Origin of the sequence: Mesorhizobium amorphae, assembly GCF_014843845.1 — a bacterium.
In the GTDB taxonomy this organism is placed as follows: Bacteria; Pseudomonadota; Alphaproteobacteria; order Rhizobiales; family Rhizobiaceae; genus Mesorhizobium; species Mesorhizobium amorphae_A.
In genome coordinates, this window is sequence record NZ_JHQS01000019.1 from 57,672 (window position 1) to 113,837 (window position 56,166).

Below are 56,166 nucleotides of genomic sequence, written 5' to 3' on the forward strand. Positions count from 1 at the left end.
TGGACGGCGCGCTGTGCGTCAGCCGCACGAGGATCCCGGACGTGCTGACGATGGAAGGCCTGGCGGCGATCTGTCCGGGCGTGCGGCAAATGCCACAGGCAGCGGCGTGCGAGAGCAACGCCCGGGCGCTGGTCCTGAACCGTTCGATCGAGCCGTAATCCGCCGGCATCACGTTCGGGCAGCGCGCCTGTTGGGCTTCGGCCTGTCGTCGCGCGACCGCCCCTCCACCACCTTCTCGATCTCGCGCTTCAGCTCGTCCTTGATATCGACGGTTTCGCTCATCAGAGCGTCGATCTTCATGAAGTCGAGCACGCGGTATTTCGACACCGCCGGGCGGACCAGAATGTCGGGCGGGCACTGCTTCAGCTTGTTGGCGATGATCGACTGCATCATCAATTGCGTGGCGCCGAACATCAGGTCGACCGTGGTCGGATGCTTGCGCTCGATCTCGCTCGGCGCGCCGACGACGTCGATAGCGATGATGATGTCGGCAGCCTTTTCGATGAGATCGAATGGCACCGGATTGTAGATGCCGCCGTCGATCAGCACCCTTCCGTCACGCGTCACCGGGCGGAACACGGCAGGGATGGCGGCCGAGGCTGCCAATGCCGAATGCAGGTCGCCATCGTCGAACACGGCGAGTTTGTGGCCGAAATAGTCGGTCGCCGTTACGAGCAGCGGGATCTTCAGCTCGGCGAAGGTTTCGGGGATGGCGTCGGGCAGGAAGGCTTTCAGGATGCGCTCGATGTTGAACTGGCTGACGCGGATGCCGCCCTGCATCGCCTCGGCGAGGGTGCCCGGGCGCGCCCGCCACATGCGCGTCGCCACCTCGGCGCGGCGGCTAAGGATCGAGCGGGCATAATCGTGGATGTCCTTGCCGGCCATGCCCGAGGCCATGCCGGCGCCCATGATGGCGCCGATCGAGGAGCCGGCGATGGCGACCGGCTTGATACCGAGCTCGTCCAGCGCCTCAATGGCATGGATATGCGCCAGCCCGCGCGCGCCGCCACCGCCAAAGGCAACACCGAAGGTGGGGTTCATCCCTTGCCTCCCAAAGCCGGCCCGACAATCATGATTGCCGGCTCGGCCGACAGCAGCTTCTTCGCCGCCGCCTTGACCTGATCGAGCGTCACCGCATCGATCAGCGCCGCGCGGCGCTGCATGTAGTCGATGCCGAGCTTGTCCAGCTGGAGCTCCACAAGCGTCGCGGCGATGGCGCTGGAGGAATCCAGATTGTTGATGGCATAGGCGCCGATCATGTATTTCTTGGTCGCCTCCAGTTCGGCCTCGGTCGGCCCCTCCTCTACCATCTTCTTCAACACGTCACGCACAATGCCGAGCGTTTCGGCGGCGCGGTCCGAACGCGTCGCCGTGGTGACGATCAGCGCGTTGGAATGCTGGTGGTCGACGAGGTTGGAATCGACGCCATAGGCCAGCCCCCGCTTCTCGCGCACCTCATCGTAGAGGCGCGAAGTGAAGGTGCCGCCGCCGAGGATCTCGTTCATCAGCACCGCGGCGAAGAAATCCGGCGCGTTGCGCTGCACGCCGGGAAAAGCGAGCTGCAGCGAGGTCTGCGGCAGGTCGTAATTCACCTCCACCTGCTGGCCGAGTTTCAGGGCGGTGTCGGCGACCGGGGCAAGCGCCTGCTTTTGCGGCAGGTCGCCGAAGACCTGGTCGAGCTTGCCTTTCAAAGTCGCGGCATCGATGTCGCCGACCACGGCGACATGCAGGCCGTCGCGGGCGAAACTGGCCTTGTAGAAAGCCCTTATATCGTCGGGCGTGATTGTGGCGATGCTCTGCGTGGTGCCCTCGTCGGGCCGGGCATAGGGATGCTCGCCATAGATCGCGCGCAGCCATTTGCGCTGGGCGATGGCGTTGGGGTCGCGCTCATTGGCGATGATGCCGGACAGGATCTGGGCGCGGATGCGGTCGATCGGCGCCTGGTCGAAGCGCGGCCTGTTGACCGCGAGCGTCAAAAGGTCGAAGGCGGCGTCCTTCTGTTCGGAAAGCATGCGCATCGAACCATAGGTGCCGTCGCGCTGCGCATCGAAGCCCATTTCGGCGCCGGCATCGTCGAGTTTCACCTGGAAGGCATCGCTGTCGAAGTCACCGGCGCCCTCGTCGAACAGGCCGGTCATCAGATTGGCGAGCCCTTCCTTGCCGGCCGGATCCTGTGTGGACCCGCCGTCGAAGACGAAGCGGATGGTGACGATCGGCACCGAATGGTCCTCGACCAGCCAGGCCGTGATGCCCTTGGGCGATTTGACTTCCTGGATGTCCATCGCCCGCGCGGCCAGAGCCGGCAAGATGAGGAAAAGGATGGAGAGGAGCAGAGTGGAGAGGGCGTTCAGCGCTCTTCCTTCTCCCCTTGTGGGAGAAGGAAAGGCGCGCATCCACCTGGTGCTCATGCTCGTCATCAAATCAATTCCCCGCCTGTTGCTGCGGCAAGAGATACCCTGTCGTCGAATGGTCCAGCACCAGATAGCGCACTGCCACCGCCTTGACCTCGTCGGCCGTGACCTTGCGGATGCGGTCCGGCCATTCCTCGATATCCTTGACATTGCCGCCGGTGGCGAGCGTCGAGCCATACATGTTGGCCATGTCGTCCTGCTTGTCGCGGGCGAAGATCACCGAGCGGACATAGCGGTCCTTGGCCTTCTCCAACTCGTCCGGCGTGACGCCGTCCCTGGCGATGCGGGCGACCTCGGCATCGACCGCCCCTTCTACATCGCTGAGCTTGGCGTCGCCGCGCGGCGAGCCGTAGACGGTGAAGTTGGTGGCGTCGAGCATGGTGCCCTGGAACCAGGCGCCGGCTTCCCCGGCGATGCCCTGCTTCACCACAAGCTGCTGGTAGAGCCGGCTGCGGTTGCCGCCGCCGAGGATCTCGGCCAGCAGGTCGAGCGCCTCGGCCTCGCCGGGCTGGGCGGTGCGATAGGACGGCACCACCCATTGCGTCGAAAAGCTCGGCACGGAAACGCGCGCATCGGTCAGCGTCACCGTGCGCTTGGTGTTCTGCTCCGGCTCGACCGGGCGGATGCGCGGGGGTAAATCCGGGCCTCGCTCGATTTTGCCATAGGTCTTTTCGGCCAGCGCCTTCACCGTGTCCGGCTCGACATCGCCGGCAACGATCAGCACGGCGTTGTTTGGCCTGTAGTATTTGTCATAGAAGGCGATGGCGTCGGTGCGGTTCAGCTGTTCCATCTCCTGCATCCAGCCGATCACCGGAATGCGGTAGGGCTGGTTCTGCCACAGCGTGGCGTCGACCTCCTCGTCGAGCACCGCCTGCGGGCTGCTGTCGATGCGCGAGCGGCGCTCTTCCAGGATCACATCGCGCTCGGTCTTGATGACGTCGTCGGTGAGGATGAGGTTGCGCATGCGGTCGGCTTCGAAGCTCATCATCTCGCCAAGCGCCGACGGCGCGACCGTCTCGTGGAAGGCGGTGTAGTCGTAAGAGGTGAAGGCGTTGTTGGAGCCGCCGATCGCCGAGATGGCGCGGTCGAACTCGCCGGCGGCGTGGTTGGTCGTCGCCTTGAACATCAAATGCTCGAAGAAATGCGCGATGCCCGATTTGCCGGGCGGCTCATCGGCGCTGCCGATCTTGTACCACACCATATGGGTGACGATCGGGGCGCGGTGATCCGGAATGACGACCACCTCCATGCCGTTGTTGAGCAGGAAGTTGGTGACCTTGCCATCGTCGGCGGCGAGCGCGGGACCGGCCAGGGCCAGCGCGGTGGTGAGCACCGCGCTCCGCAGCCATTCAGTATGAGGTGTCATCGATGGCTCCGGTTGTCATGGCGGGACGATAGGCGGGGTTCATGGACGAGGCAAAGTGAATTGTTCGTCATTTTCGAGGCGGCGCCTCCCCCTTCTCCCCTTGTGGGAGAAGGGACCTTCAATCACCCAGCCTCGATGAACCGGATCACCGTCTCGCCATAACCGCGCTCGTCGACCACCGAAAATCCCGGTCCTGGCTCGAAGGGCGCCGAGGCCACCTCCTCGACCACGCAGAGCGCGCCAGGCAAAAGCCAGCCGCCCGCCTTGGCCGAGCGCAGCGCGCGTTCGCCAAGGCCCTTGCCGTAGGGCGGATCGGCAAAGACCAGGCCAAAAGCCGAAAGCGTGCCAGCTTCACCCAGAGCCGTGGCATCGCGTCGAAAAATCTTGGTGCGGCCGGTCAGGCCGAAAGTCTCGACATTGGTACGGATCAGGCCGCGCCCTTCAGCCGACTCCTCGATGAAGACGCCGTAGGACGCGCCGCGCGACAGCGCCTCGAGGCCGAGCGCGCCGGTGCCGGCGAACAGGTCGAGCACGCGCGCACCGTCGAGCTTGTCGGCAAAGCGGTGCGCCAGCACGTTGAACACCGCCTCGCGGGTGCGGTCGGTGGTCGGGCGGATGGCATGATCGCGCGGCGTCGCCAGCGGACGCCCGCGAAACTCACCACCGACGATTCTCATCTGGTTCTGGGACCTTTGGGACCGCCGCGCGGCCGGTCACCGCCCTTGCCGCCGTCCGGACGCTCGCCACGTGGCTTGCCGAACGGCTTCGCGCCAGCCGGCTTGCCATAAGACGGCTTGAACGAGGCCTTGCGCGCCTTGGCCTCTGCCGCCTTGGCGGCATCGGCTTCCGCCCTGCCCTTACCGATCGGACGCGAACCCGGCGCCATCCAGACATTGGCCTTGCGCTGGCCCGGCGGCTCGATCGGCCGCTGCTCGCGCTCGGACTTTTTCCCACCGAAGCCACCGCGAGGCTTGTCGCCAAAACCGCCACGCGGTTTGTCGCCAAAGCCACGCTCGCGCCTGGGGCCGCGCTCGCCAAAGCTCTTTTCCGGCCCGGAGCCTCTGTCGGGACTTGTCGACAGCTTGCCCAGCGCCTCGTCGCGGCTGCCTTCGCGGCGCTTGCGGTTCTTGATCAGACCGCCCTCGCCGATCGGCCGGCGATCGACGCCGTCGCGCGCAAATTTCGGCCGCTCGACCTCCTCCGGGCGCGGATCGGTCCGCCGCACCGGCTTGTTGGAAAATGGTTTTGTGATCTCGGCGTCGAAATTGGCACCCGACTCTTCGACCAGGCGCTCGCCGAGCTGGTCGCGCAGCACGCGGCCCTTGATCTCCAGCACATGGCCCTCCGGCAGGTCCTCAAGCTGGAACGGCCCGTAGGAGATGCGGATCAGCCGCGTCACGTCGAGGCCGAGCGAACCGAGGATGTTCTTGACCTCGCGGTTCTTGCCTTCGCGCAAGCCGATGGTCAGCCAGGCGTTCGAGCCCTGCTCTCGGTCGAGGCTCGCCTCGATGGCGCCGTAGAAGACGCCGTCGACGGCGATGCCTTCACGCAAGCCGGCGAGCGCGCTTTCCTCGACCTTGCCGTGGACGCGCACGCGGTAGCGCCGCAGCCAGCCGGTGGCCGGCAATTCGAGCACGCGCGACAGGCCGCCATCATTGGTCAGCAGCAGCAGGCCTTCGGTGTTGATGTCGAGCCGGCCTATGGTCATCAGCCTGGGCAGGTCGGCCGGCAGCACGTCGAACACGGTCTTGCGCCCCTCGGGGTCGCGGTTGGTGGTGACGACGCCGGCCGGCTTGTGGAACAGGAACAGCCTCGTGCGCTCGATCGGCGGGATCTCCATGCCGTCGAGATGGATGATGTCGCCGGGCATGACGTTGAAGGCCGGCGAGGTCAGAGCCCGGCCATTGACCTTGACGCGCCCTGCCGCGATCAGCTCTTCGGCGTCACGGCGAGAGGCAAGGCCGGCACGGGCCAGCCGCTTGGCGATGCGCTCGCCAGCCTCCTCCGGCGCCTCGGCGGGACGCGGGCGCGGCTTGAAGCCGCCACCCGACGTGCCAGCGCCCGACCCGCGCGGCCGATCGCCGCCGAAATCGCGTTTGGGCCGATCAGCGAAATCGCGCTTGGGGCGATCGCTGAAGTCGCGCTTTGGACGATCGCCGAAACTCGGGCGCTCGAAGCGCCGCTCGCCGCCCTCGGCCTCCGCTGCCATCGGCCGGTCGCCACGCGGTGCGAAGGGCTTGCGCGGACCTTCGCGCTTTTCATACGGCTTGCCTTCGGGGCGTGGCCCCTTGCTGAACGGCCGGTCGCCGCTCTTGAAATCGCGCTTCGGCCTTTCGCCTTCGGCGGCCATCGGACGCTCGCCACGCGGTGCGTAAGGCTTGCGCGGACCTTCGCGCTTCTCATACGGCTTGCCTTCGGGGCGCGGCCCCTTGCTGAACGGCCGGTCGCCACTTTTGAAATCGCGCTTCGGACGTTCGCCTTCGGCGGCCATCGGCCGGTCGCCGCGCGGTGCGTAGGGCTTGCGCGGACCTTCGCGCTTCTCATACGGCTTGCCTTCGGGGCGCGGCCCCTTGCTGAACGGCCGGTCGCCGCTTTTGAAGTCGCGCTTCGGACGTTCGCCTTCGGCGGCGATCGGCCGATCGCCACGCGGCGCGTAAGGTTTCTTGGCACCGAAGGACGGCTTGCCGCCCTTGCCGGCGGCGCCATCGCGGCCGCGCGGCGCCGCGGCTCTCGGACCGCTTTTGCCCGGACCTTTTTTGGGCCGGAATTTCTTGTCGTTGTCGTCCATGTGGCCTTTGCCCGTTTGCGCTGCTACAGCGTGGCGCATCCTTTCGGACGCGCAAAGGACGCTGTAGCACTTGATTTGGCGCATGATCGTTTCCGAAAACCTGAGTCCGATTTTCGGGGTTTGGCGCTAGATAACAGGATCACCGTCAGGTGGCGAGGAGATAATCGGAATGGAAACCGTGTGAAGCGGCCGGATTTCATGGCGCTGGCGTTAAGGGAGGCCGAAGCAGCCGCCTCGCGCGGCGAAGTGCCGGTCGGCGCGGTCATCGCCAGCGGCGACACGGTCGTGGCAAAAGCCGGCAACCGCACCCGCGAGCTTGCCGACCCGACGGCGCATGCCGAGATGCTGGCGATCCGCGAGGCTTGCCGCAAGCTCTCCATCGAGCGGCTGACCGGTCACGATCTCTATGTGACGCTGGAACCTTGCGCCATGTGTGCCGGCGCCATCTCCTTCGCCAGGCTGCGGCGGCTTTATTTCGGCGCTGCCGACGAGAAGGGCGGCGCCGTGGTCAACGGCGTGCGCTTCTTTGCGTCGCCCACTTGCCACCACACGCCCGACATCTATCCAGGCATGGCCGAAAACGATGCGACCCTGCTGCTGAAGAATTTTTTCCGGGGGCGACGCGAAACCTAGAGGCTCTGGGCTTTTGGCTAGGCTCTAGGCTCTCACCACGGCAGCCAGTCAAACATGCCGCCGGACTTGCTCTTGGCGGCCGCCTCCTTCTTGAGGCGGCGTTCCTTCTTGTATTCGTCTTCGCCGATATCGCCCTGCGGCGCGGTGGAGGCGGCGACGCGATAGTCCAGAGGCGGCTCGCTCAGATATTTGCGGGTGTTGGGATCACCCTGCTTGCCTTCGGCCAGACGGCGCTGGATCTCGGCGGCGCGGCCCTTGTCCGAATCCGCCGGCGACCAGCGCGGCGGGTGGCTCGAAGCCGAATCCGCCAAGGCCTTCTTCACCGCCGCCGGATCGGTCTGCACGTCGTCGACGATCTGCGACTGGTAGGCCGGATCATCCTGGTGAGCGGTGGCGTCGGCACGCAGGCGGGCGCGGCGCGCCTCGGGCGATTCGGGCCAGTCGGCACTCGCCGTCTCGATGCTCTCCTGCGGCGGCGGCAGGTTTTCCTTCTGTCCCGGTGCCGGCTTCACCAGCTCGGGACGCGGCTTGTAGTCGATCTTTTCACCCCGCTTCGGCGAGATCGAAAAGGCGCTGGACAGGTCGCCGGCAAGCTGCTCGCCCGCGGTCTTGTCGGTTCCGTAGGTGGGCGAGCCCATGCAGCCGGACAGAGCGAGGCCTGATACGACAAGCGGCGCCAGCAGCGCAACGCGCGCGTAAGTTCTCTTGGTCATGCCAAAAAGTCCCACTTAGACAGCCTCTCGATCGCCGCCGGCCAAAGGTCCGGTCCCCATCACTCAAGCACTTGCGACGGAAATCCGGCGACAATTTGTCGTCCGGAGTTTCGCGTGTTTATCTCAACCGCTCGTTAAGGGCAACGCACGGGCGGCAAAGGACCGCCCGGCGTGGCATTTGTGCACCGGCTTATATTTGATGGTGCATGTCGTTTTCCCAAAACCGCTACACACTTTTGGGCGACAAGCATCATAAACGCCCGAGCGCCTTCAGCTCATGCAGCACAGCCGCATCGCGCGCCGAGACATCTGGGAATGCCTGGTCCTGCCCGACATCGGCGGTGTAGCGCCAGGAACGCGCGCATTTCACCAGGCCACGGTCCTCGGCCTTCTCCACCACCACGGCCACGCCCTTGACGTCGTCCAGCGTGAAAGCGCCGTCCGCAGCCTTGCCATGGGTAATGACAAGGTCGCTGGTGATCGCCATCTCGGCCATGTCGACGTCCGATATCGCCGCTTCGAGCGCCGCATCATCGATTGTAACGACCGGCACCGCCTCGAGCGAGGAACCGATGACCTTCTGGGCACGCGCGATCTCGAGCGCGCCGGTGACGACGCGGCGACCCTGCCGCACCTTGCGCCACTTTTCCGCCAGCGGCTCGTTCCGCCAGCTTTCCGGGATCTGCGGGAACTGGTCGAGATGCACCGAAACGGTGTCGGGATGCCGGTCGAGCCAGGCCTCCTCCATGGTGAAGGGCAGCATCGGTGCCAACCACTTGACCAGGCAGTCGAACAAATGGCGCACGACCTGTACCGAGGCCTTCCGCTTCACGCTGGACGGCGCGTCGCAGTAAAGCGCGTCCTTGCGGATGTCGAAATAGAAGGCCGACAGTTCGACCACCATGAAGTCGAGCAGCGTGCGGGTGATGCGCTTGAACTCGAAGGCGTCGTAGCCCTGGCGCACCACTTCTTCCAGTTCGGCCAGCCGGTGCAGCATCAGCCGTTCCAGCTCCGGCATCTTCTCCAGCGGCACCTCCTCGCCATCGTCATGGGCGAGCGTACCTAGCATCCAGCGGATGGTGTTCCTGAGCTTGCGGTAGGCGTCGATGTTGGTCTGCAGCACGTTCTTGCCGAGCCGCTGGTCTTCCCAGTAATCGGTGGTCACCACCCAGAGCCGCAAGATGTCGGCGCCGGACTGCTTGATGACGTCCTGCGGCACGACGGTGTTGCCGAGCGATTTCGACATCTTTCGTCCCTCCTCATCCATGGTGAAGCCATGGGTGACGACAGTGTCGTAGGGCGCCCTGCCCCTGGTGCCGCAGCTTTCGAGCAGCGAGGAGTGGAACCAGCCGCGATGCTGGTCGGAGCCTTCGAGATAGACGTCGGCCGGCCATTTCAGGTCCGGGCGATCCTCGAGTGTGAAGACATGGGTCGAACCCGAGTCGAACCAGACGTCGAGGATGTCCATCACCTGATGCCATTTCGCGGCATCGTGATTGCCGAGGAAGCGTTCCTTGGCGCCGGCCGCGAACCAGGCGTCGGCGCCTTCCGTCTCGAAGGCGTCCATGATGCGCTGGTTGACCGCCTCGTCCTTCAGCACATTGCCGTCCACGTCGGCGAAGACGGCGATCGGCACGCCCCAGGCGCGCTGGCGCGACAGCACCCAGTCCGGGCGCTCCTCGATCATGGCGCGGATGCGGTTCTGGCCGGCAGCCGGCACGAAGCGCGTGTCGTCGATCGCCTTCAGCGCGCGGCTGCGCAGCGTGGTTCCGTCACCGAGCTCCTTGTCCATATAGACGAACCATTGCGGCGTGTTGCGGAAGATGATCGGCTTCTTCGACCGCCACGAATGCGGGTAGCTGTGCTTCAGCCGGCCGCGCGCGAACAGCTCGTTGCGCTTGATCAATTCGTCGATGACGGCCTGGTTGGCGTTGCCCTTCTTGCCGTTGTCGTCGATGACGCGCGCGGCGCCGCCCTCGCGGTCCGGGCCGAAGCCCGGCGCATCCTTGGTGAAGAAGCCGGCATCGTCGACGGGGAACGGGATCGCCGTGTCGATGCCGCGCTTGAGCAGCTCGGCCACCGCGTCCGTCCAGGCGTCGAAGTCCTCGCGGCCGTGGCTGGGCGCGGTGTGTACGAAGCCGGTGCCGGCATCGTCGGTGACATGTTCGCCGGCGATCATCGGCACGGGGTATTCATAGCCGCCGCCAAGCCCCCTGAAGGGGTGCGAAAGCGTAAGGCTTTCAAGCTGTTCGGCCGAGACGTTGTGAAGGCGATTCAAGACGATCTTGGCCTTGGCCGCCGAGTCTTCGCCGAGTGCGTCGGCAAAGATCAGCTTCTCGCCGGGCTGCGGGCCGAATGCGTTCTCTGCCGCCGTTACCTCATAGAGCCCGTAGGCGACGCGCGGCGAATAGCTGACGGCGCGGTTACCGGGGATGGTCCAGGGCGTCGTCGTCCAGATCACGACATGGGCTTCGAGCAGGTCCAGCGAGGATTCGGACAATGCCGCCGGCTGTTCACCTTCGGCGCCGGAGACCGGGCGGGCAAGGCTTGCGACCGGGAATTTCACCCAGATCATGTCGCTCTCGTAGTCCTGGTATTCGACCTCGGCCTCGGCCAGCGCGGTGCGCTCGACCACGCTCCACATCACCGGCTTGGAGCCGCGGTAGAGCTGGCCCGACATGGCGAACTTCAGCAATTCGCCGGCGATGCGCGCCTCGGCATGGAAAGCCATCGTCGTATAGGGGTTCTTGAAATCGCCGACGACGCCGAGCCGCTGGAACTCACCGCCCTGCACCGAGATCCAGTGCGCGGCGAATTCCCGGCATTCCTTGCGGAATTCGTTGACCGGCACCTCGTCCTTGTTCTTGCCCTTGGCGCGGTACTGCTCCTCGATCTTCCATTCGATCGGCAGGCCGTGACAGTCCCAGCCGGGCACGTAGTTCGAGTCGTAGCCGCGCATCTGGAACGAGCGGGTGATGACGTCCTTGAGGATCTTGTTCAGCGCATGGCCGATATGGATGTTGCCGTTGGCGTAGGGCGGGCCGTCATGCAGCACGTATTTGGTGCGGCCGGCGGCGTCCTGCCGGAGCTTGCGGTAGAGGTTTATGTCCTGCCAGCGCTTGACCAGCAGCGGCTCTTTTTCGGGCAAGCCGGCGCGCATCGGGAAATCCGTCTGCGGCAGATAGAGCGTCTTGGAATAGTCGATCGTTTCAGCGGTATCGGTCATTGGGGTGTCGGTCATCGGTCTGCCATGTGCACTGCCCGGCGGCAAAGGGCTCGGGCGTTGAAGTCTTCGCTTTGACGCATATCGTTTTCCCAAAACCGGACCCACTTTTGGGCGACATGCGTTGATGATCTGGAAAAGCGCGAGAGGCCGCGCGCAACATTCCCGGCGGCTCCGGCGGCTCTCAGGCCACCCGGAACACCGGGCTCGTAATTCGTATCGCGATCGCAAAAAGGCGCGAAAAGCTCGTCATGGCCGGGCTTTTAGCGGATTAGGCGTCAGGAATAAAGCACGCAGTTCAAATCGCTACATCGAAAAGTCGAAGCGATAGGTGGTCGACACGCCGACCGTGAACTGGTTGCGGTCGCCGCGCTCCTTGACCAGGCTGGAATCGGCCGCCGGGCCCATCAGGCGCGAATATTCGCCGAACAGGCTGGCCGTCATCGGCTCGGTCACCTTCCAGGTCACCGCGCCGCCCAGACCGGTCGACTTCAGACCGCCGCCTGGATAGTATTCGCTCAAGCCCGACGCCGCCGCCTCCGTGGCGTTGACGCCGTAGTAAGCGTCGAAATAGTCCGCCGAGGCGAAGGAAATGCGTGGCCCGCCCGAAATCCGGACCGTGGGCGTCACGTCGTAGAAAGCGTCGGCGGCGATGTCGGCGACAAAGCCGTTGTGCGCGCGGATACCGTGCCTGAGCTCGGCCCGGGCGCGTACCCAGTCCAGCGGATAGAATTCGAAGAAGCCGCCGGCCTCGCCACCCCAGCGCACGGGGTCGAGGCCTTTCAGCTCATCGTCGCTGTCGCGGGAAAACAGGATTTTTCCGGTCAGGCCGGCCCGCACGCTGCCGTCGTCGATCAGCGCCAGCGAGATATTGTCGTTGCGCGAGGTGAAGCGCGCCTGGGGACCGACCTTGCCGAGCGAGATGATCGGCTGGGCGCTGAGCATGTATTTTTTGCCGCCCTCGAAATCCGGCGCGACCAGGCCCGTGGCGCCGAGCGTCAGGTACCAGTCGCCGGAGAGCCAGCTCCCCTCGCCGGCATTCGCGGCGGACACGGTGAGCAGCCCGGAGGCGAGAAGCAGCGGAATCGTCCTGACAATACGCATTATCACCCTTTAAGCGAAACACACTGGAGAGAACACCCGGCAGCGCTCAAGCCATGGCGCCGGTTGGTAAAATTTGACTTAAGATCCGTAACATCGCGGCAGTACTGTTTTGACATTGTAGCCAATTGAACGAGGCGCCGTGATCGCGGCACGGATTGGCTGCAGCCGGACAACGCAGCACTTGATCAGCTGCCCCGGTGACGCAGGACGTCTATCAATAGGGATAGAGCCGGCGACGTGTGACGCCGGCTTGGATAGTACAGGTGATAGCCGGGGAAGTACGGGCACCATTCCTCCAGCACCCGGATAAGCCGCCCCTGCGCAACGTACGGAAGCACCTGGTCCTCAGGCATATAGGCGACCCCCAACCCGTCCAGCGCCGAACTCAGGCGCATGCCAAGATTGTTGAAGACCAGCTGGCCGTCGCCCCGCACCTTCACCTCGCGGCCGTCTTTCTCGAGACCCCACGGGAACAGCCCGCCGTAAGTCGGCAGCCGCATGTTGATGCATTTGTGCGCGGTGAGGTCCTGCGGGGTTTGCGGAACCGGGAAGCGTTCGAAGTATTCTCGCGAACCGACCACGGCCATGCGAATGTCCGGCCCGATACGGACTGCCACCATGTCCTTCGCCACCTGCTCGCCCATGCGGACGCCGGCATCATAGCCTTCGGCGACGATATCCGTCAGGCCGTAGTCGACGATGATTTCAACCTGGACGTCGGGATAGTCCGGCAGGAAGCGCTTGAGGGCGGGCTGCAGTACGGAAATCGCCGGGTGCTCACCGGTGGTGATGCGGACCGTTCCGGCCGGTTTCTCGCGCAGCGCGTTCAAGGTGGCCAGTTCTGCCTCGATCTCCTCGAACCTCGGGCCCACGGTGCGCAAAAGGCGATCACCGGCTTCGGTCGGTGCCACGCTGCGCGTGGTCCGGGTCAGAAGCCTGAGCCCGACCCGCTCCTCAAGGTTGCGGATGGTCTGACTGAGTGCCGAGGGCGACACCCCCAATCTGGCTGCCGCACGCGTGAAGCTCCGTTCCCGGGCGACGGTCGCAAATGCGGCGAGATCGTTGAAATTCTGCATGATGTATTTGTTAGTCCAGCTAACAGGCTCATGCGGATTATAGCAGGTTATCGCATGATGCCGCATCCCCTATCTTCTTCGCAATAGCAACGGAGAAGGAGACCAGACATGGCAAACGAAGGCATTTTAAGGATGGGGCGCCGTGGCTTTCTGAGCGCGGCGGGAAGTTTCGCGGCGACGCCGCTTCTCTTGGCCAGCGGTTCTCAGGCGCCAGCCCAGGAGAGCGCTCAAGCGACAGGCGTCAACAGCACCGCGGCACTGAGCGGGCGGCAAAAGCTGGGCTCGCTGGAAGTCTCCAGTCTCGGCATCGGTGTCCAGAACATGAGCCGGACCTATCAGACGACAATCCCGACCCGACCCGAGATGATCAATATTATCCGAACCGCGTTCGATCGAGGTGTCACCTTCTTCGACGCCGCCGAGGCCTACGGCCCGCATGAGGTCGAGCGGATCCTTGGCGAGGGAGTAGCGCCTTTTCGCGACCGCGTCGTGATCACCTCGAAGTTTGGTTGGAACATCGACCTGGAAACGGGCGAGCGGCGCCCGGGGCTGAACAGCCGACCGGACCGCATAAAGCTGGCGGTCGAGGGCATGCTCAAGCGCCTGCGCACCGATCGAGTTGACCTGCTCTACCAGCATCGGGTCGACCCGGACGTGCCGATCGAAGACGTCGCCGGCGCGGTCAAGGATCTCATGGACCAGGGCAAGGTCACTCACTGGGGGCTGTCCGAGATGGGGCTGAACACCCTCCGCCGCGCCCACGCCGCACTGCCGGTCACCGCCGTCCAGAGTGAATACTCAATGCTATGGCGCGGGCCGGAAAGCGAAGTGCTTCCGCTCTGCGAAGAACTGGGCATCGGCTTCGTCCCATGGAGCCCACTTGGCGTAGGCTTCCTGACCGGTGCCATCGACGCCAGGACGCGGTTCGCGGAGGGCGATATCCGCAAGATCGAGGGCCGGTTCTCGGCGGAGAACCTGCCGCACAATCTGGCGCTCGTCGAGCTGGTCAAGAGCTGGGCCAAGCGCAAGCAAGCTACTGCCGCGCAGATCGCGCTCGCCTGGCTGATGGCGCAGAAGCCGTGGATCGTTCCCATACCCGGGACGACCCAGATGCCGCACCTGCTCGAAAATATCGGCGCGGCTTCGGTCCAGTTCACGCCGGAGGAGCTTGCAGAACTCAACGCCGCGGCCGGCGCAATCCAGGTTCAGGGCGCGCGCCTTCCCGACGCCGTGCTGGTCTATTCAGGCGTCGAAGCGCCGGAAAAGAGCTGAGCCGACAACGATCGCATGGAAGTTCGTCATGAAAACTAGAACACTTGGAGACCTGCAGGTCTCCGCCGTCGGCCTGGGTTGCATGAGCATGACCTCCGCTTACGGGCCGCCAGCCAACAAGGCGGAGATGATCAGGCTCGTGCGTCTCGCGCACGAGCGGGGTGTGACGCTGTTCGACACGGCCGAGGCCTATGGACCTTTCGCCAATGAGGAGCTCCTCGGCGAGGCGCTCTCGCCGATCCGCGACCAGATCGTCATTGCCACCAAATTCGGTTTTGATATCGATCTTGAGACCGGTGCCCGCACCGGCGGTACCAACAGCCGGCCCGAGCACATCAAGCGTGTCGCGGACGCTAGCCTCAAGCGCTTGAAAACCGACCGTATCGACCTGTTCTACCAGCACAGGGTCGATCCGAATGTTCCGATCGAGGACGTCGCCGGCGCTATCAGGGACCTGATCGCCCAGGGCAAGGTCAACCATTGGGGGCTTTCTGAAGCGGGCGTCCAGACCATCCGCCGCGCGCACGCAGTCCAGCCGGTCACAGCGGTGCAGAACGAGTACTCGCTATTCTACCGGGGCGTCGAAGCGGAATTGTTGCCGGTCTGTGACGAGCTTGGCATCGGTTTCGTGCCGTTCAGCCCATTGGGCGCAGGATTCCTGACCGGCAAGATCGACGAGAATACCAAGTTCGACCCGACCGACTTCCGCAACAACGTGCCTCGCTTCTCACCGGAGGCGCGCAAGGCCAACATGGCCCTGGTCGATGTCGTGGGGAGCGTGGCCGAGCGCAAAGGCGCGACGCCCGCCCAGGTCGCGCTCGCCTGGCTGCTCGCGCAGAAGCCCTGGATCGTGCCGATTCCGGGTACCACCAAACGTCACCGTCTTGAGGAGAACCTTGGCGCGGTCGACGTGACGCTGACCGTGCAGGATCTGCAGGAACTCGCCGACGCCCAGGCGAAGATCGAGGTCCAAGGCGAACGCCTGCCCGAAGCCGCGCTCAAGATGACCGGGCTCTGATCGGGATCTGCACCGTGACCGATGCTCAAAAGCCGACGAGGCGGAAAATCCTCATGTCATCCCTGTTGCTGCCGCTCGCGGCCGGAAGCGCATCGGTCACGCAGGCCGAAGCCGCACCCCGCTCGGATGGCAAGTCGCTGGTGGCGATCTTTTCGCGGAGCGGCAACACCCGCGTCATCGCCGGGCAACTCAGCCGGGTGCTGCCGGCCGATCTCTTCGAGATAGCGCCGGCGACATCTTACCCGGCCGACTACTTCGAAACCGTCGAACGGGCGCGGCAGGAACGCGATCGCGGCGACCGGCCGCCGCTCAAAGCCCAGCTTCCGAGCACTGCATCCTATGCGACGGTGTTTCTGGGGTTCCCCATCTGGGGTGAAACCGCGCCGCCCGTAATACGCACTTTCCTCACGGTCCACGACCTTGCGGGTAAGACCATCATTCCGTTTGTCACGCATGGCGGCTTCGGCCTCGGCAACAGCCGGGCCGTTCTGGCCAGCCACGCCCCTCAGGCGCGCCTGATGGAAGGGTTCTCCATGCAGGCGCCCCAAGAGCGCCAGACCATCGAGCGCGTCACCCAGTGGCTGGACGCGCTGAAAGTCAAATAGTCGGTTACTCGTCATGGGACGGCGGTGGGCCGTCACCCGAAATCGTAGCCACCACGGCCTTGGCCGCATGGATGCCCTACGCCGCCTGAACGATCTCGACCAGTTCAACGTCGAACACCAGATCCTTTCCGGCCAACGGATGATTGCCGTCGAGCTTGACGCTGGCGTCGTTCACGCCGACGACCGTCACCGGCATGGAGCGGCCCGCGCGGGTTCTGGCCTGCAATCGAGTTCCGATATCGACGTTGATGTTGTCCGGCACGTTAGCCCGGTCGATGGTCATGACCGCTTCGGGGCGGTGGGGGCCATAGGCGGCTTCGGCGGGAACGGTGACGGTGCTTTTCGCGCCGACCTCCATGCCCTCGACATGGGTTTCAAGGCCGGGGATCACTTGCCCCTCGCCCAGCGTGAATTGCAGCGGTTCACCGCCGGAAGCATCGAATTGAGTGCCGTCGGCCAGACGTCCAGTATAATTGATGCGCACGGTGTCGCCATTCTTGGCCTGTGTCATGGCAGTCATCCTTTTGGAAGTTTTTGAGGGACCACCCAGAGTTCGCGGTCCCGTTTTCGATCATCCACACACTAAGGTGCACGGCGCGAAACTCTAAAACTAGGGGGCCTGGCTGGCGATGTAAACCCACCGATTGAGCTACGAGCGGTCGGCCCCTCGACAAACGACCCCATGCAACATGGTTGGGTGTGGCCGCCGGCAGCCTGCTCGCTGGACGGGCAAGGTCATCGGCGTTAACCTCCAAGCAGCTTGATGCGCGGCGAGTCCCCTGAGGAGATGCAGCCATGACCTTGCAAGGCGATGCCCTGAAAGACGCGATCGGCCGGACGCGTGACAAATGGGGGTGGTTCGTGGCGCTCGGCGTGCTTTTGCTGATCTTCGGCGGCATCGCCTTCGGCAATCTGATGATCGCCACTGTCGCCTCGGTCTATGTCGTAGGATGGCTGATGCTGTTGGGCGGCGCGATCGAGATCATCCATGCCTTCGGCGTCAAGACCTGGGGCCGTTTCTTCTACTGGCTGCTCAGCGGCCTGCTCTATGCCGTTGCCGGCTTCTTCGCCTTCTACAATCCGTTGCTGGCCTCGGCGGTGCTGACCTTGCTGCTGGCTATAGCGCTGGTGGCCTCCGGCGTGCTCAGGGCCTGGATCGGCTACAACCACCGGCCGGAGAAAGGCTGGGGCTGGCTGGTCGCGGCCGGCGTCATTAGCGCGCTGGCGGGTCTGGTCATCGCCATGGGCTGGCCGGTCAACAGCCTGTGGGTGCTCGGGCTGTTCCTGGCTATCGACCTGATCTTCCAGGGCTGGGGCTTTATTGCGATCGGACTGGCGTTGAAGAGATAGTCAGTCCAGATGCAGCAGCGTCATCGAAATGACGGCCAACACGATCCCCAGATATTGCATCGAAGACAATTGCTCCTTGAAGACGAAGGTACCAACAAGTGCGGCGCCGACCACCACGATGGTGTTGACCAGCGCACCCGTCACCGCCAGGTTCAGCCGCGTGTTGATGAAAGCAAAGGTCGAATAGGACAACGGCGCCAGCAGCATGACGTATGCCAGACTGCGTCCGTTGCCGGTCTTGCCCCAATGCGCGCTCAGCCCATCGCACAGGATGAACATCCCCGAGCACAGCAGCACCACACTCCACACGGCGGTGTCGATTTTCATCCTGGAGCATTGGGCGTGTTGGCGGCGGCCTTCAATGAACCACTTCACAATCGGTTGCATCTCTCGGCGATTTTCGACCGCTGGTCTTGAAAGCCGTCAAAAAGCGATTGAGCGGTCCAGCTCCGAAAGCGGCCTGACGCCGGCAAGCAGCGCCCTCGCCTCGGCCTCGTCGCGCTTCATCTGCGCGACCAGCGCGTCGAGCCCGTCGAACTTCACCTCGGTGCGCAGGAAGCCGAAGAACGACACCTCGCAGGTCTCGCCATAGAGATCGCCGGAGAAATCGAAGACGAAGGTTTCCAGCAGCGGCGCACCATTGTCGTCGACGGTCGGCCGGCGCCCGAAGCTGGCGACGCCGTCATGCAGCGTGCCGTCGGCGCGGCGGAAGCGGACGGCATAAATGCCTTCTTTCAGAGTGGCTTCCGGCGAAAGCCTCATATTGGCTGTCGGGAAGCCCAGCGTCCGGCCAAGCCGCTGGCCACGGATCACTTCACTCTCGACGGTGAAGCGATAGCCGAGCAGGCCTGCTGCCTCGGCGACAGCGCCCTCGCACAAAAGAGCGCGGATGCGGCTCGACGACACCACCACTGCGCCCTCGTCGCGAAACGCATCGACCAGCGTAACGCCGAAGCCATGGCGTTCGCCGGCAGCCATCAGGAAGGCGGGGCCGCCCTGGCGGTCCTTGCCGAAGTGGAAGTCAAAGCCGGTGACGGCATGGGTTATGCCGAGATTTTCTGCCAGAACGCCGGTTACGAAGGCCTCGGCCGACAGCGAAGCAAACTCGCGCGTGAACGGCTGTTCGACCAGTGCGGCGAAGCCCAGATGCGACAGGAGCCGCGCCTTCATCGGCGGCGGCGTCAGCACGAACAGCGGGATATCGGGCCTGAACACCTTTCGCGGATGCGGCTCGAAGCTCAGCACCAGAGGCGGTGCGCCGCGCCGCCGCGCTTCGGCAAGCGCGCGGTCAAGCACCGCCTGATGGCCGCGATGGACGCCGTCGAAATTGCCGATCGCCACCACGCCGCCACGCAAATGAGCCGGCAGCGGCGATGTTGCGGAAACGCGTTCGAAGGCTTCGGTCATCTTGAGGCTTCCGTCATCGGGGCGACCCTACTCCCCTACTGCAGTCTCGGAATGACCGCGACCGGCCGATAGCCATGCTTTTCGAGAAAGGCCGCGAGCCTGGCGGGATCTGGCTGCAGCGGATCGCCATAGTCGCGCGCATGGATGCCGCCGGAGACATAGAGCACGTCGAAACCGTTGTCGGCCGCGCCCTTTATGTCGGTCATCATGCCGTCGCCAATGGCCAGCACCTGGGAGCGCTCGACGGGATGGCCGAGCAGGTGGGCGACCTCGCGCATCGCGACGTCATAGACCGGCGCGTAGGGTTTGCCGGCGATCAGCGTGCGTCCGCCGAGCTGGGCATAGTCGCGGGCCAGCGCGCCGGCACACCAGATCATGCGCTCGCCGCGCTCGACCATGATGTCGGGATTGGCGCAGATGAAAGGCAGGTTCCTGGCCCGCAGCCGTCGCAGCAGCTCGGCGTAGTCCTCGGGCTTCTCCACCTCGTCGTCGAACAGGCCGGTGCAGACCACGCCGGAGGCCTCGAACTCCTCGACAAGATCGACGTCGAGGCCCTCATAGAGGGTGAAATCGCGGTCGGCGCCGATATGGAAGATCTTTCTGGGACCTTCGGCGATCAGGTCGCGGGTGACGTCGCCGGAGGTGACGACGCGATCGTAGGCGGTCTGCGGGACACCTATCGCGTTCATCTGCGCCACCACGTCGGCGCTGCGGCGCGGCGAATTGGTGATCAGCACGACCGGCAGCTTCGCCGCGCGCGCCGCGGCCAGCGCCGCGGCCGCAGCCGGGAAATGCCATTCGCCATTGTGCACCACGCCCCAGACGTCGCAGAGGATGGCCGCATAGGCCGCCGACAAATCCGCGAGCGAACCGATGATGTCGGGCGAATCCGCCATGCCGTTTTCCCAGTCGTTCTTTGCGAAGGCCGCCGCCGACGGTCCGCCGCAGCCGTTCCCGCATTAGCCGAAGCGCTCCGTCCTGTCATCAGCTTTCGCCATCGGCGGTGGGGCTGGCGGTCAGGGGCGCGGCATCACCGCCTCGAAGGATCCGGCACCACAGGGTTAACGCGCAGTCAAAAAGGCGGCGCGACCTTGATGCTTTCGAGCAACGTGAAATTTAACGATCTGTGACCATGGTCGTAGATTGACTGCGACTATGGTCGCATATTAGCGGGGGCTAAAGACAATGTTCCGCAAGTTTGTGCGCGACAGGCGCGGCAATTATGCCTTGATGACCGTTATCACCATGGTCCCGCTGATGGGCGGGGTGGCGCTCGCCGTCGACTATGCGGAACTGGTGCGGCAGCGGCAGGAGACGATGAACGCGCTTGACGCGGCCGGTATTGCCACGGCCCGGCAGATCGTCTCCGGCGCGACCGATGATGCCGTCAAGGCCTACGCCAAGGACTTCTTCGAAGCCAATCTGAACCACGTCAAGCCCGCCAATACGACGCTGACCGTCACGCTGCCCAGCACCAACACCGGCGGCGGCACGCTCGTCCTTCAGGCTGCCCTGAAGTATCATCCATACTTCCTGCCTGCGGCCGCGATGCTGATCGGCAAAGCTTCGAGCAACACCAAGGTCAACATTACCGCAAGGTCGGAAGTTCGACTCAAAAACACGCTAGAGGTTGCGTTGGTGCTCGACAATTCCGGCTCGATGAGCACGCTTGGGTCCGGCACCGGGCAGAAACGCATAGATCTGCTAAAGGCGGCCTCCAAGCAACTGATCGATTCGCTTGCACTGCAGGCCCAGCAGATGAAGCAGGTCACGAAACCGGTGCAGTTCTCTGTGGTGCCATTTTCAGCCTCGGTCAATGTCGGCCCGACGCATGATGGGGATAACTGGATGGACCAGGAAGGCATCTCGCCGATCCAGCACGAAGATTTCGACTGGACGAAGATGACCTCCAGCAACGATTCGAACAAGTATGCCGAAAAAAGCAATGGCGTCTGGTACAAGCGCGGGGATGGCTGGGGGGACGGCAAGGACGAGCCTCTGACCCGTTTCAGCCTCTACGCCGACATGACCGTCGAGTCTGGCCGCGAGGAGGTGCCCAACTCCCAGCAGTACATATGCGATGTTTACAACAAGAAAAACAAATGTACCGAGGGCCATTGGACCGATCCGCAGTACATCTACACGACCAGCCGCTATGCCAGTTGGCAAGGCTGCGTGGAAGCGAGGCCGTATCCTTACAATGATGACGATACGACGCCGGACACCGGCAATCCGGCAACTTTGTTCGTGCCGATGTTCGCGCCGGACGAGGCCGGGACTCTCTGGCGCGATTTCAATCGCGACGGCACCAACGATGTCAGCAGCGTGTCTTACGGCTACAGCAACAATTGGTGGGCCGACTGGCCTTACGACCCAGCCAACCCGACGGCCAGGCAGCGGCAGTCGGACATGCGAAAATATTTCCTGATCAAGCCTTATGGTTCTGCCTCTGCTTCGTCGGGCGACGGTCCGAACGCGGCTTGCACGACCAATCCGATCACGCCGCTGAAGGACGTCACCGTAGCCGCCGAGAAAAAGCAACTTGATGACGCTATCGACGCCATGGCGCCGACCGGCAATACCAACGTCCCGGAAGGCCTTGCCTGGGGCTGGCGAACCGTTTCGAGCAACGAGCCCTTTACGGAAGGCCGGCCAAACACCGAAAAAGGTAATGACAAGGTGGTGATCGTGCTGACTGACGGCGCCAACACATACAGCGCCATCAGCGACAGTCTTTATGCCAACAACGAGTCGACCTATGCCGCTTACGGCTTCACCGGGCTAACATATCCCGGATCGGGAAGCGTGACGCGCTTGTTCATGAACACCAGCACCGACGTTGGGAAGACCACGTATACGGATGCCAACTATACGGCAGCCCTGGACGAGCAGATGCAGACGCTTTGCGCCAATGCGAAGGCCTCGAACATTCTCGTCATGACCGTCTCGCTCGACCTCGTCGAATCAAAGGCGAGCGAAAAAAAGGCGATTACGGCGCTCAAGGCCTGTGCATCAGACTCGCGGTTCCGCAAAGACCCGACCGATACCACCAAGCCGGCCAAGCTGTATTGGAATGCGACAGGAGCCACCTTGTCTCAGAGCTTCAAGGAAATCGCCGACGAACTGTCGAACCTGCGCATCGTCAGCTGATCGGCTGGCCATCAAAGCAAGGGCCCCTTACATAAAATGCGTGAATTCTGGCGTGAACTCTGGCGTGACTTCTGCCGCGACCGGCGCGGCAACTATGCCCTCATGACCGTGCTCGCCATGGTGCCTCTGATGGGCGGCGTGGCGTTGGCTGTCGACTTCGCGGGAATGGCCAACGAGAAGCAGAGGGTGGTGAACGCGCTCGACGCCGCCAATTTCGCCACCGCCCGCCGCCTGGCCGAAGGCGCCACCGACGATCAGTTGAGGGCCTATGCGCTGGACTTCTTCAGGGCCAATCTCGGCAGTGTCGATCCAGCCAACACGACGCTCGACGTCGGGCTGCCCAGCAGCACGACCGGCGGCGGCCTGGTGAAGCTCTGCGCGGCGCTGGTGTACAAACCCTATTTCCTGCCGGCGGCGGCGATGCTGATCGGCAAGACCTCTACCGATGTCGACTACTCCGTCTGCTCGGAGGTCCGGCTAAAGAATACGCTGGAAGTCGCCATGGTGCTCGACAATTCCGGCTCGATGAGCACGGCCGGCACCGGTTCGGGGCAAAAGCGCATCGACCTGCTCAAGCAGGCCGCCAAGCAGCTCGTCGACACGCTGGCCTTGCAGGCGGCGGCGATCAAGCAGATCGACAAGCCGGTCCAGTTCAGTCTCGTGCCCTTCGCCGCCTCGGTCAATGTCGGGCCGGACAACGACAATGCCTCGTGGATCGACGCCTATGGGCTGTCGCCGGTCCACAACGAGAATTTCGACTGGTCGACGCTCAATGCCGCGGACAAATATGCCCAGAAGATCAGCGGTATCTGGTACAAGAAGGGCGCCAATTGGGGCGAGGAAGAAGGTCAGATGCTGACCCGGTTCTCGCTCTATCGCGACATGAAGGTTGTGACCAGCCACGAGCGCATCGTCGGCAGCAAGCGCGTCGTCTGTGACGAGTACCGGTCCAACCATACCTGCAAGCGCAGCCACGATGAATACGACTACAACGACACTTATGGCCCGTTCGCCAGCTGGCAGGGCTGCGTCGAAGTCAGGCCCTACCCTCACAATGTCAACGACGAGCCGGCCTCCGGCGGCCCCAACAACACCGGCACCGGCGTCGGCGATCCGGCCACCATGTTCGTGCCGATGTTCGCTCCGGACGAGCCGGGTAACCATTGGTACCTGACGCAGGATCCGGATGAGGCGAAGCCTGTTACCTATGGCGCGGCCAACAGCTGGTGGAACGACGACCCGACAAGCACCACCGGCAAGACGCGGCAATCCAACATGGCCAAGTATTTCCAGCCGCGGCCGATCGATGCGCCGGTACTGTCGAAGGGCGCCGGTCCCAACTACAGTTGCACCACGACGCCGATCACGCCGCTGACCGACGTCACCAAGCCGGAAGGGCTGACCGCGATCAAGGCGGCGATCGACCTGATGGCGCCCAACGGCAACACCAACGTGCCGGAGGGCATGGCCTGGGGTTGGCGCACCGTGTCGAGCACCGAACCCTTCACCGAAGGGCGGCCGGAGACGGAGCGCGGCAACGACAAGGTCGTCATCGTGCTCACCGACGGTGAGAACACCTATTCGACGGTAAGCAGCGACCCGGCCGGCAACAAGTCGACCTATGCCGCCTATGGCTATACCGGCCTCGCCTATTACGGCACGGCGGTGACCCGGCTGTTCGGCGGCACGTCGAGCGACGTTGGCCAGTTCAACTACACTTCGAGCAATTACACCAAAGCGCTCAACGAGCAGATGGCGACGCTGTGCAACAACGCCAAGGCGGCCAACATCATGGTGATGACTGTCGCGCTCGACATGTCGTCGACGGACGCCGGCGACGTCAAGGCGATGGAAGCGCTGAAGACGTGCTCGTCCGACTCGCGCTTCCGCAAGGACCCGACAGACGCCAGCAAGCCGGCCAAGCTGTTCTGGAATGCGACCGGCGCCACGCTGTCGGACAATTTCAAGGAAATCGCCAACGAGCTGTCGAACCTGCGCGTGGTCAGTTAGAGGCGGCTCCGCCGCTTTCGCCAATTGTCAGCGCTGGCGCAACCACTCCCTCTCATCATGCCCTTGCGGTTGTTGAAGGCACATGGTGAGTGTTCCCGCCACCACCCGGAGACTCCCTGATGCCCGACGCCGCCAACCATCTTGCCTTTGCGCTGGTCTGCCTCGGCATGGTGCTGACGCCCGGGCCGAATATGATCTACCTGATCTCGCGCTCGCTCTCGCAAGGACCGAAGGCCGGGCTGATCTCGCTTGGCGGCGTGGCTCTCGGCTTCCTGTTCTATGTGCTGCCCGCCGCCTTCGGCATCACCGCGCTGTTGCTTGCCGTGCCCTTCGCCTATGACGCGCTGCGCCTTGCCGGCGCGCTCTATCTGCTGTGGCTTGCCTGGCAGGCGGTGAGGCCCGGCGGGCGCTCGCCGTTCCAGGTGCGCGAACTGCCGAAGGACAGGCCGCGCAAGCTGTTCGCCATGGGGCTGATGACCAATCTCCTCAACCCGAAAGTGGCGGTGCTTTACCTGTCGTTGCTGCCGCAGTTCATCAATCCCGGCAAGGGCCATGTGCTGTCGCAGTTGCTGGTGCTCGGCGTCACGCAGATTTCGATCAGCCTCACCGTCAACGCCATCATCGCGGTGACGGCCGGCTCTATCGCCACCTTCCTCGCCGGACGGCCGCTATGGCTGGTCGTCCAACGCTGGATGATGGGCACGGTGCTGACGGCGCTGGCGCTCAGGATGGCGACAGACGCACAACGCTGAGATCGGAAACCGCCAAGCGACGATCGGATGGTTCCGCTGCTCAAAGAGCGGCAGCGCGCTGTTCGGGTCTTGTCGCTTGACCGTGCTGGCAAGGCCTTTTTTGGTCAACCATTGAGCGGCATTTTAGCATTCAGCATTTTAGTGTTTTCTTAAATGGCCCGTAGATTCCCCTAGCGTACCACATAAGGCAGGCAAGCTTGGGCAGGGGGCAATGTTCACGTTCAGAGGCTTCTGGTTATCGGAGCGCGGCAACTTTGCCATAGCGACCGCGATAGCGATGCTGCCGGTCATGATTGGCGTGGCCGGCGCCATCGATCTCGTGGGCACGAGCGACGACGCCGCGCAGTTGCAGAACTCGCTGGACGCGGCTGGGCTTGCCGTCGGCACGAAGTACTCTCCCGACATGACGGCTGGCGAAGTCCAGGAGCTAGGCCTGACATTCTTCGCGGCCAACCTGCGCGACGTCGACCAGGAGAAATATTCGGGCAGCGTCTCGGCCTTTTCAGCAACCGCCAGCGGGGGCTCGGGCGCTTATTACATCTCGCTTTCGTCCAGCATCAGCCGCCCAGGCTTCATCAGCGGCTCGGACTCCTGGCAGGCGCACCGCTCGGCCTCGGTCAAGATAGAGCCCGGCGCGCAGGCCTGCGTGCTGGCGCTCGATCCGCATGCATCCGCCGCCGTGAACCTGCAGGGCTCGACCAATGTCTCGATGAGCAGCTGCGTGATCGCGTCAAACTCGGATGCGTCCGATTCCGTCAACAGAGGCGGTTCCGCGCTGGTTTCTGCGGGCTGCGTCTCGACCGTCGGCGGCACTTCCGGGCTTTCGCTGCCCAACGCCAGTCTCACCTGCGAAACGCCGCTCGAAGATCAATATGCGTCCATCGATCCTCTGGCCGACGTCGTCCCTCCCCCCTACACATTGTGCCTGCCCGTCCCGAACGGCAAAACCTACACGCTGTCGCCCGGCACCTATTGCGACAAGACATTGTCGGGAAACATCACGCTGGACCCGGGCGCCTACATCCTGCGCGGCACCACCATAAAGCCGGGGGGCAACGGCAGCCTGACCGGCCAGGGCGTGACCCTGTTCCTCATGGAGGACGCGCAGATCTACATAAACGCCAATGAGAAGGTGAACCTTTCCCCGCCGACCAGCGGCCCCTATGCCGGCATCACCATTTTTCAGGACCACGGGAACACCTCCGCCCTGACGCTGAATGGCACCGCAAATTCCATAATCAGCGGATTCGTCTATGCGCCCGACGCGCCCATTTCCTATGCCGGAAACTCCGACATGAGCGGCCAGGGCGACTGTCTGAGGCTTGTCGGCAAGACCGTGCAGATGACGGGAAACTCCTCCGTCAGAACGGACTGCGCGGCCCTGCTCGGAAATCGCGAGATGTATGCCGGCCGCCTCATCACGCTCGCGAAATGAGCGAGTATTTAGCGCCGCGCGGGTAGCGATTTTCAACGCGCTGCCCGGACGCGACCTTACATACAGGCGGTTGTCGGAGGGGCGGCGCCAGGTGCTGGCGCCACCCCGCCTACGGTTCTAGGCGGCGAAGCGCTCGATGACCTCGGCCAGGGGAACGTGCCCGAGGCAGGCGCCCGAGCCGACAGGCCTTTCGCCATCCTCGACACCTAGCGCGTATCGCACGGCCGGATCGGCCTCGATGCGGCGGCGCAAAGCGGCGAGCTTTGGATAGGCGGCACCGTCGATCGCCTCATGGTACTCGGCCCAGCGCGCCACGCCGATCAGCGTGGTGTCGGCCAGCGTCAACCGGTCGCCGACCAGAAAGTCGGTATCGGTGATCATGGCCTCTAGCCGGTCGTGGCGCTCGGCCACCGCCTTGCGGCCGAAATCGCGCAAGGTCGCCTGCAGCACCGGATCGGGCGACGCCATTTCCAGCGCCACCCAGAGCGGGCTGAATGCGGCGGTGAAGCCGGTGTTCACGAAAGCCGTGAGCTGGTGCATGCGGTCGGCTTCCGGCGTGCGCGGCTCGAAGCTGATGCGGCGCTCACTGTCGCGGGCTTCAAGCCATGCGGCAATGGCCATTGTCTCGGTGAGCACGTTGCCTTCGTCGGTGATCAGGACCGGCGTTTCCTGCCGGCCGTTGATGCCGGCATAGGCATCGTTTTTCATCTCGGCCAGCATGTCGACGCGACACAGCCGGTAGGGTTGCCCGACGCGTTCAAACGCAGCGACGAGCCCCATCGAACTTCCCGCCGGGAAGCCGTAAAGGAGGATAGGTTCCATTGTTGCTTCTTCCATCATTTAGGGGATTTCGCTGCGCAGCGAAACTTGACCCTAAACGCTGGCCGCCCCATGTAAATTACGCACTATTCTGTAACCAGCCGCCACAGGCCCCCCATGAAAGACGTCGTCTCGCGCTGCCCGATCGAAGAGACCATGCGCGTGCTCAGCGGTCGCTGGCCGACCTTGCTGCTCTACTATCTGAAGGACGGGACCAAACGCTTCAGCGACTTGAGGCGCGACAATCCGACCGTGTCGCACCGCATGCTGGCGCTGGAGCTGCGCAAGCTGGAGGACGCCGGCATCGTGCGGCGGACAGCGCATCCGGGCTATCCGCTGCGCGTCGACTACGACCTTACGGAGCCTGGCCGCAGGCTCGTGCCGCTGATCGATGCGCTCGGCTCGTGGTGGGTGTATACGGAAGACGACCGGACCGGCCGTTCTCCAATCTCGGAAACAAATCTCGATACAGCTGCCTAGAGCGGTTCACCGTTTCACGGAAACGCAGAACCGCTCTATCTCTTTGTTTTGACGCAATTCCGGACGGAAAACCGTTTCACACTTTTCCTGGAATTGCTCTAGAACCGAGATTTTCGCCGCCCTGCCCGGCAAAAGCCATGATCGCGCTTATCTCAGGCGGACATGACCATTGCGAACATCGACAATCACCAAGCCCAATCGAAACTGAGCAGGCGCCTGCTGCTAAAGGGAGCCAGCCTGGCCGCGTTGGTCGGCCTCGCGGCCTGCAGCACCGTTTCGCAGCCGACCGGCGAAGGCGCCGGCGTCTCCTCATCCGCCACCGGCACGCTGGCCGGCATTCGGGCTTCGGCCGGGCTCGGTCCGCTGGTTCCCGATGGACAGCTCGAACAGGCGGCGCTGCAGCAGGCAGGCTATATGGCCGGGGCGCGCCGCATGAGCCATACAACCGGCTGGGGCAAAACCTTTTCCTCGCGCGTCAGGGGCAACGGCATTGCCGGTGCGGCCGCCGAAAACATCGCCGAAGGCCGCTTCGACCAGGCGAAACTGTTCGACATCTGGGTGCATTCGCCCGGCCATCGCCGCAACATGCTCGACCCGCGCTTCACCCGCTTCGGCCTTGCCTATGTGCGCGACGGCCGCGACTCCAGCCTGCGCTACTGGAGCCTGGTGCTGGGCAAGTAACGACCTTCGGGCGAAGGCGCTCTGCACTGCTGCCACATGAGGGGTCAGTCCATATGCGCGGCGGGTGCGCCGCCTGCGGCCGGACCATCCTTTGGCTTGCGCAGCAGGAAGACGAACGGGACGGCAAGCAGCGTCATCATCATCAGCAGTTTGAAGTCGTTGATGTAGGAGATCATCATCGCCTGGATATTGACCAGCCCGTCGACTTCCGAAAGTGCCGTTGGGTCGCCGCCCGCCGCGGCAGGCGAGACCGCCCACAGATTGGGATTGAACGGGTTGATGAAGGCCGAGAGCTCGCTGTGGTTGACCTGGATGTTGCGCACCAGGAGAACCGTCACGACCGACACGCCGATCGACGAGCCGAGATTGCGCACCAGGCTGAACAGCGCCGTGGCATCGGTGCGGTAGCGTGGGTCGAGCGTCGCGAAAGCCACGGTCGACAGCGGCACGAACACCATTCCCATTCCCAGGCCCTGGATGATGCCGGAGCTGAGGATCAGCCAGTTGTCCATCTGCGGCGTGAAACTCGCCATGGTGTGGAGCGACTGCGCGGTCAAAAGGAAGCCGATGACAACGAGGATGCGGGCATCGACCCTGTGCATGATGCGGCCGACCAAAAGCATCGAAATCATCGTGCCGATACCGCGGGGACCTATGACGACACCGATGGTCATGGTCGGATAGCCGAAGATGGTCGACAGCATTGGCGGCAGCAGCGACATGCTCGCCAGGATGAGCACGCCCATGACGAAGATGAACGCCAGCCCGGTCACGAAATTGCGGTCGAGGAAGATCTTGGGGTCGATGAACGGGTGCTCCGCCGTCACCGTGTGAATGATGAACACCCAGAAGCCGGTCAGCGAAAGGCCGAGCTCGATCCAGATCTCGACCGAGGAAAACCAGTCGACCTCGCCGCCGCGATCGAGCATTAGCTGCAGCGCGCCGACGCCGAGCGAGATCATGGCGAAACCGAAGAAATCGAAGCTGCGTATCCGCCGGGCAACGGCAGGCAAATAGGCAGCCATGCCGAGGAAGGCGGCGATGCCGACCGGCAGGTTGATGAAGAAGACCCAGCGCCAGTTGAAATTCTCGGTCAGCCAGCCGCCGAGCGTCGGGCCGAGGATCGGCCCCAGCATGATGCCGGCGCCCCAGATGGCCATCGCCTGGCCGTGGCGTTCCTTCGGGTTGATGTCGAGCAGGAAGGTCTGCGACAGCGGCACGATCGCGGCGCCGAACACGCCTTGCATCAGCCGGAAGAACACCATCGTCTCCAGGCTCCACGCCAGACCGCACAGCATGGAGAAGATGGTGAAGCCGACCACCGCCGTCAGGAACAGTTCCTTGCGGCCGAGCCGGTCGGCCAGCCAGCCGGTGACCGGCGTCATGATCGCGGCGGCCACGATGTAGGACGTCAGCACCCAGTTGATGTTGTCCGGCGAGGCGCCGAGATCGCCGGTCATGGTCGGCAGCGCAACGTTGGCAATCGTGGTGTCGAGCGCCTGCATGACCGTCGCCAGCATGAGCGCAACCGTGATCAGGCCGCGGCGCGGCACTTCCTTGAAGGGTTCTGGGGTGCTCATGATGCGGAACTTCCAGTCGGTAACAAAAACGTGTAGACAAGGGTTTCCGGGCGGCGAGGCCGTCCCGTGTGGAGAGACCCTCATCGCGGTGGGACGCGACCATCGATGTGGGGGTTACATCGACCAGAGCGTCTCGAATTTCGCGGGCGCCAGCCGCCCGGAACCCTGTGGAACGTCGGGTCCGAAGTCGAATGTCGAGGCTGGGCGGCAGTGCCGTCGCAATCCTCGCCCTTCGCCCCGCCGGCCTGTCTCCTGTCCTTGGTTTGTCAGACGCAGCTTCCGCCGCCTCGCACGAAATCCGTTTACTGCGCCTCGCCAGCCGTGGCGTGGCCGAAGATCTTCGGCAGCCCGCGCGCCACACCGGTGTCGACGGTGGCGGTCACGCTCATGCCGGTGCGCAGCGCCATCTTGGCGTCGGGGTCAGTCAGTTCCAGGCGCACCGGGATGCGCTGGGTGACCTTGACCCAGTTGCCGGTGGCGTTCTGGGCGGGCAGCAGCGAGAACTCCGCGCCGGTGCCGGCGCCGATCGCCTTGACGGTCGCCGCGAAGGTCTTGCCCGGATAGGTGTCGACCATGATCTCGGCCTTCTGTCCCGGCTTCATGTTGGTAAGCTGGGTTTCCTTGAAATTGGCGTCGATCCAGGTGTCGCCGGTCTCGACCAGCGAGAACAGCGGCGTGCCGGAGCCGACATACTGGCCGACCTTGAACGAGGAGGCCTGGCTGATGACGCCATCGGCTGGTGCCTTGACCGTGGTCTGCGCCAGATCGTAGGCGGCCTTGTCGCGCGCGGCGAGCGCCGCCATCACGGACGGGTGCTTGTCGGTCTCGATCTCGGGATTGCCGCCAAGGGCCGCCTTGGCGCTTATGATGCCCTGTTCGGCGACCGCCAGCTGCTGCTTGGCCTTGTCGAGATCGTTCTTGGCCTGATCGAGCGACGACTTGGCGTTGATGCCCTTCTGGGCGAGGTCGGCGGCGCGGTCATATTGCGACTGCGCGAAATCGACCTCGCTGCTGTCGGACTTCTCCTGCGCCATCGACTGGCTATAGGCGGCACGCAACTGCTCGACATTGAGGCGCGCGCCGGCCACCGCCGCGTCAGCCTGGGCGAGCGCGATCCGATAGGGCTCGGGATCGATGGCAAACAGCACATCGCCCTGCCTGACGAGCTGGTTGTCGGCTATGTCGACCGTCACGATACGGCCCGCCGTGTCGGAGGCGATCGACACCTTGGCCTGCTCCAGATTGGCGTTCTCGGTCTCCTGGTAGCGGCCGCCGGTCACCCAGACATAGCTGCCGCCAACGATCAGCGCCGCGGGCAGCGCGATCATCAACAGGGAGCGGCCGAGGCGCCGCTTCTTCTTCGGCGCGACCGGCGCCGGCTGCTGCGGAGGCGCGACCGCCACGGGCGCCGTCGCTTCCATTTCCAGCTTGGTGATCTTTTCGTCTATTTTGGCTACCGCGTTCATGCTGCTGCGCCTTCCGTATTCCTGACTTTTTCCAGGGACGACGCCTCGCCGTCCGCAAGATTCTGCACGATGGTGTCCAGCGCCCTGATCAGAACACGGCGATCTTCCGGCGAAACGCCGACCAGCGATTCCTCGTAGACCTCGCCGGCCAGGCTCTTGACGTGGTTATAGGCCTCGCTTGCCTTGGTGGTCGGGAAGATCATGCGCACGCGGCGGTCGGTCGCGTCGGAACGGCGCTCGATCCAGCCGCCCTCCTCCATGCGATCGACCAGGCGCGATACGCTGATCGGCTCGATTTCGAGAAGCTCGGCGAGCCGTGCCTGCGCGACGCCCTCTTCCTTGGCGACGCGGACCAGAAGCCGCCATTGCGCCGAGGACAGGCCGAAGCCGCTGGCGCGCGCCTCGAAGCGCTTGCGCATCAGGCGCTGCACGTCGTGGATCAAAAATCCCAATCTGTCGATGCCGTCGGAAACCATGAGCGGCATATATAATAAGCGTGCTTACTATTCAACGTGGGCAGCCATGCAAATACGGTCACGACGCCGTGATCGGGAGCGGAGACCATCGCTTGTGGCTCTGTTGTCCCATCACAGGCGGTTGCGGATCAACATGGTGACGACGAAGAAGGCGCCGAGCGAGCTGGTGATGATGCCGATCGGCAGTTCCTGCGGCGCCAGCAGCGTGCGGGCCAGAAGATCGCTGGCTAAAAGCAGCACCGCGCCGAACAGCGCCGAGCTTGCGATGAGGCGCAGATGCAACGGACCGGCCAATGGCCGGCAGAGATGGGGGATCATCAGGCCGACGAAGCCGATGACGCCGGCGACCGACACGAGGATCGCGGTCGACAGGGCAGCGACGAGAAAGGTCGTGCGGCGCATGCGCGCCACTGGCACGCCGAGGCTTTCGGCGGCGTTCTCGCCGGCGAGGAAGGCATCGAACCGGCGGTGGTTCCACAGCCCATAGGCAAGGATGATGCCCGCGCCCAGCGCAGCCAAACCAATATTATCCCAGCGCGCCAGGCCGAGCCCGCCCATGGTCCAGAACAGCACCGAATGGGCGGCGCGCTGGTCGCCGGCGAAGACCAGATAATTGGTGAGCGCGGTGAACATGAAGGAGACGGCAAGCCCGGCAAGGATCAGCCGCTCGGGCCCCTGCCCCTTCACGCGCGAGACAAGCAACAGCACCACGGCCGCGGCCAGCATGCCGCCGGTGAAAGCGGCGACCGGCAAGGTCCAGATGCCGAAACTGTCGCCGAAGACGGTGATGACGGAGACGGCGCCGGCGGCCGCGCCCGACGAGAGGCCGAACAGGAACGGATCGGCGAGATCGTTGCGGGTCACCGTCTGCAGCAATACGCCGACGACACCCAGCCCGGCGCCGACCGCGATCGCCAGCAGCGTGCGCGGTAGCCGGAGGTCGACGACGATCTTGCCGACCGGGCCGGACACGGCGTGCGCGTCGAGACCGACCGCACGCGCCAGGGCGCCGATGACATCGGGCAGCGCGATCACCGTCGAGCCATAGGCGATCGACAGCAAAGCGAGCGCGGCAACCAGTGCCGCGCCCGCTATCATCACGAAAGGAAAGGACTTCGGCCGCAAGCTCAAAAGGCTTCCGGATGCATCGCTTTGGCGATCTTGCCGATTGCCTCGATGTTGGCGGGTCCGGGCGTCAGCTCGGCATAGCGCAGTGCTACAAAGCGCTCGTTCTTGACCGCGTCGGTCTCCTTCATCGCCGGATGCGCCTTCAGGAATTCGAGCAGCTTCCTGTAGCCGCCGCCATCCTGGTAATCGAGCAGGATGAGGAATTGCGGGTTGCGCGCCGCCACCGTCTCCCAATCCGTCGTGCCCCAGCTCGTCTCCATGTCCGCCATGACGTTGTCGCCGCCGGCAGCCGTGATCATGGCGTTCGGTATGGCGAATTTGCCGGCGGTGAACGGCTTGTCCTCGCCGGAATCATAGAGGAACACGCGTGTGCCCTTGGCGCTGCCGACCTTGGCGGTGATCGCAGCCAGTTGCGCCTTCCAGCCCGAAACAAGCTTGTCGGCCTCGGCTTCCTTACCAAAGATCTTGCCCAACTTTTCGACGTCGCCATAGAGCAGGTCCATCGAGGCTGCGGGATGGCTCTTGTCGAGATGGACGCAGCTCTCCGTCAGCACCAGCGTCTTGATGCCGTGCGGGGCGAGCGTGTCGGGCGTCACCTCGCCGCCCGGTTTCATGCCGTAGTACCAGCCGGCGAAGAAGAAATCGGGCTGGGCGGCGACCAGGTTTTCCAGCGTCGGATACTTTGGCGCCAGTTCGGGGATCGAGCCTTGATCGGCCTTGAATTCGGGGCCGACCTTGTACCAGCCGGTGATGCCGGTCAGGCCGACGATCGACGGCTGCAGCTTCAGCGCGAAGGCCATCTCGGCCATGTTGAGATCATGGATGACGGCGCGCTTCGGCGGCGCGTCGAAGGTCAGCTTCTTGCCGCAGCTGTCGACGGTGACCGGAAAGGCGAACGTCGCCGAGGTAAACAGCGACAGGGCAAAAGAGAGGGCGAGGCGTTTCACGAGGCATGGCTCCTTGGGTGCATGGAAAGTCGGTTCAGGATGGCGAGGAGGCGCGGTTGGGAACGTCGAAGACGGTGAGCTCGCGATCCTCGGTCGGGTGGCGCAGGCGGAAGACGTCGATGCCGAACACGTCGCGGATCAGCTTTTGCGTCAGCGCCTCGCGCGGCGGCGCCAGCGCATGTAGCCGGGCGTCGTTCATCACCGCGACCCGGGTGGCGAAGGGCGCCACCAGCGCGAGATCGTGCAGCACCGCAACCACGCTCATGCCGAAGCCGGCGACCAGTTCGAGCAGCTCGCCACGGGCGCGCGGATCGAGGTGGTTGGTCGGCTCGTCGAGGAACAGTATCTTTGGCTCCTGGGCGATGGCTCTAGCCAGTTGCGCGCGCTGGCGCTCGCCGCCGGAGAGCGAGCCGATGCTGCGGCCGAGCAGCGGCAGCAGGCCGGTCCTGCGCAGTGCGTCGACGACGATGTCGCGATCTTCGCGCAGGCGCCTCATGCCGGCATGCGGGACGCGGCCAAGCTCGACATAGTCGATCAAGGCGAGCCGCGGATCCGGCTGGTCGGTCTGGCCGACGACCGCCATGTTGAGCGCCCGCTCGGCCGGCGTGATCCGGTCGAGACGGCGCCCCGACAGGAGCATCTCGCCGGTGCTTGGCTGCAGCGCGCCGCACAGCATGCGCAAAAGCGTGGTCTTGCCGGCGCCGTTGGGACCGATGATGGCCAGGCGATCGCCTGCTGCGACCGACAGGCTTACGCCATCGACCAGGCGGCGGCCATTCGCCCTCGCGCTCACGTCGCGGGCTTCGAGCAGCATCATCGGCTCAGCCCCGGCCTCGAAGCGGGGATGCGAGCCAGTCCGGTGGAGTCGCGGCACAGCGTGCACACGATGATGCGATGGATGGAGGCTTCCAAAGTTCCGTCACTTTCCAAAATTGGCGACGGAAGGAAGCTGGGCCGATCGGACGACAGACCGATGGCTACGTCTCCTCCCGGCACACCCCGTCCGGTCAACTCATGCTGATGGCAGGTCTCCTGGCTCGCGGGTCTCGGCTTCATCCTGCCTTCCCAGCCTTGCCGGCCAGTGGCATTTGCGGATGTTGCTCGCCGCTTACAGTTGCGGGGGCAGCCACGGCCTCGACCCAAAAACGGTCTCACCGTGTTCCCTTTTCACCCCTCGCCTTTCGACTCGGGGACCATCATTTTTCCACCGTAGGTTTCCGAAGATCGCGCGGCAATGTTTTTTGATTGCGGGCATCGGTCGCCTTAGGTGGACAACATATGTAATAACATTACGTATCAAGCACTGCCCTGTGCTGTCAACACCGGCGGCCGACGTTCCCTCTTTCCCTCGATGCCCAGGCATATCGACAGGCCGGCGTCTTAGGGGGATGGCGCCAAAACATCGGAAAATTTTCAGAACCCGATCGGGATTTCACGGGCCGAAAAGGCGAATAAGCTCGTGCTGGTCAAGACGGGCGCTGGTTCTTGAGATCGCTCCTTGCAATCGCGCATCAAGCGCCCGGTTCTTCTCCAGCCAATGGGATCTTCGGCTAACGCGCCCTTGCCCGGCGCAGGCCGCACATCGGGTAAGGAGACAACATGACACTCTTGCACAACAGGCGCGGAAAGCATCGTCTCGTCGCCGCATCCTTGGCAGCACTTGCCTGCGCCGCCGCGATGGTCTGGTACGGTGCAAAGGGCGAGGCCGCGGCGGTCGAACCGAACGTGCCCGAAGCCAAGCTCGTCAGGGCCATGGCGGTGAAGCCTGCCCCGCAGGCCGATGAGCGCATCGCCATCGGCGAGATCCGGCCGCAGCGCGAAAGCGATCTCGGCTTCCGGCTGTCCGGCAAGCTCGTGCAGCGCACGGCTGAGGTCGGCCAGATGGTGAAGAAGGGCGACGTGCTCGCCCGCATCGAAGACCAAGACTATCGCAACCGCCTCGCCAGCGCCAGGGCCGACGTCGCGGCCGCCGAGGCCGTGCTGGTCGAAGCCAGTGCCGCCGAGGCCCGCATCGGAGCGCTTCTTGCCAAGGGCTTTGCGACACGGGCCACTTACGACGCAACGCTGAAGGGCCTGCGTTCGGCCGAGGCAAAGCTTGAATCGGCAAGGATCGGCTTCGAGATGGCCAGGGACCAGCTTGCCTATACCGAGCTGCATGCCGATTTCGATGGGGTGGTGACCGCGACCGGCGCCGAAGCGGGCCAGGTCGTCAATGCCGGCCAGATGGTGGCGCGCGTCGCCGACCCTGCCGCCCGCGACGCGGTCTTCTCGATCGCCGAAGCAGCCTTCTCGACCGGCGGGGATGCGAGGCGTCCCCTTGAAATCAAGGTCTCGCTGCTGAGCAATCCGGCGATCGCGACAATCGGCATCATTCGTGAAATCTCGCCGATGGCTGACGCCGCGACCCGCACCTTCCAGGTCAAGGTCGCGCTGCGCGACACCCCCGACGAAATGCGCTTCGGCAGCAGCGTCGCCGGCCGCGTCAACACGATGAGCGCCCCTGTCGTGGTGCTGCCGGGAAGCGCGCTGTTCGACAAGGATGGCAAGCCGGCCGTCTGGGTGGTGGCCGCGTCCTCGACCGTGGAACTCAAGCCGGTCGCCATTGCCCGCTACGAGACTGACCGCGTCGTCGTCAGCGATGGCCTTGCCGAGGGCGACATTGTCGTCACCGCCGGCGTCAACCGGCTGCGTGAACACGAAAAGGTTCGCCTCACCGAAGGAATAGCCAGATGAGTGCCTCGCAGACTCAAGTACTGATTGCCGGCGCCGGACCAACCGGACTGACGCTTGCGCTGTGGCTCACCCGCCTCGGCGTCCAGGTGCGTATTTTCGACAAGGATGCAGGCCCGGGCGAAACCTCGCGCGCGTTGGCTGTCCAGGCCCGCACGCTGGAGTTCCACCGCCAGATCGGCATCGTCGACGACGTGCTCGCCGCCGGCGTCAGGGTCGAGCGACTGACGGTGCGTACACCGGCTGGCATCGCCGCCAGGCTTCCGCTCAGCGACTTCGGCCGCGGTATCAGCCCGTATTCATTCGCTTTCGCGCTGCCGCAAGACATTCACGAACGCATCCTGATCACGCATCTCGAGCGTGCCGGCGTCAGGGTCGAGCGCAACACCGAACTGGTCGCCTTCGAGGACACGGGGGGCACGGTTGTCGCCACCTTGAACAAGCAAGGCGCGACCGAGACCGTCAATGCCGCCTATCTCGTCGGCTGCGATGGCGCCCGCAGCGCCGTGCGCCATGGGCTCGCCATCGGCTTTCCCGGCGGCACCTATGAGCAGTCCTTCTACGTCGCCGACGTCGATGGCAGCGGCGCGGTGACCCCTAACGGCATGGACACCACGGTCAGCGCCTATGGCTTCGCCATCGTCATGCCGGTCAGGCAATCCGGTTCGCTGCGGCTGATCGGCGTGGTGCCGAAGGCGCACGAGGCGGACGAGACGATCACCTTCGAGGCGATCCGCGCCGATGTCGAGCGCGACACCGGCATTGCGGTGGACAAGGTGAACTGGTTCTCGACCTACCGCGTGCATCACCGGGTCGCCGAGCGCTTCCGCATCGGCCGCGTGTTCCTTGCCGGCGACGCCGGCCACATCCACAGCCCGGCCGGCGGCCAGGGCATGAACACCGGCATGGGCGATGCGGTCAACCTCGCCTGGAAGCTGGCGGCGGTGCTGCAAGGCCGCGCCGACAAGCGTCTGCTGGACAGCTACGAGCCGGAGCGCATCGCCTTTGCCAGGCTGCTGATCGACAGCACCGACAGGGTCTTCCGCGTCGCCACCAGCCGCTCGCGGCTGGTCGGCCTGTTCCGCCGCTATCTAATGCCGAAGATCCTGCGCGTGGTTCTTGGGACGGCTGCCGGATCGCGTGCTTTTTTCGGCATGATCTCGCAGACCCGGATCCAGTATCGTGCCAGCGCGATCAGCAGCGGCAAGGCCGGCGCGATCCAGGGCGGCGACCGCCTGCCCTATGTCGCGTCCGGCAGCAGCGACAATTTCGAGCCGCTACGATCGCTCGACTGGCAGATCCATGTCTATGGCGAGGCGAATGCCGCGTTCCTGGAGATGCTCACCGCGACCGGTATTCCCCTCCACGTCTTTGCCTGGTCGGACAGGGCGAAAGCCGCGGGTCTCCAGTGCGACGGCGCCTATCTCGTCAGACCCGACGGCCACGTCGCGCTGGCCGCCGGCACGCAGGACCCGCAGGCGTTCGAGCGCTACATCGCCGCTCTGGCAATCAAGCCGCGGCGACAGGGTGCCAGCCGGTTGAGAAACCTGAGAATGCTGTCGGCCGCCTGAGGCCGGCATCTCGTCAACCCATCGTTTTTGAACAGCCGGCGGCGCGGAGGCGCTGCGGCTGAGGGAGCAGAGCCATGACCTCTTTCAACCTCTCCGACTGGGCCATCCGGCACCGCAGCTTCGTGCTTTATCTGATGGCGGTGGCAGCGCTTGCCGGGCTTTGGGCCTACTCCGCGCTGGGGCGGGAGGAGGATCCGCCCTTCACCATCAAGACCATGGTGATCAAGACGATGTGGCCCGGCGCCGACACCAACGACACGGTCGAGCAGGTCACCGACCGCATCGAGAAGAAGCTCGAGGAGCTTCCTAACCTCGACTACGTCAAGAGCTACACCAAGCCCGGCGAATCCGTGGTCTTCGTCAATCTGAAGGACACGGTCGGCGCCGCAGAGGTGCAGCCGCTCTGGTACCAGGTCCGCAAGAAGATGGACGACATCAAGTCGACCATGCCGTCCGGCGTCCAGGGCCCGTTCTACAATGACGAGTTCGGCGACACCTATTCGCTGATCTACGCGCTGAGTTCGGACGGCTTGAGCCACCGCCAGTTGAAGGATCTGGCGAGCGGCCTGCGCGCCGATTTCCTGCGCGTGCCCGATGTCGCCAAGGTCGACCTGGTCGGCCAGCAGGACGAGAAGATCTATCTGGAATTCTCGACGCAGAAGGTCGCAGCGCTTGGCCTCGATGTCGGCTCGCTGTCGCAGGCGCTGCAGGCGCAGAACGCGCTGACGCCGAGCGGCACGGTCGATGCCGGCCCCGAACGCATCGCAATCCGCGTCACCGGCGAGTTCACCTCCGAAGAGAGCCTGAAGGCGATCAATTTCTACGCCAATGGCCATTACTTCCGCCTGGGCGATGTCGCCGAGGTCAAGCGCAGCTATTCCGACCCAGCGCAGCCGCAATTCCGCTTCAACGGCGAGCCGGCGATCGGCATCGCGATCGCGATGACGTCGGGCGGTGACGCGCTGGCGCTTGGCGAGCACGTCAAGGACAAGGTCGCCGAGACGCAGCGTGAATTGCCGGCCGGCGTCGATCTGCGGCTGGTCGCGGATCAGTCGCATGTGGTCGAGGAATCCGTCGGCGAATTCACCAAGAGCCTCGGCGAAGCGATCGCCATCGTGCTCGCCGTTTCCTTCCTGGCGCTCGGCTGGCGGCCCGGCATCGTGGTGGCCGTCGCCATCCCGCTGGTGCTCGCCATCACCTTCGTCGCGATGCAGTATTTCGGCATTTCGCTGCAGCGCATCTCGCTCGGCGCGCTGATCATCGCGCTCGGGCTTTTGGTCGACGATGCCATGATCGCCGTCGAGATGATGATCTCGAAGATGGAGGAAGGGCACGACAAGATCACCGCCGCCACCTATGCCTACACGTCGACAGCCTTCCCGATGCTGACCGGAACGCTGGTCACCATCGCCGGCTTCGTGCCGGTCGGCTTTGCCCAGAGCGGCGCCGGCGAATATTGCTTCTCGCTGTTTGCGGTGGTCGGCATCGCGCTGGTCGTGTCGTGGGTGGTCGCGGTGTTGTTCACGCCGCTCACCGGCGTGGCGATCCTGCCCGAGCGCCTCAAGGGCCATGGTGGCCATGGCAGTTCGCGCTTCTCGCGCGGCTTCCGTGCCGTGCTCGACCTTTCGATGCGCATGAAGTGGGTGGTGCTGGGCGGCACGGCGGGACTGTTCGCGCTGTCGGTGCTTGCCATGGGCCTGGTGCCGCAGGAGTTCTTCCCGAAGTCGGACCGGCCGGAAGTGATGGTCGACCTGACGCTGCCGCGCACCGCTTCGCTGCAGGCGACGCAGGCGACCGTCGAGCGCGTCGAGACGCTGCTCAAGGCCGATCCGGACATCGACCATTGGAGCTTCTATGTCGGTCAGGGCGCGGTGCGCTTCTACCTGCCGCTCGACGCGCAGCTCGCCAACGACTTCTTCGCCCAGGCGGTGGTCGTCACCAAGGGCCATGCCGTCAGGCAGGCGGTCATCGAGCGGCTGGAGAAGGCGCTGTCGACCGGCTTCGACGACGTCATGAGCCGCGTCACGCCGCTCGAGCTCGGACCGCCGGTCGGCTGGCCGCTGAAATTCCGCGTCAGCGGACCCGACGCCGAACAGACCCGCGACATCGCGCAGCGCTTTGCGCAGGTGATCGGCGCCAATGCGAGCGTGCGCAACATCAACTACGACTGGAACGAGCCGGCCAAGGTCATCAAGGTCGAGGTCGACCAGGACCGGGCGCGTGCGCTTGGCATCTCCTCGCAGCAACTGTCCGACACCATCAACTCGGTGCTGTCCGGCTCCAGGATCGCGCAGATGCGCGATCGGACCTGGCTTGTCGATGTCGTGGCGCGGGCGATTCCCGAGGAACGGGCCAGCATCGACACGCTGCGCACGCTGACGGTCAGCGCCGCCGGCGGACAGCGGGTGCCGCTCGAACAGGTGGCGACGCTCACCTACCAGACCGAGCCGCCGCTGATCTGGCGCCGCGGCCGCCTGCCGACGGTCACCGTCCAGGCCGACGTGGTGCCCGGCGCGGATGCCACGGCGATTGTGACGCAGCTCGAGGGACCGATCGCCGCCTTCGAGGCCAGCCTGCCGGCCGGCTATGATGTCGCCCTTGGCGGCGTCATGGAGGACAGCGCCAAGGCGCAGGCCTCGATCTTCGTGGTGTTTCCGCTGATGCTGTTCATCATGATGACGGTGCTGATGGTGCAGCTGATGAGCATCCAGCGCCTCTTCCTAGTGCTGCTGACGGCACCGCTGGCGCTGATCGGCGTGGCCGGCGCCCTGCTGATCTCGGGCGCACCGATGGGCTTCGTCGCCATCCTCGGCGTGATGTCGCTGATCGGCATGGTGATCCGCAACTCGGTCATCCTGATCTCGCAGATCGACGAGCATATCGCCGGCGGCGAGGAGCCGTGGGCGGCGGTGATCAGCGCCACCGAGCACCGGCTGCGGCCGATCCTGCTCACGGCGGCCGCCGCCATCCTCGGCATGATCCCGATCGCGCCGACCGTGTTCTGGGGCCCGATGGCCTATGCGGTGATGGGCGGGCTGGTGGTGGCGACGGCGCTGACGCTGGTCTTCCTGCCGACGCTCTACGTCACCTGGTTCCGCATCAAGGCGCCGGCGCAAACCGTCGCCGCGGCCGAACCGGGCGAGGCCATCGCCGAACCGCAACAGCTGGCTGCCTGAGGCGGTCGGCATCCCGGCCTGCAACTTAACTGGAAGGAATTTGAAAAATGTCCCCTGCTTATGGAAATCTTCTCATCCGCATCAATGCCGGCTTCCTGATCCTCGCATCGGCGGGCGGCCTGGCCACCGACATCGCCGGCTCGTTCTTCGGGGTCGGCGCGGAGGCCACGCTGCTCGCCAATGCGCCAGGCACCGGCATCGGCTTCATCGAGGCGCACGGCCTGGCCCTGATCATCGGGGTGACGATGTGGCGGATCGCCTATTCGCGCAACTGGCATGCCGTGCTGGCAGCCGTCCATATGCTGCTCGGAACCGCGAACCTGTTGTTCTGGCAGTTCTTCATCGCCGCCGACGTGCTTGCCGTCGGCTACGCGACGACCGCGGCACATTTTCTCTTCGTGGTCGCCCACCTTGCGGCATTGGCGGGCGCTGCCCGGCTTGCCGCGTCATCCCGCTAGACGTCGAAACCAACAGGAGAGAGAACATGCCTATGAAATCCATCAAGAAATTCCGTTCGATCGCCACCGCGGCCGCAATCGGCCTCGCGGCCGTCGAGATCATCGGTAGCACGGTGCCGGCCCTGTCGCTGGTCGGCGCGGCCGAGGCCCGAGTCGGCCAGCCCTGGACGCCGCGAAGTGCTGCCGGCGTCGCGCGGCGCAACACCACATGGCGCGTGCTGAGGCACACCACGGCCTGGGTCGCCACGCTGCCCACCGGCTGCGTCCGCACCAAGGTCAACGGCTTTGCCGTCTGGCGTTGCGGCGGCACCTACTACCGGGCCTATCAGGGGCGCTATATCGTCGTGGTCGTCGATTGACCCGCCTGCTCGCCAAGCGCCCGCCGGATGCCGTCGGCCAGATGCGCGGCGTCGGCCGGGCTCTCAAACGGCATGGCCTTGGTCGCATAATCGATCGGCGAAAAATCGGGGTCGCTCTCGTTGATGAGGGCGGCTTGCCGGCGCGCTTCGTCCATCGCGCCGAGCTGGGCGTAGCAGGCGGCTAGCCGCGTCCTGATCCACGGCGTCGGCCGTGTCGCAAGCTCCAGCGCCTCGGCCGCCGGCTTGTAGTCGCCCATCATGTAAAGCGCCATCGAGCGGTCGAACTGATACCAGTGCGGGATCATCGGATCGATGCGGATGGAGCGCGCCAGCCAGCCCAGCGCCTCGAACGGGCGCCCGCGCATGGTCAGCACGAGGCCCATCTGCTCGATGCAGTCGGCATCGCAGGGATTGAGTTCGAGCGCGGTCCGCAAATGATGCTCGGCGGCGTCGTGCTCGCGCATGTAGAGGCGCACCAGCGACTGGATGCGATGGCCGGTCGCCTGGTCCGGCGACAGCGCCAGGCCCCTGGCGACGTGCTCGCGCGCCTGCACCAGGTCGGCATGGCTGGACTCTTCGAATTCACCCTTCAGCGCGCAGGTCAGGCCGACATAGATATGGGCGAGCCCATAGGCCGGATCCTTGGCGACCGCCGCCTCGAAGAAGGCTCTCGCGCCCTCGATGTCGGTCTGGGCGGGGTCGCGCACCAGGGCCACGCCGCGCAGCACCAGCTCATAGGCGGCAAGGCTGGTGACCGGTTTGCGCGACGCCTGCTGCAGGCCGGCATTGGTGACCCGCCTTGCCAGCCGCCCGACGATCTCCTCGACGATATCCTGCTGGATGGCGGAGAAGCCGCTGTCGGCGGCCTGGTAGCGGTCGCCCCAGAGCTGGCTGGCATTGGCCGCGTCGACAAGGTTGACGGCGGCCAGGATCTGGTCTCCCTGCCGGCGCACCGAGCCTTCGACCAGATAGTCGGCGCCGATGCGCGAGCGGATCTGCGGCCACTCTGAGCGCGCATAGGAGGCGAAGGAGAAGCTGGAATTGCGGGCCAGAACCGTGACCGTGCCGAAGCGCGCCAGGCCGTTGATGATATCCTCGGCAAAGCCGTCGACGATCGGATCGTCGGCCGGGTTGCCGCTCTCGTTGCGAAAGCGCAGCACCGCCACGATCGGCTGCGAACCGATCTCGGGCGCCGGCTCGACCTCGGCCGCCAGCATGTAGCCGCGCTTCGACACGGTGCGCACGAGGTCGTCGCCCAGCACCTTGCGGATCTCGCGGACCGACTGCGTCAGCGAATCCTCGGTGACGAAGACGCCCGGCCACACCGCATCCATGATCTCCGATTTGGGCACGACGCGACCCATGTGCCGGGCCAGCAGCGTCAGCACCGCATAGGCCTTCGGCCGCAGGAACGCCGGCCCGTCGGCATGGCGCAGCGTGCCCTTGCCGAGGTCGAGCGTGTAGCCGCCGAAGTGAAAGACCTGATCGGCCGTGGCGATCTCCACCGGGATCCTCCCTGATGGGGCGTATTGGACATGCGGGATGGAGGGGACGTCAAGGGGCGGGTGCGATGAGGCGGGGTGACAGTGCGTCGGCGGAGCGGCGTGGCACTACGTCGGCTGAGCACCAGAACCTTGACGGCGCAGGCATGCCAGTCTCTTGTCCCGACAGGCTCGGCCGGCAAAAGAGGTGCCACCATGGAAAAGATCATCCTGGATTGCGACCCTGGGCATGATGACGCGATTGCCATTCTGCTCGCGGCCGGCAACCCCAACATCGATCTTCTCGGCATCACCACGGTTTCGGGCAACCACAATGTCGAGAACACCACGCGCAATGCGCTTTCCGTCTGCACCGCCTATGGCATCAAGGTGCCGGTGGCGAAGGGCTCTCCCGGTCCGCTGATTGTCGATCAGGTGCTGGCCGTCGAGATCCACGGCGATACCGGGCTCGACGGCCCCGTGCTGCCGCCCGCCTCGTTCGAGGTCGACAAGCGGCATGCCGTCGACTTCATCATCGACACGGTCATGGCGCACGAGCCGAAGACGATCACGCTGGTGCCGGTCGGTCCCTACACCAACATCGCTTTAGCCATCCGCAAGGACCCGCGCATCGTCGAGCGGGTGAAGCGGGTCGTCGCCATGGGCGGAAGTTTTTCGCGAGGCAACATCACGCCCGCGGCGGAGTTCAACATCTACGCCGACCCGGAGGCCGCCGACGTGGTGTTCCGCGCCAAATGGGACGTCACCATGGTGGGGCTCGACCTCACCCACCAGGCGCAGGCCACCCCGGACCTGCAGGACAGGGTGCGCGCCGTCGGCGGCCCGATCGCCAGGTTCATCCTCGATATCTGGGCGTTCATCGCGACTACGCATGGCGGCCTGCTGCAGATCGAGTATCCCGCCGTCCATGACGCATGCTGCGTCGCGGCCATGATCGACCGGACCGTCTTCACCACCGAGAAGGCCGATATCCGCGTCGAGCTTGCCGGCCGCTGGACCAAGGGCATGACGGTCTGCAATTTCGAGAAGATGGCCGGCATGCGCCATTTCGGCGGCACGGCGAGCGAGCAGGTCGACTTCCGCCACACCGTGGCGATGAAGCTCGACCATCCGAAGTTCTGCGATCTGATTGTGGATGCGCTGGAAAGGTTGACGAAGGGCAAAGGGTGACCCCCTCTTCCGCATGACCTGACCGCGGAGGAACCCGGCCTATAGTTTTCCAAAAGACGCATGCGCCACGTCCGGAACCACGCATCGCCATCGGCGTCTGCCCCCGTGGCTATGGACGAATCCAATCATGCGCAATAAGGATGGGGATATGGTCTGCTGTGGCGCTTTCGTCGCCAAGGCAGGCGACGAAAACGTTTGTTCAATGACGCTGCGCCGGGCGGGTTGACCTTTCGATTTGACGCCGCCCTGCAAAAGTGTCGATACCGGGGGACCTGGTCATGACCGACAACAAGCCGACCACTGACGTTACCAAGGATTGGCAAGCAACGCAGGGCCAGAAGTCCGGCGCCACGCGGCTGCGCCTGTTCGCTGCGCTCTCGTGGGTCGTTGCCATTGGCGGCGAGATCGCCGGGGTTGTTTTGCTCTACCGGCACAAGTTCGACCAGGGAAACCTGCCGCTGCTGATCGGCATTCTGGTCGGGATCGCGATTTTCGCTATCGCCGGCAGCTTGCTCTGGAAGGCGGCCAACAGGAAGGATCCGGCCCGCGAATCCGAGACATTCAGGTTCTTCGTCCAGAACCAGCTCGGCGCGATCATCACGCTGATTGCCTTCCTGCCGCTGGTTCTCCTGATCCTCAACGACAAGAACATGGACCCGAAGAGCAAGAAGGTTGCCGGCGGCGTCGGCGCTGTGCTGGCCGTGCTGGCGACGCTGATCGGGGTCAGCTACCAACCCCCATCGGTCGAGCAGTACACGCAGGACATGAACACGTGCGCGGAGCAGATCAAGGCGGGGCAGCCGACCACAGCCTGTTCGCCCGAGGTCGCCGCCCAGGCGCAGGCGATTGCCACCGACTCCGCCGCGGTGGCTGCGGCGACGAAGGACCCGGCACACCCCGCCGGTCAGGATGTCGTGTACTGGATCGCGCCGGAAAACGGAGCCGCGAAGTCCGACACCGAGCATGTGTTCCACCTCTGCGCGGCCGTCAGTCCGCTGAAGGACAAGACCGTGAACAGCGGCACCGTAACGGAGGCCTACGCCCAGAACGCCATCCGCATCACCAAGCAGATCGAGATGGAACAGAAGCAGTGCGGGTTCACAACCACGCCGTGATCCCGACCGCGTCCAGGCGCGCCTAGTAGGGCGCGCCAGCATGGCGGCAAAGGCGCCCTGCCCGGCACCCGGCCGGCGGCCTGCCCGGCCACGGCCTGAGCGCAGCCGCACAGGAAACCGGCCTATAGTTTTCTGAAAAAGCCGGACAGAATGTTCGGCCCCGCTTCGCGCGGCCGCAGCCGGATTCCGTCCTCGAAGCTGTTCAGCGTCACGCACTCAAAACGGTGGTGCGCGAGGAGCGCCACCAGCGAGTCACGGTCGAAATGGTGCAGGTGCTCGTTGGGCAGACGCATCCGCCACGTCCGGAACCACGCATCGCCATCGGCGCCGAGCTCACGCCAACGGCAATAGGGAACGGCGATGGCCAAATGGCGGGCCTGAAGGCGGGCGAGGAAACCGAGATCCGGGATGTGCTCGAGCACGTCGAACATGGCGACGAGATCCCACGAGCCGGCAAGCGCCTCCTCCCAATCGACAAAGCGCACACCCGCGGGCAGCGGAAACCGGGTGATGTCGCAGCCAGCGCAGTCGGCAACCCCGGTAATCTTGGCGGCCTCGACGAAGGTGCCGGTGCCATAGCCGATCTCCAGCACCGACCGCGGTATCTCGCCGGTGATCCCCAGCACCCAACCAAGCCGCTGATAGCCGAGCTTGATGGTCCGGTCGCTCAGATCCTCGTAGTAGGAGATATATTGCTTGTCGTATTTGATCGGCGTGGCGTCGATCTGGTGGATCACGCCAAACCGGTCGATCTCGTAGTTGTCCAGCATTCACGTGCGCCCCCGGGATTTCGAAGACTTACATGGTGGAGCTGAACGCAAGGTAATCGGCCAGGGCCGGCATTCAAAATCCTGGCAGGGAGCTGGCCACGCGGCCACGAGTCATATCCGATAGCGGGCCTGCCGATGGCGGAGACTTATTTACACAGCTTTCAAAAATCGCCTGGTCTTATGCAACCGGGCGATGATATATGCACAACATTGCGGAGCCGATGATTGATCAGATGACACTGGCGCAACGACTGGGAGACCTCCAGCAGCAGCGTGCCGATAACTGGGCGGTAACGGGAAGTCACTCCCGGCCGAACCTCCATTCGATTCTGCGTTATCCGGCGATGATGGTGCCATCCATGCAGGGCGACATTATCGAACTTCTCGTGGATCATGTAGCTACACCCTGCAGAATAGTGGACACATTCGTTGGATCGGGGACGATCCTGACCGAATCATTGCTTCGTGGGCTGGACTTCACGGGCTGCGACATCAATCCGTTGGCAGTCCTCGTCTGCGAAGCCAAGATAGTAATCGATGCTGGTGCCAACCTTGACTTGGCCGCCACTGTGCTCCTCAGCGCGCTTTCCTCCGACGTCGGCTCATCGGTGGACGTGGGCTTTGCCGGCCTTGCCAAGTGGTTCACCCCAGCGACGTCGCAGGAACTATCCCGCATTCGGCGGTCGATCCTGCAGGTCGAGGATCAGGGCGCGCGGAAGGTATTCTGGACCGTTTTCGCGGAGACCATACGTCTTTGCTCTAACAGCCGTACCAGCACATACAAGCTGCACGCGCGAAGGGACGACTCTCTCGTTGCCTCGAACCACGTGCAGCCGATCTTTCGTGAGAACCTTGCCAACACGCTCGCCAGGGCCGGTCATTATCAACGCCTGATCCAAGGGCGCAATGCGCAACCCTCGGCCAAAGTCCACTGCGCCGACGTGCGGTCAGTCGGCTTCGCCAACGACGATGGTAAGCACACCATCGTGGTCACCTCGCCCCCTTATGGCGACAACCAGACGACCATCCCTTACGGCCAATTCTCCTATTTGGCACTGTGCTGGATACCAGAGGATGACCTTCCGTTGGAATTGGGAGGATTCATCTCGAACACGCACGCGCTTGACAGCGCCAGCCTCGGTGGATCGCTAAGGGGGGCTGTGGACAGAGCAGATCGCATTCGCGGCGTTTCGCCCAGCCTAGATGCGCTTCTCGATCGTCCTGAAGGCCATCCCATCGTCAAGGATCTCCGGAAGGTCGCATCTTTCATGGCCGATTTCTTTGATGCGATGTGCCATATCCGCGATCATCTGCCCGGACGCGCGCACTGGGCGTTCACTACAGGCAACCGCCGAGCCGCCGGCCGACCTATCCCGTTCGACTCGATCTGCCGAGAGATGTTGTGCTATCTCGGCGCTCGCCCAGTAACCTCTCTGCGCAGGACCCTACCAAACAAGAGGATGCCATCCAAGAACAACATGGGCGAGATGATAACGACCGAGAATACCGTAGTGGTCGAGTTCGCATGAACGACTTGGAGGTCAAGGGGCAGCCGCAGCTTCGCGTGGGCTCGCACGTTCTGGTTCAGTTGGGCAGCGAACTGGTCACCGATGTCGAGCAGGCGATTCTCGAGTGCGTCAAGAATTCCTACGACGCGGACTCTCCAGGATGTCGCATAGACATCGACACCCGTGAGCAAGGCAGTGTCGTAGGGACTGGACCGGCATCTGCGCTTCTCCGCTTCTCCGCTCCGGCGGAGAACGTCGCGGTGAGTTTCTCGCGAGCAGATGGGAAGCCCTTTGACCTCTTAACCTTCGACAGCGACGACCAGATCGTCCGCAAGTTGGCCTATACTGGCATCGTGTCGGTCGAGGACACCGGCGACGGACTCGACGAGGAGCAACTGAAGAATACGTGGTTGGTGATCAGCGGCTCCAAAAAGCGTTCGCCAAACGGACCGAAGGCGAAGACAGCGAAAGGTAGAACCCCGCTCGGCGACAAGGGCGTCGGGCGGCTGGGCACCATGCGGCTGGGCGACATCCTCGTCATCGAAACCGCGAAGTCGCCTGAGGCCAAATTGGCCAGAGCCATTTTTCGATGGGGCGACTGCGAGGCAGCCGAGACCGTCGACCAGATACCTGTCAACGTGACGACCCTCGATAATAACAAGGGCTTCAAAGGAACCAAGGTTTCGGTGCTGGGGCTTCGCGATCTCGCGGAATGGCGCAAGCCTAACCGTGGGGAGGCAATTGCGCGCAGCTTGGCTCGATTGATCTCGCCGTTCGAAGCAACTTCCACATTCCCGGTCGCGATCACAGTCGATGATGTGGATCACTCACTCGTCGCGGTGACGAACGACGTGCTGTCGAGAGCGATTGCGACGTTCGATTTTAAATGGGTGTCCGATGCCCAAGGCTCTTCGCGCCTGGAGGCCAAGGCAAGATTTCGGAAGAGCCTCCTTGCTGGCAACAAGAGCGTGCGCCAGACACTCAAGACCGAACTCGCGTTTGGCGCCGATGGCGGGAAGGCTTTCCACGAGTCCCTGACCAAGATCGGCCGCCTCAGAGGATACGAAATAAAGCCGTATAAGGAGAACGCGCCCTGGTTCATCGAGCTCGACCAGTCCTTCACCTGGAGCGAGATTATCGCCAAGCAGGACGAGGCGCAGGAGGACCCAGGACCATTCACTGGTGTCTTCAACTATTTCCACCTGACCGATTTGGGCGACGACACTGGGTCATACTGGAACTACGGTCACGCGCAAGCTCGTGAAGGACATGGCGGGCATCTCGATCCTGCGGGACGGCTTTCGGGTGCGCTCTCCTGGCGATTGGCTCAACATGGCTTCGGAGATGACTTCCGGAAGCACCTACGGTCTGCGCGTCGACAACACTTTGGGATACTTCGCTCTGACCGGTGAGCGCAATTTTCTACTCACCGAGAAATCGGACCGCGAAGGCTTTGTTGAGAATGCGCCCTACCGTGGATTTTTACAAATCGCTCGGGCCTGCCGGAAATTTGCGAGCGACTCCATGGAGAACGTACGGCGCGCCGTCGACCAATATGCGAAGAAGCAGGAACAGGCGCAGGCGACAGCATCTGGTCGTCCGGCCGATCCGGTGGCGCATCTTCAGAAAACGATCGCCGACACATCGGCAGTCCGCGACCTCGTGGAGAAGCAGACCATCGATCTGCACCGCGATCTGGCAGGTATCGACATGGATGCAGTTGACGAGCGCACGGCAAAAGCTGTGCGTTTGGCGAGCGCCGCCATGAGCGCGATGGAGCAGGTTAAAGAGAAGTTGGCGCCGACCGTAGAGCAGCTCGGGAGTCTTAGGCGCATTCGAGACGATATAGACAACCAGCGCGACCAGATGATCTCGCTGTTCGAGAGTGCCGCTGTTGGGTTGAGTGCACGCGGTCTGGCGCACGAACTTCGCACCCACCTGACAGAGATCCGTCAACAGACGAATGCAATCCAGAAAGCATCGGAGACCGGCGCCTCAGTGCAGCCCATGCTGCGCGCAATCCGTGGGGCCTGTTCGGCGATATCGAGTTCGGCTTCATTGATCGATCCGATGCTTCCCCGTTCCCGCGCGGTGAAGGAGGAGATCGACTTACAGAGCTTCGTTGGCGAGTACATCGCCGGCAGAAAGCCCTCAATGGCGCGGTACGGAATCGGCATGGCAGTATCAGTTCGCGCCTCCACGGTCCTGCGGATGAATAGGTCGAGGCTCCTCCAAGTCGTCGACAATTTGGTTCAGAACAGCATCTATTGGCTGCGACACACCGATGTCGAGCAGCACGCGTCACCCAGCCGGATGATCGAGTTCGAGATTCTACCGACCGGTTTTGCGATTTGGGACACAGGACCCGGCGTCAGCGAGAAGGTAGAGGAATCCCTGTTCGAGATGTTCGTTTCGACCAAGCCGGATGGCAACGTTGGGCAGGGGTTGGGCCTTTTCATCGTGTCCCAATTGCTGGACATTGATGGGTGTCGCGCGATGCTATCCGAGCAGAGGAATTCTCGGGGTAGAAGATACAGATTCGTGGTCGATCTATCGGCCGTGTTGAGCGGGGGTGCAGCACGATGAACGTTTCGGAGGCCTTGGATTGCCTAGGCGTCAAGCGAGTGGTGTGGATAGACGACCACTTCAACCAAACTGCCGAGTCCCTGGGAAAGATGTTGACGCAAAACATCGAAACGACCAAAGCGTGCAACTTCCCGGAGTTGGTTGAGGCAGTAAACCTATTTGCCTATGACGAAGTGGTGGCGCTCCACCACACCGTGCAAGCGTTGACTGACGCAGGGCAAGCCCGTCGCGACGAAATCCTCGCACAATACCTCGCCGAGGAGGACAAAAAAGAACCCGGTGCCGTTAAGGAGTTGACCGCGGACGAAGTGAGCAAGGTCTGCGACATTCTCGGCGTCGCTCCAGAGGACAGATGGCCCTTCGAAGAACACGAGGCGAAGCTGGAGGCCCTGTGCAAGGATGGAGACGATCGCGTCTGCTACATGATTGATTTGAAGGCGAGCCGTGGGAATGTCGACGACACCACGGGCTTGGATGTCGTCGGTGCCTTGCACGAAATGGGATCGAAAGGGACAGCGTTTATCCTGACCCATGAGGCTACCGTGGAGACTGAAGCAGCAAAGGAGGAGACGTTTCTCAAGCTGCTTCAGAAGGATTCTGTCGAGGTTCCGCTTTGCGTGGTTTCCAAAACGCGGTTTGGCCCGAACGATGACGGTGACTACGATATCGAGGAGGCGCTGCGGATTGCCATCAAGCGCGCCGGCGTGCGGAAGAACATCCACGAAGTTCTGCGATCCGCCCGTGACGTCGTCAAAAAGTCGTTCGAGGAAGCGATGAGGGACCTCACGCGGATCGCACCCGAGCAATTCGAGAAGTTCGCGGTCGAGAAGGCATACAACGAGGGCGTCTCGGAAACCCACGTCATCGAGCGGGCGGTTACGGCTCGCCTGTCCCAGGGCATCAGGGAACTTTTTGCCAGCGATGACAGAGCACAGGCGGTCGCTCGCAACTTGCGACGGTTGCGCGGCATTCCGCTAGTGGCGACGAAAATGCAGCCTGACAAAAGACTTGCCGCTTTCCATGAAGCTGAGGTCTGGGAGGACGGCAAATTCCTTAATGCAAGCTACTCGCAGTTGGCGTGCGGGGATGTGTTCGGCACGATGGGGAACAATTCAACGTGGTTTGTGCTGCTAGCCGCCCCCTGCGACATCGCCCTGCGCAACGATGGCAAGCGAGGACTGGAGACGGCGACTTTGGTCGCCATGCGGCCGCTTTCCCCCAACGTCAAGCCGGTGGAAAGTCACTACAAGTTGCCCTTCTCCCTCAAGGGCAAGCGCTGGTACTGTGATCTGAGAGAAACTGCTCCTGTGCGGCTGGCGACTTTGGATATCGCGACGCTCAGATCGGACGGCTGCGTCAGGGTCGATCGTGATCAGACGAAGCCGGAGGGTTTGATGGACGGCCAATCTGCGATCTATGACGACAGAACGTCTTTGTGGCTCGAGTATGCTGGCTTCAGCAAAGCCTTGAAGAAGAAGGTGGACGGCCACTATGACGAACCGCTTCGGCTGGTCTTTGCCGCACCCGAAGGGTTTAATGCAATCAAGGAAGGTACCGTCAAGCATTCCCAAAATGAACGGGCGATCGTATGGCCGTTAAGGCGGACCGGGCGAATTCGTATGCCCTATGCGACAGCCCTACTGAACAGCTATCTTGGGCGCATGAGCAGGCACGCGTTCGAGATCGACTACATCGACGATAACGCTGCCGTCGCCTAGCCGGGGCCGGCCGGAAGCAACACAACGGTCGACGCGAAAGAGACTGTTTCAGTTGCTTGATATGCTAGTAGCGATCTGCTTTCGAATCAGGCCCCCACTATACGAGGGATGCACCAACGACGTGCGTTCGGGCGACCCCAAGATCGGACTCTACGTCCGAGTTGAGGCGCGAAGCGGCTATTCACCGAGCAGGAGGTAAAGTCTCTTTTGGGCGAAAGCAGCCATTCTTAGCAGGACCAGCCTTCCCAAAAAAGCAAGGCCCCTTCCGAGGCCTTGCGTATCAACCTCAGTGGCGAGCTCTAGTCGCCCTCACTTCCCCATCATCTGCTTGGCACTCTCAGCCGTGATCGCCGTGGCCTCCACCGTCACCGTCGCAGGATTTTCTTCGACATCTCGATCGCTTCCTCCGAGAACTGAATGTCGCATTTTGGGCCGCAAGCGGACGGGCAGCTTGGGGGAAAATGGCATCCCATTGACAGTCCGTATCTAGCCGACTCCGCCCCTGCAGGCGAATGGCTGCCTTGCCAATCCTGCCAAAGTCGAAAGTCCGCCCCTGCCCCTCCAGGTCTTGACGAAAATTGGTGCGCCTGTTTGAGACACGGGGGGCATTTGCTCCGTGGGGGGATGAGCAAGCGGTGGGCAAGCTGTGAAGCGCGTTTTTCGAATGCTTGCCGCTGTCATCATGGCGTCCGGCGTGACCGGCTGCACAACCATTTCCTACTACGCGCAGTCGTTGGAGGGTCATGTGCAGATCATGGCCGCGCGGAAAAATGTCGGAAGGCTCGTCCATGATCCTTCGACGCCAGAGGCATTGCGCGCCAAGTTGACGTCGGCGAGCGCCATACGTCGCTTTGCGACAGATGAACTGGCACTGCCCGACAACAACAGCTACCGCAGCTATGTGGACATCGGTCGGGACGCCGTCACCTGGGCTGTTTTTGCCGCGCCGCAATTTTCGCTCACGCCACGAACAGAGTGCTTTCCGGTTTTCGGCTGCGTTCCGTACCGGGGTTACTTTTCCCGGAAATCCGCGACTGAAAACGCTATCGAACTTCATAGGCAGGGGCTGGACGTTTACGTCACAGGCATCACCGCATATTCCACACTGGGCTGGTCCAGTGACCCGCTGCTAAGCACCATGCTCCGTCAGGATGTCACCTATCTCGCAAGCCTCATCTTTCATGAACTGGCGCATCAGCGCATCTATGTGGATGACGATTCCGCATTCAACGAGGCTTTCGCGGTTGCTGTCGAAACCACCGGCGTCAGGAAATGGCTCCGCGCCACCGGCAATCGCGCCGGCTTGCGCAGCTACGAGATCGATCGCAAGCGCAAGGCGGATTTTCTCGGATTGATATCGAAAACCCGGGATGAGTTGAGGCAGGTCTATGGAAGTCCCCGTGCCGCGGAACAGATGGCCGCTGCCAAAGCAGCCACAATCGACAGGCTGCGGACGCGCTACCGGCAGATGCGCGACAAGCGATGGGCCGGATACCGGGGCTACGACGCCTGGTTCGATGCCCCGATCAACAACGCAAAGCTCGCCGCGACTGCTGTCTATGGCGAACAGGTTCCGGCGTTTCTTCGCCTGTTCGACTTGTGCTCCGGCGATTATCCAAGGTTCTACGCTGCTGTTCGACAAATCGCGAATTTGCCCGAACCTTCACGCGTCCAGGCGTTGAAGACCGCGGCTACGTGTCACTGACTTTGACGAGCAAGGCGGCCGGCCGCGCGAGCCCGTTACGGGCGCGGCTCTGCTATTCCGAAAAGCTCACGCTCACGCCGCGCTGCCGAAAATAGGCCTGCATCAACTTGCGGCCCGCGCGGTTGTTCTGCACCAATTTGGTCGGATCGAACACCGCCTGTTTTAGCCCTTCTCGTGACAGCGCCGCCTTGAGCGTCGCGATATGCGCGTCGATGTCGGCATTGTCCGCCCGCAGCGAGGCATAGATGCTTTCGGTCGCCTGGGCCACAGTCGTTTCGCTCACAGGTGTCGTCCTTTGGTTGGTGGAGCGGCGGCTTAACACAGATTCGCGGCTCCGCCGATACCGGTGAGATCGTCAGTGCACAGCGCCCAAACAAACAAGGCCCCGGAAGGGGCCTTGCGTATCAACCTCAGTGGTGGGCTCTAATCGCCCCTCACTTCCCCATCAGTTGCTTGGCATTCTCGGCCGCGATCGCGGTGGTCGCCACCCGTCACCGTCGGCTCCACCGAGGTCGCGCAGTCGAGCAGGATCTTCTTGGAACATTTGTCACGGCGTCGTAGGAGAGCCGAAGTTCACGTCGAGGCGCAACAGGTTGTCGCTGAACGACCACAGACGTTCCTGATACGGCGCCATGCCTACCGGAAATCGGCGGCAGTCAGGGTGTAGGAACTGCGGCGGTCGCGGGAATAGGCTTTACCGGCAACCTTGTGGATGGATGATCGCAAGGTGTCGAAGGCTGACAGGTATTTTGTTTCCGACGCCGCTGTCCCGGCCAGGGCGCTGTCGGATTTTGCCAGCGCCTCGATCTCGACGAAGAAGCGCACTTCGAACATGCCGTCATGGCCAGTGAAGCGGACGGCGTTGCGGGTTTCGTCGAAGCTGCGGCTGGGGTTGGGAAACGAGAGCGTCATGACTGGCCCGCTGCTGTCTCGTACGGGACAATTGGCGGCGCGGCAACCCGCGCCCTGCGGCGCTCGGCATTGCGCTGGTTGAGGGACAACATGCTGCGCGTCGCATCCGACCGGTTGAGTCCGGTCATCGCAACGCCGTCCTCATGCGCCGGAATACCGGTGAAGACGTGATAGACGGTCCAGGAACGATCCGCTTCGACGCGGCGGCCATATTGACGATTCGTGAAGTCGCGTCCCGGCGCGCCACCCTCGTTTTCCCAGATCCAAAGCGCGGCGGCATTGCGCTGCCGATCGGTTTCGGTGTTGCGGGCATTCATGATGCTGGCCTTTCCGCATTGACCGCTTGCGTGGCGAGAGCGCCCGAATAGAGTGCTGCGCCGTTCGCGTCGGCGATCGTCATGGCGTCCGGCCGCTGCGGCATGTTCAGGGTCCTGGCCAGAAGCCTGGCGATTTCGATCGCATCGTCGAGGTCGGCCGCTTCCACGGTCTCGCGGCCGATCAGGGCATGCGCATCGTCCGCTTCCCGGGTGCGATAGAATTCGATCAGGATCTTCATCGTCCGTCTCGCAGCGTCAGTTCTTGCCCTTGCCGCGCGGCGAACTGATGTTGGCGGCAAGCCTGGTCTGGGTGCCGAACACGCTTTCAGCTTTGGGCAGGACCTTTTCCTGCTTCGGCTTCCTGATCTCCCGGCTCGAGCGTTTTTGTCCCTTTGACATGGTCGAACGTCCTTTCGATGAGCGTTATGGTGTCACCGGGCGACGTGTCGACCGGTTCGAGACTGTCCTGCGTCGCCACCCGTTCATGAAGTTCGCCGTCGCTGCGGATGCGGTATTGCAGCGAGTCTCCTCTCGGCGGCAGCGTGGCTGTGATGCGGTAGATTTCCGCGGTCTTTGGAAACGTGCCGAAGCCGCCCTTCAGCCGGACAGCCTGTCCGACGGCAAAGAGATGCGTTGCGGCTTCGCGGCGGACCGGGCGTGCGTTGCGTTGCATCAGGGT

At 63.6% G+C, this 56,166-nt stretch carries 51 protein-coding genes and 1 riboswitch (2 of these 52 running past the window's edge); of the genes, 24 read left to right on the forward strand and 27 right to left on the reverse strand.

The features are described 5' to 3' along the window. On the forward strand, window positions 1–158 hold the end of the coding sequence (locus DH08_RS12315) for an ADYC domain-containing protein (protein WP_282595032.1). It extends 406 nt beyond the left edge of the window; 158 of the gene's 564 nt are visible here — the last part of the coding sequence; the start codon falls outside the window, past its left edge; the stop codon is at window positions 156–158. A gap of 10 nt (window positions 159–168) precedes the next feature. Here the strand turns inward: DH08_RS12315 and DH08_RS12320 are convergent, their stop codons facing one another. The 5 genes from DH08_RS12320 to DH08_RS12340 all read right to left on the reverse strand — a co-directional run bounded on the left by DH08_RS12320 (window position 169) and on the right by DH08_RS12340 (window position 6,565). Further along, on the reverse strand, window positions 169–1,041 hold the full coding sequence (locus DH08_RS12320; protein ID WP_192179565.1) for a patatin-like phospholipase family protein: 873 nt from the start codon (window positions 1,039–1,041) through the stop codon (window positions 169–171). Next, window positions 1,038–2,417, reverse strand: a complete 1,380-nt coding sequence (locus DH08_RS12325; protein WP_428338298.1) for a M16 family metallopeptidase — start codon at window positions 2,415–2,417, stop codon at window positions 1,038–1,040. Before DH08_RS12325 ends, DH08_RS12320 begins: the two co-directional genes overlap by 4 nt. Window positions 2,418–2,421: 4 nt before the next feature. Further along, window positions 2,422–3,777: a M16 family metallopeptidase gene (locus DH08_RS12330; protein ID WP_192179566.1), complete on the reverse strand. Its 1,356-nt coding sequence runs from the start codon at window positions 3,775–3,777 to the stop codon at window positions 2,422–2,424. A 122-nt stretch (window positions 3,778–3,899) separates the two neighbouring features. Then, window positions 3,900–4,454: a 16S rRNA (guanine(966)-N(2))-methyltransferase RsmD gene (rsmD, locus tag DH08_RS12335; RefSeq protein ID WP_192179567.1), complete on the reverse strand. Its 555-nt coding sequence runs from the start codon at window positions 4,452–4,454 to the stop codon at window positions 3,900–3,902. Then, window positions 4,451–6,565 carry a pseudouridine synthase gene (locus DH08_RS12340; RefSeq protein WP_192179568.1) on the reverse strand — a complete coding sequence of 705 codons (2,115 nt, stop codon included), beginning with the start codon at window positions 6,563–6,565 and terminating at the stop codon, window positions 4,451–4,453. Before DH08_RS12340 ends, rsmD begins: the two co-directional genes overlap by 4 nt. A 180-nt stretch (window positions 6,566–6,745) precedes the next feature. Between DH08_RS12340 and DH08_RS12345 the strand changes: the two genes are divergently transcribed. Beyond that, window positions 6,746–7,198, forward strand: coding sequence for a deaminase (locus DH08_RS12345; RefSeq protein ID WP_192179569.1), 453 nt, complete (start codon window positions 6,746–6,748; stop codon window positions 7,196–7,198). Between the two features lie 32 nt (window positions 7,199–7,230). Here DH08_RS12345 and DH08_RS12350 read toward each other — a convergent pair whose 3' ends face one another. The 4 genes from DH08_RS12350 to DH08_RS12365 form a co-directional block, all read right to left on the reverse strand. Further along, entirely contained in the window at window positions 7,231–7,911 is a 681-nt protein-coding gene (locus tag DH08_RS12350) for a hypothetical protein (RefSeq protein WP_192179570.1), read from the reverse strand. A 250-nt stretch (window positions 7,912–8,161) separates the two neighbouring features. Continuing rightward, window positions 8,162–11,137, reverse strand: a complete 2,976-nt coding sequence (gene ileS, locus DH08_RS12355) for an isoleucine--tRNA ligase (RefSeq protein WP_192179571.1) — start codon at window positions 11,135–11,137, stop codon at window positions 8,162–8,164. 303 nt (window positions 11,138–11,440) lie between these two features. Beyond that, a complete protein-coding gene (locus tag DH08_RS12360) occupies window positions 11,441–12,238 on the reverse strand; it encodes a MipA/OmpV family protein (RefSeq protein WP_192179572.1) in 798 nt (265 codons plus the stop codon). 185 nt (window positions 12,239–12,423) lie between these two features. Then, on the reverse strand, window positions 12,424–13,314 hold the full coding sequence (locus DH08_RS12365) for a LysR family transcriptional regulator (RefSeq protein WP_192179631.1): 891 nt from the start codon (window positions 13,312–13,314) through the stop codon (window positions 12,424–12,426). Window positions 13,315–13,422: 108 nt separating this feature from the next. Here DH08_RS12365 and DH08_RS12370 point away from each other — a divergent pair, with 108 nt between their 5' ends. The 3 genes from DH08_RS12370 to DH08_RS12380 are packed head-to-tail and all read left to right on the forward strand — an operon-like array spanning window position 13,423 to window position 16,209. Beyond that, complete coding sequence (locus DH08_RS12370; RefSeq protein ID WP_192179573.1) at window positions 13,423–14,586, forward strand: aldo/keto reductase; 1,164 nt, start codon at window positions 13,423–13,425, stop codon at window positions 14,584–14,586. A gap of 28 nt (window positions 14,587–14,614) precedes the next feature. Continuing rightward, the gene (locus DH08_RS12375) at window positions 14,615–15,604 is read left to right on the forward strand and encodes an aldo/keto reductase (protein ID WP_192179574.1); all 990 of its coding nucleotides are present in this window, start codon (window positions 14,615–14,617) and stop codon (window positions 15,602–15,604) included. Between the two features lie 53 nt (window positions 15,605–15,657). Further along, window positions 15,658–16,209, forward strand: coding sequence for a flavodoxin (locus DH08_RS12380; protein ID WP_210328707.1), 552 nt, complete (start codon window positions 15,658–15,660; stop codon window positions 16,207–16,209). A gap of 76 nt (window positions 16,210–16,285) precedes the next feature. Here DH08_RS12380 and DH08_RS12385 read toward each other — a convergent pair whose 3' ends face one another. Next, window positions 16,286–16,720 carry an FKBP-type peptidyl-prolyl cis-trans isomerase gene (locus DH08_RS12385; protein WP_192179576.1) on the reverse strand — a complete coding sequence of 145 codons (435 nt, stop codon included), beginning with the start codon at window positions 16,718–16,720 and terminating at the stop codon, window positions 16,286–16,288. Between the two features lie 284 nt (window positions 16,721–17,004). On the opposite strand from DH08_RS12385, the gene DH08_RS12390 reads away from it, so the two are divergent. Continuing rightward, on the forward strand, window positions 17,005–17,559 hold the full coding sequence (locus tag DH08_RS12390; RefSeq protein ID WP_192179577.1) for an HdeD family acid-resistance protein: 555 nt from the start codon (window positions 17,005–17,007) through the stop codon (window positions 17,557–17,559). Here DH08_RS12390 and DH08_RS12395 read toward each other — a convergent pair whose 3' ends face one another. The 3 genes from DH08_RS12395 to DH08_RS12405 all read right to left on the reverse strand — a co-directional run bounded on the left by DH08_RS12395 (window position 17,560) and on the right by DH08_RS12405 (window position 19,862). Continuing rightward, window positions 17,560–17,886: a hypothetical protein gene (locus DH08_RS12395; protein ID WP_192179578.1), complete on the reverse strand. Its 327-nt coding sequence runs from the start codon at window positions 17,884–17,886 to the stop codon at window positions 17,560–17,562. A gap of 96 nt (window positions 17,887–17,982) precedes the next feature. Next, window positions 17,983–18,966 carry a bifunctional riboflavin kinase/FAD synthetase gene (locus DH08_RS12400; protein WP_192179579.1) on the reverse strand — a complete coding sequence of 328 codons (984 nt, stop codon included), beginning with the start codon at window positions 18,964–18,966 and terminating at the stop codon, window positions 17,983–17,985. Between the two features lie 35 nt (window positions 18,967–19,001). Next, a complete protein-coding gene (locus tag DH08_RS12405) occupies window positions 19,002–19,862 on the reverse strand; it encodes a TIGR01459 family HAD-type hydrolase (RefSeq protein ID WP_192179580.1) in 861 nt (286 codons plus the stop codon). 289 nt (window positions 19,863–20,151) lie between these two features. Here DH08_RS12405 and DH08_RS12410 point away from each other — a divergent pair, with 289 nt between their 5' ends. From DH08_RS12410 to DH08_RS12425, 4 genes are all read left to right on the forward strand, one after another. Next, the gene (locus tag DH08_RS12410) at window positions 20,152–22,116 is read left to right on the forward strand and encodes a TadE/TadG family type IV pilus assembly protein (protein WP_192179581.1); all 1,965 of its coding nucleotides are present in this window, start codon (window positions 20,152–20,154) and stop codon (window positions 22,114–22,116) included. Window positions 22,117–22,152: 36 nt separating this feature from the next. Next, complete coding sequence (locus tag DH08_RS12415) at window positions 22,153–24,126, forward strand: TadE/TadG family type IV pilus assembly protein (RefSeq protein WP_192179582.1); 1,974 nt, start codon at window positions 22,153–22,155, stop codon at window positions 24,124–24,126. A gap of 119 nt (window positions 24,127–24,245) precedes the next feature. Continuing rightward, window positions 24,246–24,878, forward strand: coding sequence for a LysE family translocator (locus DH08_RS12420; RefSeq protein ID WP_192179583.1), 633 nt, complete (start codon window positions 24,246–24,248; stop codon window positions 24,876–24,878). Between the two features lie 211 nt (window positions 24,879–25,089). Beyond that, a complete protein-coding gene (locus tag DH08_RS12425; RefSeq protein WP_192179584.1) occupies window positions 25,090–26,313 on the forward strand; it encodes a TadE/TadG family type IV pilus assembly protein in 1,224 nt (407 codons plus the stop codon). Between the two features lie 117 nt (window positions 26,314–26,430). On the opposite strand, the gene DH08_RS12430 is transcribed toward DH08_RS12425, so the two are convergent. Further along, window positions 26,431–27,135 carry a glutathione S-transferase family protein gene (locus DH08_RS12430; RefSeq protein ID WP_192179585.1) on the reverse strand — a complete coding sequence of 235 codons (705 nt, stop codon included), beginning with the start codon at window positions 27,133–27,135 and terminating at the stop codon, window positions 26,431–26,433. Window positions 27,136–27,249: 114 nt separating this feature from the next. On the opposite strand from DH08_RS12430, the gene DH08_RS12435 reads away from it, so the two are divergent. Both DH08_RS12435 and DH08_RS12440 read left to right on the forward strand, forming a co-directional pair. Next, window positions 27,250–27,612, forward strand: a complete 363-nt coding sequence (locus tag DH08_RS12435) for a winged helix-turn-helix transcriptional regulator (RefSeq protein WP_192179586.1) — start codon at window positions 27,250–27,252, stop codon at window positions 27,610–27,612. A gap of 162 nt (window positions 27,613–27,774) precedes the next feature. Beyond that, window positions 27,775–28,293, forward strand: a complete 519-nt coding sequence (locus DH08_RS12440) for a CAP domain-containing protein (protein ID WP_192179587.1) — start codon at window positions 27,775–27,777, stop codon at window positions 28,291–28,293. Window positions 28,294–28,337: 44 nt separating this feature from the next. Here DH08_RS12440 and DH08_RS12445 read toward each other — a convergent pair whose 3' ends face one another. From DH08_RS12445 to DH08_RS12470, 6 genes are all read right to left on the reverse strand, one after another. Continuing rightward, complete coding sequence (locus DH08_RS12445) at window positions 28,338–29,873, reverse strand: DHA2 family efflux MFS transporter permease subunit (protein WP_192179588.1); 1,536 nt, start codon at window positions 29,871–29,873, stop codon at window positions 28,338–28,340. 302 nt (window positions 29,874–30,175) lie between these two features. Next, the gene (locus DH08_RS12450; protein WP_192179589.1) at window positions 30,176–31,339 is read right to left on the reverse strand and encodes an HlyD family secretion protein; all 1,164 of its coding nucleotides are present in this window, start codon (window positions 31,337–31,339) and stop codon (window positions 30,176–30,178) included. Next, on the reverse strand, window positions 31,336–31,815 hold the full coding sequence (locus tag DH08_RS12455) for a MarR family winged helix-turn-helix transcriptional regulator (RefSeq protein ID WP_192179632.1): 480 nt from the start codon (window positions 31,813–31,815) through the stop codon (window positions 31,336–31,338). The genes DH08_RS12450 and DH08_RS12455 overlap by 4 nt, the downstream gene beginning before the upstream one ends. A 111-nt stretch (window positions 31,816–31,926) precedes the next feature. Then, window positions 31,927–32,913 carry a FecCD family ABC transporter permease gene (locus tag DH08_RS12460; RefSeq protein ID WP_192179633.1) on the reverse strand — a complete coding sequence of 329 codons (987 nt, stop codon included), beginning with the start codon at window positions 32,911–32,913 and terminating at the stop codon, window positions 31,927–31,929. 29 nt (window positions 32,914–32,942) lie between these two features. Continuing rightward, window positions 32,943–33,890: an ABC transporter substrate-binding protein gene (locus DH08_RS12465; protein WP_192179590.1), complete on the reverse strand. Its 948-nt coding sequence runs from the start codon at window positions 33,888–33,890 to the stop codon at window positions 32,943–32,945. A gap of 34 nt (window positions 33,891–33,924) precedes the next feature. Next, window positions 33,925–34,707: an ABC transporter ATP-binding protein gene (locus DH08_RS12470; RefSeq protein ID WP_192179591.1), complete on the reverse strand. Its 783-nt coding sequence runs from the start codon at window positions 34,705–34,707 to the stop codon at window positions 33,925–33,927. 188 nt (window positions 34,708–34,895) lie between these two features. Then, window positions 34,896–35,103, reverse strand: a riboswitch (cobalamin riboswitch). 386 nt (window positions 35,104–35,489) lie between these two features. Between DH08_RS12470 and DH08_RS12475 the strand changes: the two genes are divergently transcribed. The 5 genes from DH08_RS12475 (at window position 35,490) to DH08_RS12495 (ending at window position 42,184) form a co-directional block, all read left to right on the forward strand. Beyond that, complete coding sequence (locus tag DH08_RS12475; RefSeq protein ID WP_192179592.1) at window positions 35,490–36,623, forward strand: efflux RND transporter periplasmic adaptor subunit; 1,134 nt, start codon at window positions 35,490–35,492, stop codon at window positions 36,621–36,623. After that, entirely contained in the window at window positions 36,620–38,191 is a 1,572-nt protein-coding gene (locus tag DH08_RS12480; RefSeq protein ID WP_192179593.1) for an FAD-dependent monooxygenase, read from the forward strand. The genes DH08_RS12475 and DH08_RS12480 overlap by 4 nt, the downstream gene beginning before the upstream one ends. 74 nt (window positions 38,192–38,265) lie before the next feature. After that, window positions 38,266–41,367 carry an efflux RND transporter permease subunit gene (locus DH08_RS12485; RefSeq protein ID WP_192179594.1) on the forward strand — a complete coding sequence of 1,034 codons (3,102 nt, stop codon included), beginning with the start codon at window positions 38,266–38,268 and terminating at the stop codon, window positions 41,365–41,367. A 47-nt stretch (window positions 41,368–41,414) separates the two neighbouring features. After that, a complete protein-coding gene (locus DH08_RS12490) occupies window positions 41,415–41,825 on the forward strand; it encodes a hypothetical protein (RefSeq protein WP_192179595.1) in 411 nt (136 codons plus the stop codon). A gap of 26 nt (window positions 41,826–41,851) precedes the next feature. Beyond that, on the forward strand, window positions 41,852–42,184 hold the full coding sequence (locus DH08_RS12495) for a hypothetical protein (RefSeq protein ID WP_246800795.1): 333 nt from the start codon (window positions 41,852–41,854) through the stop codon (window positions 42,182–42,184). Here DH08_RS12495 and DH08_RS12500 read toward each other — a convergent pair. Beyond that, window positions 42,160–43,689, reverse strand: a complete 1,530-nt coding sequence (locus DH08_RS12500) for a winged helix-turn-helix domain-containing protein (protein ID WP_192179596.1) — start codon at window positions 43,687–43,689, stop codon at window positions 42,160–42,162. The two genes, DH08_RS12495 and DH08_RS12500, sit on opposite strands and share 25 nt — an antisense overlap. 192 nt (window positions 43,690–43,881) lie before the next feature. On the opposite strand from DH08_RS12500, the gene DH08_RS12505 reads away from it, so the two are divergent. Together DH08_RS12505 and DH08_RS12510 are read left to right on the forward strand one after the other, a co-directional pair. Then, window positions 43,882–44,856 carry a nucleoside hydrolase gene (locus DH08_RS12505; RefSeq protein WP_192179597.1) on the forward strand — a complete coding sequence of 325 codons (975 nt, stop codon included), beginning with the start codon at window positions 43,882–43,884 and terminating at the stop codon, window positions 44,854–44,856. A 278-nt stretch (window positions 44,857–45,134) separates the two neighbouring features. After that, window positions 45,135–45,971: an SLC5/6 family protein gene (locus DH08_RS12510; protein ID WP_192179598.1), complete on the forward strand. Its 837-nt coding sequence runs from the start codon at window positions 45,135–45,137 to the stop codon at window positions 45,969–45,971. Between the two features lie 122 nt (window positions 45,972–46,093). On the opposite strand, the gene DH08_RS12515 is transcribed toward DH08_RS12510, so the two are convergent. Beyond that, window positions 46,094–46,741: a class I SAM-dependent methyltransferase gene (locus DH08_RS12515; RefSeq protein WP_192179599.1), complete on the reverse strand. Its 648-nt coding sequence runs from the start codon at window positions 46,739–46,741 to the stop codon at window positions 46,094–46,096. Between the two features lie 200 nt (window positions 46,742–46,941). Between DH08_RS12515 and DH08_RS12520 the strand changes: the two genes are divergently transcribed. The 5 genes from DH08_RS12520 (at window position 46,942) to DH08_RS12540 (ending at window position 54,258) form a co-directional block, all read left to right on the forward strand. Then, window positions 46,942–48,270: a TRM11 family methyltransferase gene (locus DH08_RS12520; RefSeq protein WP_192179600.1), complete on the forward strand. Its 1,329-nt coding sequence runs from the start codon at window positions 46,942–46,944 to the stop codon at window positions 48,268–48,270. After that, a complete protein-coding gene (locus DH08_RS12525) occupies window positions 48,267–49,661 on the forward strand; it encodes an ATP-binding protein (RefSeq protein WP_192179601.1) in 1,395 nt (464 codons plus the stop codon). The genes DH08_RS12520 and DH08_RS12525 overlap by 4 nt, the downstream gene beginning before the upstream one ends. Continuing rightward, complete coding sequence (locus tag DH08_RS12530) at window positions 49,582–50,835, forward strand: sensor histidine kinase (RefSeq protein WP_192179602.1); 1,254 nt, start codon at window positions 49,582–49,584, stop codon at window positions 50,833–50,835. The genes DH08_RS12525 and DH08_RS12530 overlap by 80 nt, the downstream gene beginning before the upstream one ends. Continuing rightward, window positions 50,832–52,553 carry a hypothetical protein gene (locus DH08_RS12535; RefSeq protein ID WP_192179603.1) on the forward strand — a complete coding sequence of 574 codons (1,722 nt, stop codon included), beginning with the start codon at window positions 50,832–50,834 and terminating at the stop codon, window positions 52,551–52,553. The genes DH08_RS12530 and DH08_RS12535 overlap by 4 nt, the downstream gene beginning before the upstream one ends. Window positions 52,554–53,217: 664 nt before the next feature. Continuing rightward, complete coding sequence (locus DH08_RS12540) at window positions 53,218–54,258, forward strand: aminopeptidase (RefSeq protein WP_192179604.1); 1,041 nt, start codon at window positions 53,218–53,220, stop codon at window positions 54,256–54,258. A gap of 52 nt (window positions 54,259–54,310) precedes the next feature. On the opposite strand, the gene DH08_RS12545 is transcribed toward DH08_RS12540, so the two are convergent. The 5 genes from DH08_RS12545 to DH08_RS12565 all read right to left on the reverse strand — a co-directional run. Further along, window positions 54,311–54,541 (reverse strand): hypothetical protein, encoded by a 231-nt coding sequence (locus DH08_RS12545; protein ID WP_192179605.1) that lies wholly within the window; start codon window positions 54,539–54,541, stop codon window positions 54,311–54,313. 353 nt (window positions 54,542–54,894) lie between these two features. Further along, window positions 54,895–55,170, reverse strand: a complete 276-nt coding sequence (locus DH08_RS12550) for a DUF1488 family protein (RefSeq protein WP_006203073.1) — start codon at window positions 55,168–55,170, stop codon at window positions 54,895–54,897. Then, window positions 55,167–55,487: a hypothetical protein gene (locus DH08_RS12555; RefSeq protein WP_192179606.1), complete on the reverse strand. Its 321-nt coding sequence runs from the start codon at window positions 55,485–55,487 to the stop codon at window positions 55,167–55,169. The genes DH08_RS12550 and DH08_RS12555 overlap by 4 nt, the downstream gene beginning before the upstream one ends. Next, window positions 55,484–55,726: a hypothetical protein gene (locus DH08_RS12560; RefSeq protein WP_192179607.1), complete on the reverse strand. Its 243-nt coding sequence runs from the start codon at window positions 55,724–55,726 to the stop codon at window positions 55,484–55,486. Before DH08_RS12560 ends, DH08_RS12555 begins: the two co-directional genes overlap by 4 nt. An 86-nt stretch (window positions 55,727–55,812) precedes the next feature. Then, on the reverse strand, window positions 55,813–56,166 hold the 3' portion of the coding sequence (locus tag DH08_RS12565) for a hypothetical protein (RefSeq protein ID WP_040583016.1). The gene runs 12 nt beyond the window's last position; only the last 354 of its 366 coding nucleotides appear in the window; its start codon lies off the right edge, out of view — the gene reads right to left on this strand; its stop codon occupies window positions 55,813–55,815.

What these genes read in the sequence shown, in the direction of transcription:
- DH08_RS12320 (WP_192179565.1), bottom strand. Translation starts at nt 1,041, where the DNA reads ATGAACCCCACCTTCGGTGTTGCCTTTGGCGGTGGCGGCGCGCGCGGG.
- DH08_RS12325 (WP_428338298.1), bottom strand. Translation starts at nt 2,417, where the DNA reads ATGACGAGCATGAGCACCAGGTGGATGCGCGCCTTTCCTTCTCCCACA.
- DH08_RS12330 (WP_192179566.1), bottom strand. Translation starts at nt 3,777, where the DNA reads ATGACACCTCATACTGAATGGCTGCGGAGCGCGGTGCTCACCACCGCG.
- rsmD (WP_192179567.1), bottom strand. Translation starts at nt 4,454, where the DNA reads ATGAGAATCGTCGGTGGTGAGTTTCGCGGGCGTCCGCTGGCGACGCCG.
- DH08_RS12340 (WP_192179568.1), bottom strand. Translation starts at nt 6,565, where the DNA reads ATGGACGACAACGACAAGAAATTCCGGCCCAAAAAAGGTCCGGGCAAA.
- DH08_RS12350 (WP_192179570.1), bottom strand. Translation starts at nt 7,911, where the DNA reads ATGACCAAGAGAACTTACGCGCGCGTTGCGCTGCTGGCGCCGCTTGTC.
- ileS (WP_192179571.1), bottom strand. Translation starts at nt 11,137, where the DNA reads ATGACCGATACCGCTGAAACGATCGACTATTCCAAGACGCTCTATCTG.
- DH08_RS12360 (WP_192179572.1), bottom strand. Translation starts at nt 12,238, where the DNA reads ATGCGTATTGTCAGGACGATTCCGCTGCTTCTCGCCTCCGGGCTGCTC.
- DH08_RS12365 (WP_192179631.1), bottom strand. Translation starts at nt 13,314, where the DNA reads ATGCAGAATTTCAACGATCTCGCCGCATTTGCGACCGTCGCCCGGGAA.
- DH08_RS12370 (WP_192179573.1), top strand. Translation starts at nt 13,423, where the DNA reads ATGGCAAACGAAGGCATTTTAAGGATGGGGCGCCGTGGCTTTCTGAGC.
- DH08_RS12375 (WP_192179574.1), top strand. Translation starts at nt 14,615, where the DNA reads ATGAAAACTAGAACACTTGGAGACCTGCAGGTCTCCGCCGTCGGCCTG.
- DH08_RS12380 (WP_210328707.1), top strand. Translation starts at nt 15,658, where the DNA reads ATGTCATCCCTGTTGCTGCCGCTCGCGGCCGGAAGCGCATCGGTCACG.
- DH08_RS12385 (WP_192179576.1), bottom strand. Translation starts at nt 16,720, where the DNA reads ATGACACAGGCCAAGAATGGCGACACCGTGCGCATCAATTATACTGGA.
- DH08_RS12390 (WP_192179577.1), top strand. Translation starts at nt 17,005, where the DNA reads ATGACCTTGCAAGGCGATGCCCTGAAAGACGCGATCGGCCGGACGCGT.
- DH08_RS12395 (WP_192179578.1), bottom strand. Translation starts at nt 17,886, where the DNA reads ATGAAAATCGACACCGCCGTGTGGAGTGTGGTGCTGCTGTGCTCGGGG.
- DH08_RS12400 (WP_192179579.1), bottom strand. Translation starts at nt 18,966, where the DNA reads ATGACCGAAGCCTTCGAACGCGTTTCCGCAACATCGCCGCTGCCGGCT.
- DH08_RS12405 (WP_192179580.1), bottom strand. Translation starts at nt 19,862, where the DNA reads ATGGCGGATTCGCCCGACATCATCGGTTCGCTCGCGGATTTGTCGGCG.
- DH08_RS12410 (WP_192179581.1), top strand. Translation starts at nt 20,152, where the DNA reads ATGTTCCGCAAGTTTGTGCGCGACAGGCGCGGCAATTATGCCTTGATG.
- DH08_RS12415 (WP_192179582.1), top strand. Translation starts at nt 22,153, where the DNA reads ATGCGTGAATTCTGGCGTGAACTCTGGCGTGACTTCTGCCGCGACCGG.
- DH08_RS12420 (WP_192179583.1), top strand. Translation starts at nt 24,246, where the DNA reads ATGCCCGACGCCGCCAACCATCTTGCCTTTGCGCTGGTCTGCCTCGGC.
- DH08_RS12425 (WP_192179584.1), top strand. Translation starts at nt 25,090, where the DNA reads ATGTTCACGTTCAGAGGCTTCTGGTTATCGGAGCGCGGCAACTTTGCC.
- DH08_RS12430 (WP_192179585.1), bottom strand. Translation starts at nt 27,135, where the DNA reads ATGGAACCTATCCTCCTTTACGGCTTCCCGGCGGGAAGTTCGATGGGG.
- DH08_RS12435 (WP_192179586.1), top strand. Translation starts at nt 27,250, where the DNA reads ATGAAAGACGTCGTCTCGCGCTGCCCGATCGAAGAGACCATGCGCGTG.
- DH08_RS12440 (WP_192179587.1), top strand. Translation starts at nt 27,775, where the DNA reads ATGACCATTGCGAACATCGACAATCACCAAGCCCAATCGAAACTGAGC.
- DH08_RS12445 (WP_192179588.1), bottom strand. Translation starts at nt 29,873, where the DNA reads ATGAGCACCCCAGAACCCTTCAAGGAAGTGCCGCGCCGCGGCCTGATC.
- DH08_RS12450 (WP_192179589.1), bottom strand. Translation starts at nt 31,339, where the DNA reads ATGAACGCGGTAGCCAAAATAGACGAAAAGATCACCAAGCTGGAAATG.
- DH08_RS12455 (WP_192179632.1), bottom strand. Translation starts at nt 31,815, where the DNA reads ATGGTTTCCGACGGCATCGACAGATTGGGATTTTTGATCCACGACGTG.
- DH08_RS12460 (WP_192179633.1), bottom strand. Translation starts at nt 32,913, where the DNA reads ATGATAGCGGGCGCGGCACTGGTTGCCGCGCTCGCTTTGCTGTCGATC.
- DH08_RS12470 (WP_192179591.1), bottom strand. Translation starts at nt 34,707, where the DNA reads ATGATGCTGCTCGAAGCCCGCGACGTGAGCGCGAGGGCGAATGGCCGC.
- DH08_RS12475 (WP_192179592.1), top strand. Translation starts at nt 35,490, where the DNA reads ATGACACTCTTGCACAACAGGCGCGGAAAGCATCGTCTCGTCGCCGCA.
- DH08_RS12480 (WP_192179593.1), top strand. Translation starts at nt 36,620, where the DNA reads ATGAGTGCCTCGCAGACTCAAGTACTGATTGCCGGCGCCGGACCAACC.
- DH08_RS12485 (WP_192179594.1), top strand. Translation starts at nt 38,266, where the DNA reads ATGACCTCTTTCAACCTCTCCGACTGGGCCATCCGGCACCGCAGCTTC.
- DH08_RS12490 (WP_192179595.1), top strand. Translation starts at nt 41,415, where the DNA reads ATGTCCCCTGCTTATGGAAATCTTCTCATCCGCATCAATGCCGGCTTC.
- DH08_RS12495 (WP_246800795.1), top strand. Translation starts at nt 41,852, where the DNA reads ATGCCTATGAAATCCATCAAGAAATTCCGTTCGATCGCCACCGCGGCC.
- DH08_RS12505 (WP_192179597.1), top strand. Translation starts at nt 43,882, where the DNA reads ATGGAAAAGATCATCCTGGATTGCGACCCTGGGCATGATGACGCGATT.
- DH08_RS12510 (WP_192179598.1), top strand. Translation starts at nt 45,135, where the DNA reads ATGACCGACAACAAGCCGACCACTGACGTTACCAAGGATTGGCAAGCA.
- DH08_RS12515 (WP_192179599.1), bottom strand. Translation starts at nt 46,741, where the DNA reads ATGCTGGACAACTACGAGATCGACCGGTTTGGCGTGATCCACCAGATC.
- DH08_RS12520 (WP_192179600.1), top strand. Translation starts at nt 46,942, where the DNA reads ATGCACAACATTGCGGAGCCGATGATTGATCAGATGACACTGGCGCAA.
- DH08_RS12525 (WP_192179601.1), top strand. Translation starts at nt 48,267, where the DNA reads ATGAACGACTTGGAGGTCAAGGGGCAGCCGCAGCTTCGCGTGGGCTCG.
- DH08_RS12530 (WP_192179602.1), top strand. Translation starts at nt 49,582, where the DNA reads ATGGCTTCGGAGATGACTTCCGGAAGCACCTACGGTCTGCGCGTCGAC.
- DH08_RS12535 (WP_192179603.1), top strand. Translation starts at nt 50,832, where the DNA reads ATGAACGTTTCGGAGGCCTTGGATTGCCTAGGCGTCAAGCGAGTGGTG.
- DH08_RS12540 (WP_192179604.1), top strand. Translation starts at nt 53,218, where the DNA reads ATGCTTGCCGCTGTCATCATGGCGTCCGGCGTGACCGGCTGCACAACC.
- DH08_RS12550 (WP_006203073.1), bottom strand. Translation starts at nt 55,170, where the DNA reads ATGACGCTCTCGTTTCCCAACCCCAGCCGCAGCTTCGACGAAACCCGC.
- DH08_RS12555 (WP_192179606.1), bottom strand. Translation starts at nt 55,487, where the DNA reads ATGAATGCCCGCAACACCGAAACCGATCGGCAGCGCAATGCCGCCGCG.
- DH08_RS12560 (WP_192179607.1), bottom strand. Translation starts at nt 55,726, where the DNA reads ATGAAGATCCTGATCGAATTCTATCGCACCCGGGAAGCGGACGATGCG.